Raw genomic sequence first — 56,351 nt, forward strand, 5'->3', positions numbered from 1 at the left:
TTCATCTCGGGGAGAGATCTCCCCGGGGAAGGGGGTCCGGCCTGCGCCGCCCGGGCGAGAACCGCCCGCACGGACTACGGCCACGGCCCGGCCGTCAGTTCTTGGCGTTCGCCTTGGCGGCCTTGGCGGCGGCCTTCATCTCCTGCTTGTGGGCGCGCACCTTGGCCAGCGACTCCGGGCCGGTGATGTCGGCGACCGACCGGAAGCACTGCGACTCGCCGTACGCGCCGGCGGCCTCGCGCCAGCCCTCGGGGCGTACGCCGAACTGCTTGCCCAGCAGGGCCAGGAAGATCTGTGCCTTCTGCCGGCCGAAGCCGGGGAGTTCCTGGAGGCGGCGCAGCAGTTCGCGGCCGTCGTCGACGCCCTTCCAGACGAGCTCGGCGTTGCCGTCGTAGTGGTCGACGAGGTACTGGCAGAGCTGCTGGATGCGCTTGGCCATCGAGCCGGGGTAGCGGTGCACGGCCGGCTTCTCGGAGAGCACGGCGGCGAAGGCGTCCGGGTCGGTGGCGGCGATGTCGTGGGCGTCGAGGTCGTCGGCGCCGAGACGGTCCGCGATGGTGCGGGGGCCCTTGAACGCCCACTCCATCGGGATCTGCTGGTCCAGCAGCATCCCCACCAGCGCGGCGAGCGGCGACCGGCCGAGCAGTGCGTCGGCCTCGGCGTCCTGGGCGAGATGCAGGGTGACGACGTCCATGCCTCCGATCATCCCGCGCCCACGTGCGCCGTGCGCGCCGAGGGGTGCCGGCCGGCGGGGACGGGGGCGCGTGGCCGCGGGACGGGGGTGCGGGGGCGCCGGGCGCGGGGCGCGAAGCCGCCGGGCGCGGGTTGCGGGGGCGCCGGGCGCGGGGCGCGAAGCCGCCGGGCGGGGGTCCGGGGTGGCGAGGTGGCGCGAGGCCGGGCGCGTGGCCGGAGACCGGTCGCCTTGTCGCCGGGCGCGTGGCCGGAGACCGGTCGCCTTGTCGCCGGGCACGGGCGCGGGCACGCTCAGCGCCAGTACCCCAGCGCGTGCACCCGCTGCCTGGGCACCGCCAGCTCCTTGCGGACGTACGCGGACAGCGCCCGCGTCGTCGCCGCTTCGCAGGCGATCCACACGAAGACGTCCTCGTCGAGCAGCGCGGGGAGTTCGGCCCGCACGCGCTCCGCCAGCAGCGCCCCGCCGTCCACCCGGGGTATCTCCCGCACGTCCCTGTGAGGGGAACCGCCGTCCCCCCGCCGGGCGCCGAACGGAAGCCCGGTCAGTGCCCCCTCGAAGAACACCGTCGCCGGTGTCTGCGGGAACGCGGCCAGGAGGGAGTTGATCGCCGGCAGCGACGCGGGGTCGCCGATCGCGACGAGGCGGGACGGCGGCGGGGCGGGCGCGTCGAAGCCGGTGCCGTGGACGGTGGCCTCCACCGTGTCGCCCGGCGCGGCCGCCCGCGCCCAGTCGCTCGCGCACCCCTCGTGCAGCGCGAACTCCAGGCCGAAGGTGCCGGCCTGCGGGTCCGGGTCGACCAGCGTGTACGCCCGCTGGTGCGGCTTGCCCCCGTTGTCGAACCACAGGCGCACCCACATGGTCGGGTGGACTCCGGTCGCCGCGAGCATGCCCCCGTCGGTGAGGCGGAGCCGCCGGTACGTGTCCGTGACGTCCTCGGCCGCCGTCACCGTGCAGGTGAAGTCCCTCGCCCGCAGCAGTTTCAGCACCGTGCCCTGCCAGCCGTGACCCTGCCCCATGCCGCTCCTTCACGGTTCGCGTACGATCCCCGCACGCAAAGTGTTAGGTGAGCCTAACCTAATGTTGATCGAGCCGAGAGGGGTCACAGGGTGACGAGCGAGATCCACCGGGACGCCTGGGGCATCCCGCACCTGCGCGCCCCCGGCGTCCGGGCGCTCGCCCACGCCCAGGGCCTGGTCACCGCCCGCGACCGCGCCTGGCAGCTGGAAGTCGAACGCCACCGCGCCCAGGGCACCTCGGCCGCCTTCCTCGGCGCCGGCGCGCTCGACTGGGACCGCTTCGCCCGCCGCGCACGCCTCGCCGACACCGCCCGCCGCTGCTTCGACGCGCTGCGCGAACGGGACGCCGAGACCGCCGACTGGGTGCGCGCGTACGTCGACGGCGTCAACGAGGGACTGCGCCCCACCGCCGAGTTCCGGCGCGCCGGCCTGGCGCCCGGCCGCTGGGAGCCGTGGACCCCGCTCGCCGTGTGGCTGTCCGCACACATCCTCTTCGCCGGCTTCCCCGCCAAGCTGTGGCGGGAGGAGGCGGCCCGGCGGCTCGGCCCCGAGGCCGTCGGGCTGTTCGCCGCCGACGGGCCCGCCACCGCCGGCAGCAACGGCTGGCTGGTCGCCGGCGAGCGCACCACCACCGGGCGGGCGCTCCTCGCCGGCGACCCCCACCGGTTCATCGAGGACCCCGGCGTCTACCAGCAGATCCGGCTCGCCTGCGACGAGTTCGACGTCGTCGGCCTCGCCGTGCCGGGCGTCCCCGGCATCGCCCACTTCGGCCACGCCGGCACCGTCGCCTGGGCCATCACCAACGCCATGGCCGACTACCAGGACCTGTACCGGGAACGCCTGCGCCGCACCGGCGCCGGCGTCGAGGCCCTCGGACCCGACGGACGCTGGCACCGCGCCGGCCGGCACACCGAGCACGTCGAGGTGGCCGGCGAGGACCCGGTCGAGGTCGAGATCATCGAGACCGCGCGCGGACCCGTCGTCGCCGGCGGACCGGAGGGGCTCGACGACGGGACACCCCTCGCGCTCAGCCTGCGCCACCCGCCACGGGTCACCCACGACCTCGGGTTCAGTGCCCTCCTGCCCCTGCTGCGCGCCCGCCGCGTCGCCGACGTCGACCGGGCCCTGGACGCCTGGGCCGAACCCGTCAACGTCGTCCAGGCCGCCGACACCGAGGGCGGCCTGCTGCACCGGGTCGCCGGACGCGTGCCCGTGCGGGCGGCCGCCAACCGCACCGGGCTGGTGCCCGCCTGGGAGCCCGGGTACGAGTGGACCGGGTGGCACGAGCCGCCCCGCGCCGGTCTCGTCGACGGCGTCGCCGTCATGGCCAACCAGCGCGGGCTTGCCGCCGCCCTCGGCACCGAGTTCGCCCCGCCGCACCGCGCCGACCGCATCCGCGACCTGCTGGCCGCACGCCGCCGGTGGTCCGCCGCCGACATGCCCGCCGTCCACCGAGACACCCACCTCGCCTCCGCGGCCGCCCTGCTCGACCACCTCGCCGCACTCGACGGGCTCGGCCCGAACGCCGAGGCGCTGCGCGCGCGGCTGCTGCGCTGGGACCGCCGCATGGACGCCGGCAGCCGGGACGCGGCGCTGTACGCGGCCGTGCGCACCGCGCTCGTACGGCGCCTCGCCGCGCACGAGGCGTTCGCCGCCCTCGCCTCCCCGCCCGCCTACCCGGACGTCTTCCAGCCCTGGCTGGCCCTCACCCCGCGCATCGGCTTCGCCCTGGAACACCTGCTGCGCACCGAGGAGCTGTACGGCGTCGACCGCCCCGCCCTGGTCCGCGCCGCCCTGGAGGAGGTCGCCGCCGCACCCCCGGCCGGCACCTGGGGCGACACCCACCGCCTCGCACCCTGGCGCGCGCTGCCGTACGCCACGGACGGCGAACCCGGCCTGTCCGGAGACCACGACTGCGTGCTGTGCACCTCCGCCGTCCCCGGGGTCACCGACCGCGCCGCGCGCGGCCCCGCCGCCCGCTACGTCTGGGACCTCGCCCGGCGCGACCACAGCCTGTGGGTGGTGCCCTTCGGCGCGGACGGCACCCCCGGCTCCCCCCACCACCGCGACCAACTCCCCTTGTGGCTCAAGGGGGACCTCGTCCCCGTCGTCACCGACTGGGACCGGCTCACGAAGGAGAGCGATGTCTGACGTCCCGCACCGCGAGGCCGTGCACGAGCAGCGGACCGACGGCTTCGGCACCGTCCGCATCCTGCCCCTCGACCCCCGCGCCGACGCCGAGGTGGTCCACCGCTGGGTCAGCGAGGAACGGGCCGCGTTCTGGGGCATGCGCGGACTGACCGTCGATCAGGTCGCGGAGATCTACGCGCACATGGCCGGCCTCGACACCCACCACGCCTTCCTCGTCGTCAAGGACGGCGACCCGGCCGCCCTCCTGCAGACCTACGAACCCGGCGCCGACCGGGTCGGCGAGTGCTACCCCGTCCAGCCCGGCGACATCGGCGTCCACCTGCTCCTCGCCCCCGCCGGCGACGCGGGCCGGCGGCCCGGCTGGACCGCACGGCTGGTGGCGGCGATGACGGCGTACGTACTGCACGCCCTGGACCGGCGCCGGATCGTCGTCGACCCCGACGTGCGCAACGTCAAGGCGATCGCCCGGTTCGAACGGCTCGGCTTCGAGCGCGGACCCGAGGTCGTCCTGCCCGAGGTGGACCTGCCGGACGTGTACCTGCCGGAGAAGCGGGCGCAACTGGCCTTCCTGCGGAGGGAGGTGGCGCTGCGGGGGTGAGGGGGCGGTGCGGTGCGGCCCGCGTGGCGGGGGGGGGCCTGCGGTCGGGGTCCGCGCCGCCGTCGTACTTCGTGGTTCGCGCCGTTGAGTGATCCGGTGGCCGGGGCCGTACTGATCCCGAGGAGTGGCCCGGCAGGTCCGGCGGGAGGGAGCGGGCGGCGTGGTGCGTGGAGGGCGGCGGCTCGGGCGGGCGGTCATGCTGGGCGTGGTGCTGACCCTGCTCCTCCTCGGCGGCGCGGGGTCCGCCTCCGCGCACGCCGCCCTGCGCACCACCGACCCGGCCGACGGGTCCGTCGTGAAGACCGCCCCGGACCACCTCACGCTCACCTTCACCGAGTCCGTCGGCCTGCTCGACGGCTCCTTCCGCGTCTTCGATCCCGGCAACCACCGGCTGCGCACCGGTGAGGCCGGGCACGCCCCCGGCCGGTCCGACACCGTCCGCCTTCCGCTGCCGGGCGGGCTCGGCCGGGGCACCTACACCGTGGCCTGGCGGGTGGTCTCCGCCGACAGCCACCCCGTCTCCGGCGCCTTCACCTTCTCCGTCGGCGCACCGACGCCCGCCCCGGCCGCCCTCGACACCGGTACGGACGAGGACCCGGCCACCGGGAGCCTGTACGACCTCGCGCGGTACGCCGCCTACCTGGGCGCCGCGCTGCTCATCGGCGGCGGGGTGTTCCGGGCGCTGTGGCCGGGAGCGGCGCGCACCCCGGTGAACGCCGGCTGGGGAACGCTGGCCGCCGCCACCGCCGTCCTGCTGCTCCTGCGTGCTCCCTACGAGGCCGGTACCGGGCTGTCCGGCGCGTTCGACCCGTCCGGGGCCGCACGCACGCTGACCAGCCCTCCGGGGCTCGCCCTGGTGGCCCGGCTGGTGCTGCTGGGGGCGGCCGGGGTGCTGCTGCGGCGGCGGACGTGGGGGCGGGGCGCGCGCGTGAGCGGGGGCGTTGTGGCCGTCGCCCTGGCGCTGACCTGGGCTCTCGCCGACCACGCCGTCGCCGGGATCCAGGTGCCGGTCGCGGTCGTCTCCGCCGTTCTGCATCTGCTGGCGACGGGGGTGTGGCTGGGCGGGCTCGTGGCGCTGCTGTGCACGCGTGAGGTGCCCGTCGCCGTGCTCCACCGCTTCTCACGGATCGCCCTCGGCTGCGTCGCCGTCCTCGTGGCCACCGGCGTCTACCAGGCGTGGCGCGGCCTCGGCTCCCTCGACGCGCTCACCGGTACGGCGTACGGCCGGCTGCTGCTGGTCAAGCTGACGGTGGTGGCGCTGCTGCTGGCGGGGGCGGGGGGCGCGCGGCGGGCGGTGCGGGGGCTGCGGGTGCCGGTGGCGACCGGGGTGGTGCGGGATCGGGAGCGGGTGGGGGCGAGGGCGGGTGGGGGGTCGTCCGGGGCCGGGTCGGATGCGGGGTGCGATGCGGGGGCGGACGCGGACGCGGGGGAGCGGGTGGTCGCGGAGGCGGCTGGTGTTGCGGCAGGGCAGGCGTCCGTGGCCGGGCGGCGGTTGCGGCGGGCCGTGTACGCGGAGGCGGCCCTCGGGGCGCTGGTCCTGCTGATCTCGACGGTGCTCGCGGGAACCGTCCCCGGGCGGGCCGCCGCGGAGGCGGCCGAGCGGCAGCCGCTTGCCGTGCCGGGGCTGCCGGGGGCGTCGGTCACCGACGTGCCGTTCGACCTCGGCGGGCCCGGGCGCCAGGGGAAGGTGCAGGTCACGCTGGAGCCCGGTCGGGTCGGGGACAGTTCGGTGCAGGCGGTGGTCTACGGGGCCGACGGGGGCCTGGCGGCCGTGCCCGAACTGCGGATCTCGTTCACGCTGCCCGCGCAGGGGGTGGGCCCGATCGACGCCCGGGTCGCGGACCGGGGCGGCTACTGGGCGTCCGACCGCGTGACGCTGCCGCTGCCGGGGCGGTGGACGATGAAGGTGACGGTACGGGTGTCGGAAACGGACCAGGTCAGCGAGACCCGCGGGGTCGAGATAGCGCGGTGAGCGACGGCGGGGGGTGGGTGCGGTGTGTTGCCGGGTGCGGGTTTCGTCGTGGCTTGTCGCGCAGTTCCCCGCGCCCCTGAATGCCTGCGGCGGCCCGCGCGGGTCCGGTGGGGGCTGATGTAGCGCGTCCGGTGGGTGGGTGAGTCGGGGCCGCGGCGGGGGGTGTCCGTCCTCGGTACGGCCCTACGTCTCTCAAGCAGCTGACGAAAGGCAATGCCGTCCGCTGCGGGCGGACACCCCCCACCACGCCCCCTCCCCGCCGCCGGCGACTACAGGCCGTCGCCGCTACCTGTCCCAGCTACGGGCAGTCGTGCCGCAGGGGCAGCGCCAACGCCGCATAGCTGCGGGCATCCGATCCGCCGTAGCTGCGGGCAGTCGTGCCGCAGGGCGGGCACCCACCCCACGTAGCTGCGGGCAGTCGTGCCGCTGGGGCGGCACGGGTGGGCGCAGCGGCACCCCGCAACGCCGGGCTGCGCACCCCACGGCGGTCACCCCGGCGCCGGGCGCCTCGCAACGCCGGGCTGCGCAAACACCGGCGTTCACCACACCCCCGGTGCCGCACACCCCTGGGCACGAGCACCCCACGGCGTTCAACGCACCCCCGGGCACAAGCGCACCGCAAGGCACCGCAACGTCAACCGTTTGGATGACCCCCCGCCCCACACCCCCGCGCGAGAATGAAGTTCGCCCAGTTCAGCGCCGTAGGGGAGGAGCAGGCCATGGAGGCGACCCCCGCGTCCACCCCACCCGCGCCCACCCCACCCGCGGACGACGACACCCGCACCCTCACCGTGATCATGCACACGGCCTTCTTCGTCCTGCTCGGCGCCTCCCTCACCCGCTTCCTCCTGCGCCACCCCGGCGAGCCCCACACCCCCTGGGTCCTGGCCCTGTCCCTCTCCCTCGCCGTCCTCTACGTCCTCGGCCCGACCCTCGGCGCCCACCTCACCGCACGCCGGCTCGCCTGGCTGACCGCCGTCGTCGCGGCCTGGGCCGTGCTGGTGACGCTCGCCCCGAGCTTCGCCTGGTGCGCGGTGCCGCTCTTCTACACCGGCCTGCGCACCCTCCCGCCCCGCGCGGCGATCATCCTGGTCACCGCCCTCACCGCGCTCGCCGTAGCCGCCCAGCTCCAGCTCGCGGGCTGGGCCGACCCCAACGTGCTGCTCGCCCCGCCGGCCGTGGCCGCGATCGCCACCGCCGTGTTCGTCGTCATGCAGCGCCAGGCCCGCCGCCAGCGCGCCCTCATCGACGACCTGATCCGCACCCGGCGCGAACTGGCCGCCACCGAGCGCCGCGAGGGCACCCTCGCCGAACGCGAGCGCCTGGCCAGGGAGATCCACGACACCCTCGCCCAGGGGCTGTCCAGCCAGCGGATGCTGCTCCAGGCCGCCGACCGGCTGTGGGACACCGACCGGGACACCGCCCGCTCCCACGTCCGTACAGCCGCCGCCATCGCCGAACGCGACCTGGCCGAGGCCCGCCGGTTCGTTCACGACCTCGCCCCGGCCGACCTCGCCGGAGGCGGCGGGCTGCTGACGGCGCTGCGGGTGGTCGCCGAGCGGGCGAGCACGGACGGCCTGGACGTCCGCATCCACGCGGAGGGCACCCCGGCCCAGCCGCTGCCGGCCCTGGTCGAGTCGGCCCTGCTGCGCATCGCGCAGGGCGCGCTCGCCAACGTCCGCGAGCACGCCGGCGCGGCCACCGCCACGCTCACCCTGACCTGCCTGGACGACCAGATCGTCCTGGACGTCGCCGACGACGGCCGCGGCTTCGACGCGGCGGCGTCCGCGCGGCGGCCGGCCGGTTCCGTCCGCGGGCACGGCCTGCCCGCGATCCGCGCCCGGCTGCGCCAGCTGGGCGGCACCCTCACCATCGAGTCGGCACCGGGCGAGGGCACGGTGCTGTCGGCCGCGATCCCCCTGGAGCCGCCCGCATGAGCACGCCCGTCCGAGTCCTGGTCTGCGACGACCACGCCGTGGTCCGCGCCGGGCTGCTCGCCCTGCTCGGCAGCGCGCCGGACATCGAGGTGACCGGCGAGGCCGGCAGCGGCGAGGAGGCCATCGCGCTGGCCCGCAAGCTGCGCCCCGACGTCGTCCTGATGGACCTCCAGCTGGGCGAGGGCATCGACGGCGTGGAGACCACCCGCCGTCTGACGGCGCAGCAGCCCGCCCCGTACGTCCTGGTCCTCACCACCTACGACACGGACGCCGACATCACCCGCGCGATCGAGGCCGGTGCCACCGGCTACCTGCTCAAGGCCGAACGCCCCGACGAACTCTTCGCCGCGATCCATTCCGCCGCCCAGGGCCGCACCACGCTCTCCGCCCCGGTCGCCGGCCGCGTCATGGCCCACCTGCGCAATCCGGCCCCCACGCTCACCCCCCGCGAGCGGGACATCCTCACCCACCTCTCGCGAGGCCTCGGCAACCGCGACATCGCCCGCGCCCTCCACATCAGCGAGGCCACGGTCAAGACACACCTGCGCCGCATCTACGAAAAACTCGGCGTCGACACGCGAGCAGGAGCGGTGTCGATCGCGAAGGAACGCCGCCTGCTGCCCTGACGTCCGGCACGCCCGAGGCCGTGCCGATCGCTTGTGCCTTCAGGCGCCGTCGCCTATGAGCGTGAACTCCATCCACTCGACGCCCGGCACGAAGAAACGCGCGCCGACCGTACCGGCCGCGACACCGTTGAACTCACGGCGTCCGGGCGGGCCGAGCGCGCTGACACTCCACGGCGTCGCGAGCCGCCACGCGCACTCCAGGGCGGCGAACAGCGCGGCCTGCGCGTCGTCGTGGCCCAGTGGCGTGGTCAGCCGCATCACGGCGAGCTCGGGGAAGCGCGCGTACCGCTCGTACTCCTCCACGTCGAGGGGCAGTCCCAGCCGCTCCCTCATCCGGCCGGCCACGCGCTCCGCCTTGCGGCGGTCGGCGGCATGAACGTGGCAACGCCAGCTGATCGTCGCGTACATGCCGCCCATCCTCGGTCACAGACCGCAGGAGCCCCGGTCGAGGTGGAAGTAGCGGGCGTTGGCCCAGCGGCACAGGCGGATGCCGACGGTGACGCCGACGATGGTGACCAGGGCGGGCAGGTATCCGCCGGCCACCTGGACGATCGGGATGGCCGGGCAGCCGCCGGAGATCGCCCAGCCCGTGCCGAACAGCACCGCTCCGGGGATCACACCGGCGTGGATGCGCCCCGGCGTGCGGCGGACCCGCAGCAGGGCGAACGCGCACACGATGATCACCACGGCACCCGCGAAGGACAGCAGCATGCGCAGGTCCTGGAAGGTGAACATGCGGTTCAGTTCGGCGTAGTCGCCGAAGCCGATGTTGGAGACGGTGAAGCCGAGGGCCAGTCCGGTGAGGATGTTGGCCATCAGGATCGCGCCGCGCGTACGCATCAGATCACCTTCCACAGCAGGAACGACACCGCGACGGCGGTACCGAAGAACACGGCGGTCGCGACCAGGCTGACCGGGCGCAGCCGGCCGCACCCGTTGAGTCCGTGTCCCGAACTGCAGCCCCCCGCCAGCCGCGTGCCGAAGCCGACCAGCACGCCGCCGACGAACAGCAGGATCAGCATGGTGACCGGATCGCCGGTGACCACGTCCCGGAACCCCGGACCCATGTCGAGGCGGAGGTGGAACCGTCCGGAGGTGACCGCGGCGATCAGCCCGCCGATGAAGATCGACACCAGCAGCGCCGCCTGGGTGACCAGCGGGGCCGGGCCCGGGGCGGCCTCGCCCGTGGCCGGCTCGCTGTCCGGCTCGGCCGTCTGCGCCATCCCGTACGACGCCGACGGCGCCGGCGGTGCGGCGGGACCGCCGGGGGCGGTGCCGAAGTGCTCCGCCGTGGCCGCCGCCAGGGCCTCGGCCAGCGCCCGCTCGTCGGTGAACTCCTCGTCCATCTGCTCGAGGCGGCGCTCCCGGCGCCAATGCAGCACGCGGTCCCACGCGGACGACACCCCGAAGGAGCGGTCCGTGGTGAGGGCGTAGTTGATGGTGATCAGAGCGAGTCCGGCAGCGCCGGCCCACCAGGGCCAGTAGCCACTCATGCGGGGCCTCCCATCCAGTCGGTGAAACGGGCCCACCAGCCGCGCTTGGCCCCGGACTCCCGCCGCGCGCGCCGGGACGGGCGGTCCTCGGGCCCGGGAAGGTGCGGGGACGGCGAGGGCCGGTGCGGCGACACCGGGATCGGCGCGGACGCCGGCCCGAACGGCGGCACACTCCCCGACGCAGCGGTCACCGGACCGGACGGCCCCGGTGGCCGGGCGGGCGCGTGCTGGGACCAACTGGGGTCCTGTGGTGCCGCGGGTGCGGTGTGGGACCAGGTGGGGTCCTGCGGCGTGGCGGGCGACGGCCGGGACCACGAGGGATCCTGCGGCGCGGCCGGTGCCGGCTGCGACCACGAGGGATCCTGTGCGGCCCACGGGTGGTGGTGTGGTGACGAGCTGTCAGGGCCGTGAGGACCGCGGGGAACCCCGGCGGTGCCAGGCCCCTGTACGGGACCGGGGGCGGCACCGGACCGGCCCGTGTCTCCGGCCGCGTCCTCGAGGTGCCGTGCGCGGGCCCCGTTGGGCAGCAGACTGATCGGCACCCGCTCACCGGTGAGGGACACCTGGTAGCGGGCACAGTCGCGCCAGTGATCGTCGCTGTCGCAGTAGTAGTCGCGCCAGCCTTGCAAGCTCGCCCTGAGCAGGGGAAAAAGGGGGCATCCCACGGCGTGCGAGCAACCCACGTCGCTCCCTTCCGACCGGCGCGCACCACCCGTTCGGTGTGGGTGGTTGCCGCTCTCGGTTGTGTGCCTTCGCCGCGCGGGCCGACGGTTTCGAGAAAAGCGCGGTGACGGCGTGTCACGAAGCGGAACATCGCCTCCATTTCTCGGCCGGGCGCGATGGAACCACTGATTCGATGCCGACGGCAACCTGATCGGGGAATCTGCCCGTAACTGCTTGACAGCGCAGAGTGAGGAAGGTAGCGAGCGACTCACGCCGTTTGTCTGGTATGACGGAAAGATCGCGGCGTACGACGGGGGCGCGCGGGGCGTGACGCGCTCCTGTGGCCCGATTTCCCCTCCCCGTACGTCAGTTGTTCGTGGAGACGGTGGGCATTCGGGCTTTGTTGTGGTGGAAACGTGAATTCGTCTGTGACGAAACTGTTGATATTACTGGTCGTCAACAAAGGCGCTGATGGAGGCGAAAACACATGTGTCGACGTGCGGTCTGCCGCTCATGTCGGAAAGTGACCTACGAGGGCTGCGGCCGGCACGTGGAGGAGGTGCTCCACGGCGTACCGGCCCAGGAGCGCTGCACCTGCGACACGCCGGCACGCGCGCGTACGGACGCGGGGGAGCCGGAGACCGCGACGGTCCCGCCGCCGAGCCGGGCGAAGGCGAGCCGGGCGAAGGCGGGCCGCTGGGCCCGCGTGAAGGCCTGGATGAAGAGCCCGGCGTGACCTGACGCCGGGCCCCGCGTCGCCTCCCTCTCCCTCTCCCCCGCTCCCGCGGATTTCCCCGCTCTCGCGGATCACGCCCCGCAGGAGCATCCGGTCGCTGCCGGGGCCTCCTGGCCGGCCTGTCCGGTGCAGCAGCCGTCCCCGGCGCCGTCGGGGTCGGCGCTCTTGCCGAGCGTGCCGGCGTCGGCCTTGACCACGTAGACCTCCCAGGGCTCCTTGCCGGGCCCGTGGACCCACACCTTGTCCTGGAGGGCGTAACAGCAGGACGTGTCGTTCTCCTCGAAGGTCGCGAGGCCGGCGTCCTTGAGCCGGGTGGTGGCGGCGTGGACCTGCACGGTGGAGTCGACCTCGACGCCGAGGTGGTCCAGACGGGTCTCCTCGCCGGGCCGGCCCTCGATCAGCACGAGCTTGAGCGGGGGCTCGGCGAGAGCGAAGTTGGCGTAGCCCGCGCGCCGCTTGGCCGGTTCGGCGCCGAACAGCTTCGCGTAGAAGGCGATCGACGCTTCCAGGTCGCTGACGCGCAAGGCGAGCTGAACACGGGACATGACACGACTCCCCTCTGCTTGCATTGACGTTCATCGATACAGAGCTTGCGCCTTGTATCGATGAACGTCAACATAGAAGGATGTCAAAGCAAGAACTGGTGGTGCTCGGGCAGGACGATCGGTCCGCGGCCTGCTGTCCTGGGCTGGCGACCGCCCCCCTGGACGAGGACCAGGCGGCCGAGCTGGCGAAGATCTTCAAGGCGCTGGGCGACCCCGTGCGCCTGCGTCTGCTGTCGCTGATCGCCTCACGGGCCGGCGGCGAGGTCTGCGTATGCGACCTGACCCCGGCCTTCGAACTCTCCCAGCCGACGATCTCGCACCACCTCAAACTGCTGAGGCAGGCGGGCCTGATCGACTGCGAACGCCGGGGCACCTGGGTCTACTACTGGGCCCTCCCTGCCACCCTGACCCGGCTCGCCACGTTCCTCACCCCGGCGCGGAAGGCGGACCCGACCCCGTGAACACCCCCCTCGCGCGCCCGTCCGTCCTGTTCGTCTGCGTCCACAACGCCGGCCGTTCGCAGATGGCGGCCGCCTTCCTCGCCCACCTCGCAGCCGACCGCGTCGACGTCCGCTCCGCCGGCTCCGCCCCCGCCGGCACCGTGAACCCGGCCGTCGTCGAAGCCATGGCGGAGCGGGGCATCGACATCTCGGCGGAGGTCCCGAAGGTGCTCACGTCGGAGGCGGTCCAGGCGTCCGACGTCGTGATCACGATGGGCTGCGGCGACGCATGCCCCGTCTACCCCGGCAAGCGCTACCTCGACTGGGACCTGCCCGACCCGGCCGGCCGAGGCGTGGCAGCGGTCCGCCCGATCCGCGACGCCATCGAGACCCGCATCCGCCATCTGATCGAAGAGATCGCCCCGCAGAGCCGGGCGTGAGCGCGGCGGCTCACGACCGCAGCGCCTCCCGGGCAAACGCCAGAGGGCCGGGCCGCTTTCGCGGTCCGGCCCTCTGGGCTGGCGGAGGATACGAGATTCGAACTCGTGAGGGGTTGCCCCCAACACGCTTTCCAAGCGTGCGCCCTAGGCCTCTAGGCGAATCCTCCGCCGGAAACATTACATGACCGAGGGGAGTGCTCGCGAACTCGTTCCCCCAGGCCCGCATCGGGTACGCTGTGCGCAGCCCCTCACGCGGCGCTATCTGACTGAACTCCCCCAGGGCCGGAAGGCAGCAAGGGTAGGTCGGCTCTGGCGGGTGCGTGGGGGGCGCTTGCGTTCCCGGGCGCGGTCGCCCGGTGCGGACCAGGTCCCGGCGGTGTCGACGGCACGGCGCCACTGCCTCTGCCACGGTGACGACGCGGAAGGCGCGGGCGCGTGGTCCGCGGGCCCGGCGCCGGGTGTGCCGCGGGTCTCCCTCGTCGCCTCTTTCCGGCCGTCCGGATTGTCAGTGGACGCCTATAACCTCGTAAGCGTGTCGTCTCTCGCGCTGTACCGCCGCTATCGCCCGGAGTCCTTCGCCGAGGTCATCGGGCAGGAGCATGTCACCGACCCGCTGCAGCAGGCGCTGCGGAACAACCGGGTCAATCACGCGTACCTGTTCAGCGGGCCGCGCGGGTGCGGCAAGACGACCAGCGCCCGGATCCTCGCCCGCTGCCTGAACTGTGAGCAAGGTCCCACGCCGACCCCGTGCGGCGAGTGCCAGTCCTGCCGCGACCTCGCCCGCAACGGCCCCGGTTCCATCGACGTCATCGAGATCGACGCCGCTTCCCACGGTGGTGTGGACGACGCCCGTGACCTGCGAGAGAAGGCGTTCTTCGGGCCCGCCCGCAGCCGGTACAAGATCTACATCATCGACGAGGCCCACATGGTCACGTCGGCCGGCTTCAACGCGCTGCTCAAGGTCGTCGAGGAGCCGCCGGAGCATCTGAAGTTCATCTTCGCCACGACCGAGCCCGAGAAGGTCATCGGGACCATCCGGTCGCGTACCCACCACTACCCCTTCCGGCTGGTGCCCCCGGGCACGCTGCGCGAGTACCTCGGCGAGGTGTGCCAGAAGGAGCAGATCCCCGTCGAGGACGGCGTCCTGCCGCTGGTCGTGCGGGCCGGCGCCGGCTCGGTGCGTGACTCGATGTCCGTCATGGACCAGCTCCTCGCCGGTGCCGGCGAGGACGGTGTGACGTACGCCATGGCCACCGCCCTCCTCGGGTACACCGACGGCTCGCTGCTCGACTCCGTCGTCGAGGCCTTCGCCTCCGGTGACGGCTCCGCCGCCTTCGAGGTCGTGGACCGCGTCATCGAGGGCGGCAACGACCCGCGCCGCTTCGTCGCCGACCTGCTGGAGCGGCTGCGCGACCTCGTGATCCTCGCCGCCGTCCCCGACGCCGCCGAGAAGGGGCTGATCGACGCCCCGGCCGACGTCATCGAGCGGATGCAGGCGCAGGCGCGTTCCTTCGGCGCCGCCGAGCTCAGCCGCGCCGCCGACCTGGTCAACGAGGGCCTGACCGAGATGCGCGGCGCGACCTCGCCCCGTCTCCAGCTCGAGCTGATCTGCGCCCGCGTCCTGCTCCCGGCCGCCTACGGCGACGAGCGTTCCGTGATGGCCCGCCTCGACCGCATCGAGCGCGGCGTGAACTTCTCGGCCGGCGCCGGCATGCCCGCCATGGGATACGTCCCCGGGCCCGAGGCCCACGGCGGTCCCGTGCACGGTGGCCCGGCGGCCTCCGGTGCGCCCGTCCCGCCGGGCGCAGGCCCGGCGGCTGCCCGCGCCGCGGTGCGGGCCGCGGGGGGCGGAGCGCCGGGCGCCGGGACCGTGGGTGCCCCCGGTGGTGTGCCGGGTGCCGGTCCCGGTGCGGAGCCCGGCGCCGGTGTGCCCGCTCCCGCCCCGGCGGCCGCGTCCACGGGGGCGTCCGGGCAGCCGGCCGGCGCTCGCCCCGACGCCGTGGGCGGCCCCGCCGGCGGTCCGGCCCCGTACGGCTCCCCCGCCGCGCCCGCCGAGAGCCCCGCGTTGGCCCCGCAGGCGCCTGCGGCCGCCGCTCCGCAGACGCCCGCCGGCCCGGCCGCGCCCGCCGCCCCGGACGCCGCCGCACCTTCCGCTTCCGCGCCCGCCCCCGGCGCCTGGCCCACCGCCGCCCCGGCCGGCGGGGGCCGTCGGCCCGGCGGCTGGCCCACGGCCACCCCGGCGGGCGGCGGCGCACGCCCCGCCACGGCTCCCGGGCCCGGCGGTCAGGGCCCCGGCGGCTCCGGCCCCGCGGCCGGTGCCGGTCGTACCCCTGCCACCCCTGCTCCCTCGGCCCCCGCCGCACCCCCGGCCGCGTCACCCGCGCCCGCCGCCCCGGCTCCCGCCCCCGGTGGGCTCGACCCGCGCGGGCTGTGGCCGAACATCCTGGAGGCCGTGAAGAACCGCCGGCGCTTCACCTGGATCCTGCTCAGCCAGAACGCCCAGGTCACCGGCTTCGACGGCACCACCCTGCAGCTCGGCTTCGTCAACGCCGGCGCCCGGGACAACTTCGCCGGCAGCGGCAGCGAGGACGTGCTGCGGCAGGCGCTGGCCGAGCAGTTCAACGTCCACTGGAAGATCGAGGCCGTCGTCGACCCGTCCGGCGGCTCCGCCCCGCCGTCGCCCGGCGGCCCCGGCGGCTTCGGCGGCGGCCCCACCGGCGGGTACGGCGGCGGCCCCACCGGCGGGTACGGCGGCGGCTCCTCCGGCTTCGGCGGCGGTGGCGCCGGCGGCTACGGCACGGGTGGCGGTGCCACGGCCGTACAGCGCCCGGCGCCCGCGCAGCCCGCCGCCCCGCCGTCCGGGCCGGCCTCACCGCCGCAGGCGTCCGTGCCCGCCCCCGCCCCGGCACCCACGTCCCTGGCGCCGGAACCGCCGCCGGTCGCCCTCGAGGACGACATCCCGGAGGACGACGACCCCGACCTGAACGAGTCGGCCCTGTCCGGCTACGAACTGATCGTCAAGGAGCTGGGAGCGACGGTCGTGGAGGAGTTCACCAACGAGTGACGTGCCGGGCGCCCGCCCGGGAGGTGCCGAGCGCCCAGCTCAGGCCCCTGTGCTCGGAGAAAACTACGAAGCGCGGCGCCGTTGGCCCTCGGAAACCCGCACAAGGGCACGGCGCCGCCTCCGGTTAGGCTGACCCCGTGAAGGTCCTCGTCATCGGCAGCGGCGCCCGCGAACACGCCCTGTGCCGCTCCCTGTCCCTCGACCCCGCCGTGACCGCGCTGCACTGCGCTCCCGGCAACGCCGGCATCGCCGAGGTCGCCGAGCTGCGCCAGGTGGACGCCCTGGACGGCGCCGCCGTGGCCGCGCTGGCCGGTGAGCTGGGCGCCGACCTGGTGGTCGTCGGCCCGGAGGCGCCGCTGGTCGCGGGCGTCGCCGACGCCGTGCGCGCCGCCGGCATCCCGGTCTTCGGCCCGTCCGGCGAGGCCGCGCAGATCGAGGGCTCCAAGGCCTTCGCCAAGGACGTGATGGCCGCCGCCGGCGTCCCCACCGCGCGGTCCTACGTCTGCACGACCGCCGACGAGGTCGCCGAGGCCCTCGACGCCTTCGGCGCCCCCTACGTCGTCAAGGACGACGGGCTGGCCGCCGGCAAGGGCGTCGTCGTCACCGACGACCTGCAGACCGCCATCCAGCACGCCGCCGCCTGCGAGCGCGTGGTCATCGAGGAGTACCTCGACGGCCCCGAGGTCTCCCTCTTCGCCGTCACCGACGGCGAGACGGTCGTCCCGCTCCAGCCCGCCCAGGACTTCAAGCGCGCGCTGGACGGCGACGAGGGCCCGAACACCGGCGGCATGGGCGCGTACTCCCCGCTGCCCTGGGCCGACCCCAAGCTGGTCGACGAGGTGCTGGAGACGGTCCTGCAGCCGACCGTCGACGAGATGCGCCGCCGCGGCACTCCCTTCTCCGGGCTGCTGTACGCGGGTCTGGCCATCACCAGCCGCGGTGTGCGGGTCATCGAGTTCAACGCCCGTTTCGGCGACCCCGAGACCCAGGTGGTCCTGGCCCGGCTGCGCACGCCGCTCGCCGGGCTGCTGATGGCCGCCGCCACCGGCACGCTCGCCGACCTGGAGCCGCTGCGCTGGAGCGAGGACGCCGCGGTCACCGTGGTCGTCGCCTCCCACAACTACCCCGGCACCCCGCGCACCGGTGACCCGATCACCGGCCTCGACGAGGTCGCCGCGCAGGACGCTCCGCACGCGTACGTGCTCCACGCCGGCACCCGGCGCGAGGGCGAGCAGGTCGTGAGCGCCGGCGGCCGGGTGCTGTCGGTCACCGCCACGGGCAAGGACCTCGACGAGGCCCGCGAGCGGGCGTACACGGCCGTCGGGCGGATCCGGCTTGACGGCTCGCAGCACCGCACGGACATCGCGGCGAAGGCGGCCGCGCAGGCGTAGGGCGCGCTTCACCAGGCATGTTCAGGCCCCGGACTCCTCCACGGAATCCGGGGCCTGATCCTTGCTGTCCGTCACCCAGCTCTGACCAAAGCCATTCCATCGAGTGACCAATCCGATTTCCTGCTGACGTGGGGCGGGCCCCCAACTAGGGTGCGGCACACGTGTTCCGGCACTTGGCCCACCGGCATTGCGATGTCAGTGGCGGGTGCCACAGTGGGGGAGTGAGCAAGTCCAGGAAGCCACGGCGACAGGCAGGGGGTGAGGTCGGCTCGTGACCGGCATGGGTGTGGAAGCGGGAGCGCGGGCCGCGCGGGCCCGGGCCCTGGCCGTGCTGCGGATCCGCAGCCGGGCCACGGCGGTGGCCCTGCTTCCCGCGGCGCTCGCGGTGATCCTCCTGGCCGGCGGCTCCACCGGGCACCTCGTGGGCCCGGGCTGGGACGTCGCCCGCTGGGTGGTCGGCGTGCCGGCGCTGCTCGTGCTCCTCGCCGCCGTCGGCATCGGCCTGGTCGTGGCCCGCGCCCGCCCGGCCGTCAGCCCTACGGTCCCGCTCGCCGAGGAGGCCGCCCCGGACCTGTACCGGCTGGTGCGCGACCTCGCCGACCGCCTGGACGTCCCGGCCCCGTCGGCCGTGGCGCTCACCCCGGACTGCGACAGCTGGCTGGAGGAGCGCACCCACCCGCCGCACGGCCCGCCCGCCCCGTCCGCGACCCGCCCCGCGGGCAAGGACGACCTGGCCGGCGAGGGCAGGCTCCACGCCCACCGGCGGGCTCCCGCCACGGTGCTGGTCATAGGGTCGCCGTTCCTGTGGTGGATGCGGGTGGGCGAACTGCGCGCCCTGCTCGCCCCGGTCGTCGCCGGTACGGGACCCGCGGCGCACCCGGACATAGCCGCCGCCCGCCGCTTCGTGCGCGGACTGGACGCGGCGGTGGCCGTGGCCGCCACCCCGGGCCGCTGTCTGTTCCTGAAGTCGGTGTGCGCGGGCGTCGGCTGGGTGGCCCGGCTGCTGCTGCGCAGCTGCCGGGGGCACGCGGCGGAGATGGAGCGCGGGGTCGCCGCGGCGGCCGCCGAGCGGGCCCAGACCGTGGACTACGGCCTCAGGATCGTCGCCCAGGAGCAGGTCGGCCTCGCGTACGCGGGCTGGGACCGTCTGCTCACCCGGGTCGCGTTGCCCGCCTGGCGGATGGGCCGCTGGCCGGCCCGGCTGGACGCCGGCGTGGTCGCCGCCCTCACCGAACTGTCCCGGCGCGACCGGCTGGCGGAGGGCTTCACCTCCCGGCTCGGCGAGCGTCCCGCCTGCGATCTGCTGGAGGAGCCCGGCCTGGTCGACGAGGCCGCCTCCCTGCTGGCCGCCCGCCTCTTCCACGGCGGCCCCGCCGAACCCGGCCCGGACTGGTCGCCGGTGGACTGGCAGGCGTATCCGGAGGAGGTCGTCGACCGCAAGTGGCGCACCGACGCCGCCCGCCTGCACCGGGTCCTGGACGCCCTGGGCGTACGCCCCGCCACCGACACGGCCGGCCCCGACCCCATGAGCCCGACGCTCTCCCGCGTCCTCGACCACCTCTCCGCACCGGCGACCGCCACCCGCGCCCCCGCGCACGACCCCGGCGCCTTCAGTCCCACCGGCGGGCCCACCCCCGGCCGCACCGCCCCCGCGCACGACCCGGGCGCGACCGCCCCCGCCCCCGCCCCTGCGACCGCCCCCGCCTCGGCCCTCGACGGCGCCCTCGGTCCGGACGGCGACGGCGACGATCTGACGTCCCCTCGCAGCGCGGCGCTCGCCGCGAGCCTGAGCGCGGAACTGGCCGGCGAGGAGGCCGCCGCACCCGCCCCCACGGGCTCCGCCGAGCACGCCCCGGCCGCCCTGTGGGCCGACGCGGCGCTGCCGCTCTTCCCGCTCCAGCCCCCGCGCACCCCGCGCGAGATCCTCACCGACCACGTCACGGCGACCGTGTGCTGCGCCGCCATCGACACCGCCGGTGCCGCGCCCGGCCTGGACTGGCTCGACGGCCCCACCCTGGTGATCAACGGCGAACGCGCCACCGATCTGACCCCCAGAGTGCTGAGCCTGATAGAGGACGGCGACCCCTCCCCGCTGCGGGAGTGGCTCACCGCCACCGGCATACGGCCCGAAAAGCCCCTCCGGCTGGTCTGACGGCACCCGGCGCTCCGGCCACCGCGGGACAGACCGGCCGCGCTCACCCGCGCAGCCGCAGGGCCCCGGAACGGCTCCCGGCCAACGCCACGGCCCCGGCGTCCGCCCGCACCCGGCCCCGCCGAAGCCCCCGTCCCCGGGGACCGGCCCCTCCGCACCCCACCCCGCCTCGGAGCGGCGGATTCCACTTTCGGCCAATTCACAACGAATAGTGACAGCATGCGTGCGTTATGTGATGTGCTGGGACCGGTCACGCACATGGCAAGCGCGTGCGACATAAGACAGGTGAACGAGCAAGGACGTCGGGCGCGTACGGGGGCGTGAGGGAGGGGAGCGACCATGGGGTCGGACCAGATCCGCCGCTGGGAGTCGGGAGCACTGGCGCACGCCGTGACGGACCCCTTCGGCCAGGGCCCCGTTCCCTGGCTGCGCGGCAGCGAGACGTACTTCGACGACACCGGCCAGGTCGTCCCCTGGTACGTCGACACGGTCCCGGCGCAGAGCACCCGCAAGGGCACCGCCCGCGTCCCCTCCCCGCGCGCCGAGCGGCACGGCCTGCGCTCCGCCGACGACGTGCACCGGCAGATCAAGGGGTTCGTCTCCACCGGCGCGGTCGCCCCGGGCGAGGCCGTCGACTTCCATGTGACGGTCGACCCGCCCCAGGAGTTCTCCGTCGACGTCTACCGCATCGGCCACTACGGCGGTGACGGCGCCGCCAAGATCACCACCAGCCCCCGGCTGTCCGGCATCGTCCAGCCGCCCCCGCTCGCCGCCGACCGCACGGTCTCCTGCCACCACTGGTGGCTGTCCTGGCGGCTGCAGATCCCCTCCTACTGGAGCGTCGGCGCCTACGTCGCGGTGCTCACCACCGGCGACGGCCGCTACCGGTCCCACATCCCCTTCACCGTGCGCGACGACCGCCCCGCCGACCTGCTGCTGATCCTGCCCGACGTGACCTGGCAGGCGTACAACCTCTATCCGGAGGACGGCCGCACCGGCGCGAGCCTGTACCACGCGTGGGACGAGGAGGGCCGGCTGCTCGGCGAGGCCGACGCGGCGACCACGGTCTCCTTCGACCGCCCCTACGCCGGCGCGGGCCTGCCGCTGCACGTCGGCCACGCCTACGACGTCATCCGCTGGGCCGAGCGCTACGGCTACGACCTCGCCTACGCCGACGCCCGCGACCTGCACGCCGGCCGCATCGACCCGGCGCGCTACCGGGGCCTGGTCTTCCCCGGCCACGACGAGTACTGGTCCGTGCCCATGCGCCGGGCCGCCGAGCAGGCCCGCGACCACGGCACGTCCCTGGTGTTCCTGTCCGCCAACACCATGTACTGGCAGGTCGAGCTCGGCCCCTCGCCCTCCGGCGTCCCCGACCGGCTGCTGACCTGCCGTAAACGCAAGGGCCCCGGCAAGCCCGTCCTCTGGCGCGAAATCGACCGTCCCGAGCAGCAGCTGGTCGGCATCCAGTACGCCGGCCGGGTCCCCGAGCCGCACCCGCTGATCGTCCGCAACGCCGGCCACTGGCTGTGGGAGGCGACCGGCGCGCAGGAGGGCGACGCACTCGACGGCCTGGTCGCGGGCGAGGCCGACCGTTACTTCCCGCGCGCGCCCCTGCCCGAGCACGAGGAACGCGTCCTGCTCGCCCACTCCCCGTACCGGGACACCGAGGGCGCCCTGCGCCACCAGGAGACGTCCCTGTACCGGGCACCGTCCGGCGCGTGGGTGTTCGCCTCCGGCACCTTCGCCTGGTCTCCGGCCCTGGACCGCCCGGGCCACGTCGACCCCCGCATCCAGCGCGCCACGGCGAACCTGCTGGACCGCATCTGCAAACGGGACTGAACGCCCCCTTCCGACCCGACGTCCTAGGCACGCCCCTCATACGGGACAATCGAGCCATTGGCCCGCCCGTCTCCCACCACCGCCCTATGCGAGCCCTGCGGGCCCCCCTCTGTTTCAACCACGGGGAGGAACCGTGTCCGGATTCGTAGAAAAGCCCGAGCCGCTTCAGGTGCCGGGCCTGGTGCACTTGCACACCGGCAAGGTGCGCGAGCTGTACCAGAACGAGGCGGGCGACCTCGTGATGGTCGCCAGTGACCGCATGTCCGCCTACGACTGGGTGCTGCCCACGGAGATCCCCGACAAGGGCCGCATCCTCACGCAGCTCTCGCTGTGGTGGTTCGACCAGCTCGCCGACCTGGTGCCCAACCATGTGCTGAGCACGGAGCTGCCCGAGGGCGCCCCCGCGGACTGGCGCGGCCGCACCCTGATCTGCAAGTCGCTGAAGATGGTCCCCGTGGAGTGCGTGGCCCGTGGCTACCTCACCGGCTCGGGCCTGCTGGAGTACAACGACTCCCGCACGGTCTGCGGCCTCGCCCTGCCCGAGGGCCTGGTCGACGGTTCCGAACTGCCCGCCCCGATCTTCACCCCGGCCACCAAGGCCGAGGTCGGCGAGCACGACGAGAACGTCTCCTACGAGGAGGTCGCCCGCCAGGTCGGCGCCGACACCGCCGCCCAGCTGCGCCAGGCCACCCTCGCCGTCTACGGCCGCGCCCGGGACATCGCCCGCGACCGCGGGATCATCCTCGCGGACACCAAGTTCGAGTTCGGCTTCGAGGGCGAGCAGCTGGTCATCGCCGACGAGGTGCTGACCCCGGACTCCTCCCGCTTCTGGCCGGCCGACCAGTGGCAGCCGGGCCGGACCCAGCCGTCGTACGACAAGCAGTTCGTGCGCGACTGGCTGACCTCGGCCGAGTCCGGCTGGGACCGCACGAGCGAGCAGCCGCCGCCGGAGCTGCCGGAGCAGGTGGTCGAGGCCACCCGCGCCAAGTACGTCGAGGCGTACGAGCGCCTGACGGGCGTGCGCTGGAGCTGACGCCCGCGGTTCCTCCCGCCCCCCGCCCCCGGTGCGAGCCGGGGGCGTCGGCGTAAGGGGACACGAAAGACCGCCTGCGCGACGGGGGCGGGAAAAGCTCCCCGCACGCCACGGGGACACGAAAAGACCCCGGTCCCAGAGGGACCGGGGTCTCATTCCCGAGCGGACGACGAGGCTCGAACTCGCGACCTCAACCTTGGCAAGGTTGCGCTCTACCAACTGAGCTACGTCCGCGTTGCGCCGTGGCGCGAGAGCAACTATACCCAACCTCGCTCGCGTGCGAGACGCACTGCCGCATGCCGGTTCTCCGCACCGAGTTTCGTGACGGCCGAGGAGAGGTAGTTCCGCACGGTTCCGGGCGACAGCGCGGCCCGCTCCGCGATCTCCGCGACGGGCGCGCCGTCGGCGGCGAGTTCGAGCACCTCGGCCTCCCGGGCGGTCAGCGGCGAGTCCCCGGCGGAGATCGCGTCGGCGGCCAACTCCGGATCCACGTAACGGTTTCCGGCGTGCACGGTACGGATGATCTCGGCGAGCCGCTGCGCGCTGACGGTCTTCGGCACGAAGCCGCGCACGCCCGCGGCGAGCGCCCGCTTCAGGTGTCCGGGCCGGCCGTGACTGGTGACGATCAGCACCCGGCAGGCGGGCAGTTCGGCCCGCAGGGATGTGGCGACCTTCACACCGTCGGCGCCCGGCATCTGCAGATCCAGGACCGCCACGTCGGGTGCGTGGGCCCGTGCCATCGCCAGGGCCTCCGGTCCGCTCGCCGCCTCCGCGACCACGAGGAGGTCGTCCTCCAGCGCGAGCAGCGCGGCCAGCGCACCCCGGATGAGGTGCTCGTCGTCCGCGAGCAGCACCCGCACGCTCACGCCACGGCCTCCTCGGCCGAGGCGGCCACCGGCGACGCCGAGCCGGACTCCCGCGCAGACCCCGGGCCGGACACCGGCGACGCCGAGCCGGCCTCCCGCGGCGACGCCGAGCCGGCCTTCCGCGGCGACGCCGAGCCGACGCCCTGCCCCGCTCCCGCCCCCAGCGGCACCCGTGCCACCACCCGGAACACCCCGCCCTCGACCGGTCCCGCCGTCAGCGTCCCGTCGACGTCCGCGAGCCGCTCCCGCAGCCCGGCGAGGCCCGAACCCCCGCCGCCGACCTCGCGGACGGCGGTCGCCCCGTCGTTCTCCACCGTCAGCACCACACGCCCCTGAGACACCTCCACGTCCACCGCGCACCGCGCGGCGTCCCCGTGCCGCAGCACGTTCGTCGTCGCCTCGCGCACCACCCAGCCGAGCGCCGACTGCACCCCGGCCGGCAACGCACCGACTTCCCCGGTCACCTCGCAGGCGATCCCGGCCGCCGTCAACACACCCTGCGCCCCGGCGAGTTCCACACCCAGGTCGGCCTCCCGGTAACCGCGCACGACCTCCCGCACCTCGCGCTGCGACTCCTGCGCGATGCGCTGCACCTCGATCATCTGCTCCACGGCCTCCGGCCGTCCCCGCCGCGCCAGCTGCACCGCCAGCTCGCTCTTGAGCGCGATCACCGCGAGGTTGCGCCCCATCACGTCGTGCAGGTCCCGCCCGAACCGCAGCCGTTCCTCCGCGACGGCGAGCCGCGCCTCGATCTCCCGGGCCCGCTCGGCCTCCCACAGCACCGACAGCGTCCAGGCGCCGCAGCGGCACGCGGCCAGCGAGAAGAGCAGGCAGAAGGCGACCACGCAGCCGATCCACACCACCTCGACGGCGGTGGAGCCGGTGACGGCGAACAGCGCCATGCAGGCCGCTCCGGTCAGGGTGCCCCGCACCAGATAGGGCCGGGGCGGCACGACCAGGGCGTACACGAACCCGAACGCGGTCAGGATCGCGCCGAGCAGGAGCCGGCCGCTGAACGGCTCGATGCCGGAGGTCAGCCGCAGGGCCAGGACGAGGGCGACCCCCAGTCCGAGCAGCACCGCCGGGAACACGAGCCGCCGCGGGGCCAGCGGGGCGCGCCCCAGGAAGTGGTCGAGCGCCGGCCGGGTCAGCAGATTGGCCCAGAGGCACTGCAGGACGCCCACCAGGAGCAGCAGGACGCCCAGCAGCACGGGCAGGGTGTCGTGGCGCAGGTCGCCCGCGAGGGGGAGGACCAGCCAGGTGCCGCTGAACGCCCAGATGCTCAGGCCCCAGGTGATCACGCTCTGCAGTTCGACCCGCTCGGCCTTGCTCCGCTCCCGCCAGTGGCGCCGCTGCCACCCCCGTATCCGGCCCAACACCGCGTCCTCCCCTGTTCCTCGCGCGGCCCGGTCAGCGCCGCGGCTCCCACCGGAACCATCGCCGTACAGCAAACACCGCGGTGACGATCCAGGCCAGGGCGGTCACCAGGGCCTGCACGGCGTCACCGGTCGACAGGGTGCCGCTCCAGCCGCCGCGCACCAGCGTGACGACCGGGCTGAGCGGCAGCAGGCCGCACACCGCGGCCACCCGGTCCGGGAACAGCTCCGTCGGGACCATCAGCCCGGAGCCGACCATGGAGACCAGGATGAACGGCAGCGAGGTGACCTGCGCGCTCTCCACGGTCCGCGAGAAGCTCGCGGTGAGCGCGGCCAGCGCGGCGCACAGCACCAGCCGGGTCAGCACCCCGAGGACGGCCCACTGGGGGGCCTCGGGCGCGGCCACGTGGAGCACGGCCGTGCAGGCGGCCACGAGGACCACCGACTGCACCAGCCCGGTCGCGACGGCGGGCAGCGAGGCACCGGCGAGGATCTCGCCGTCCCGCAGCTCGCCGGTGCGCAGCCGCTTGAGCACGAGTTCCTCCCGGCGGGCGGCGAGGACGCCGACCAGCGCGCCGTAGACGGCGAACAGCAGGGAGAAGCCGATCGAGGCGGGCAGCACCACCAGCCCGATGTCGAGGCCGGCGCTTGCGAGGTCCATCTCCTTGACCGTCGAGCGCATGGTGAAGGGCATCACCAGCGGCACCAGCACGGCCGTGACGAGCACGCTCTTGCTGCGGGCGAGCAGGGTCAGCTCGGCGCGGGCGAGTGCCGCCATCCGGCCCGCGGGGGAGGTCGTCAGGGTGCTCATGCCGCGTACTCCTCGGTCCTCGCTCCACTCCCGCCCCCATGTGCCGCTGCGGCGGCCTCCCGGGCGATCCCCAGGAACGCCTCCTCCAGCGACGCCGACCGCACGTCCAGCCGGCCGAGCTCCAGCCCTTCCCGCTCGGCCCACACCAGCAGGGCGGTGGCGGTGCGCTGCAGGGTGTGGGTGCGCAGCCGTACGACGCGGCCGTCCACCTCGTGTGCGCACACCCCGAGCGCGGGCAGCGGGGGCAGGTCGCCGAGGTGGTGTCCCTCGGGCAGTTCGAAGGTGATCCGGGACGGCTGCGCGGCGGTGACCTCGGCGGGGGTGCCGGCGGCGGCGATGCGTCCTTCGTGCAGGATCGCGAGCCGGTCGGCGAGGTCCTCGGCCTCTTCCAGGTAGTGCGTGGTCAGCAGCACGGTGGTGCCTTCGTCGCGCAGGGCCCGCACCAGCTCCCAGGTGTCGCGGCGGCCCTCGGCGTCCAGTCCGGTCGTCGGCTCGTCCAGGAACAGCACCTCGGGGCGCCCGAGCAGGGCCAGCGCCAGGTCCAGCCGGCGCCGTTCGCCGCCGGAGAGCTGCTTGACCCGTACGGCGGTCTTGCCGGCCAGCCCGACCAGCGCCAGTGCCTCGTCCACGGGGCGGGCCCCGCTCACGCACCCCGCCCACATGCGCGCCGTCTCGGTGACGGTCAGCTCGGACGGGAAGCCGCCCTCCTGCAGCATCACGCCCGTGCGGGGGCGTACGGCGGCGCGCTCGGTGTACGGATCGTGGCCAAGGACGCGCACCCGGCCGCCGGAGGGGCGGGCGAGCCCCTCCAGCAGTTCCACGGTGGACGTCTTGCCGGCGCCGTTGGTGCCGAGGAGCGCGAAGATCTCGCCGCGTTTCACGTGAAACGTGATCCCGCGCACCGCCTGGAACCCGCCCCCGTAGACACGCCGGAGGTCGGTGACCTCAATCACGTGTTCGCTGGTGTTCATGAGGCCAGCGTCCCGGCGCGGCGAATCGTCCGGCAGTGCGCGCTGTCATCACTGCTCATGACAAATGTCAGAAGGCGCGCGGAGGGAAAACGCGGGGCGCGGACATACGACGAAGGCCCCGGTCCTCAGGACCGGGGCCTTCATTCCCGAGCGGACGACGAGGCTCGAACTCGCGACCTCAACCTTGGCAAGGTTGCGCTCTACCAACTGAGCTACGTCCGCATTGCGGCCGACCGGCTCCCACCGATCGGTGCGTGCACCAGCCTACCTGATCCACAGGAGTGGTTCTGACGGCGATGCAGAGCGGGTGACAGGAATCGCACACTGCGCCTTCCCCCTGGAAGGGGGATGTTCTACTACTGAACTACACCCGCATTGCCGGTGTGAGCTGGGCCTTTCGGCTTCGCCCCGCGGCGTGCTCAGACTTTAGCCGACCGGGAGGGGTGCAGCGCAAGTCGGCTTGCGGCAGGGGCGGCTGACCGGGCGTCGGAAGGGGGTCCGGCGGGGGCTCAGCGGGCGGCCGCGAACGCCTCGTACACCTTCTTCGGGATCCGGCCGCGGGCCGGGACGTCCATCTTGTTGGCCTGGGCCCAGGCCCGTACGGCCGCCGGATCGGGGGCGACCTCGGTCTGCTGGTAGGCCTTGCCGGACCGCGAGCGCTTGCGGCCGGCCTCCACGTAGGGCGCGAGCGCCTTGCGCAGTTTCTTGGCGTTGGTTTCGTTCAGGTCGATCTCGTACGACTTGCCGTCGAGCCCGAAGACGACCGTTTCCGCCGCTTCCGAGCCGTCCATGTCGTCAAAGAGCGTGACCACGACCTTCTGCGCCACGAATATCGGTCCCTTCTGCGGCACCTTGATACAGCTCATCAGCGATGACGTGCCGAGTATCGGTTATCGGCATTTCATTTGTACAGTGCGCGCCATTGGAAAGTGAAGCCCGACTAAATCGCCCCGCGTGTCCCGGTGCAATAGGTATCGCGGGCCGATCGGGGATCTTTCCCAGAACTTTTCGCGAGCGTACCGGCCTGATACCCGATCGTGATGGGCGTCACGTAGTTTCCTACAACTCTACCCGCGTAGAAATTTTGTGCGGGTAGTCTGAAGGAACCTGCTCAGCACCACACACCGGGAGTGCCAGTGGCACGCGTCGTAGTCGACGTCATGCTCAAGCCGGAGATCCTCGACCCCCAGGGCCAGGCGGTCCAGCGTGCGCTGCCGCGCCTGGGTTTCGACGGGATCTCGGACGTCCGTCAGGGAAAGCGATTCGAACTGGAAGTTGAGGGTCCGGTCGACGAGGCCGCCCTCGCCCGCATTCACGATCTTGCGGAGTCCTTCCTCGCCAACACCGTGATCGAGGACTTCACCGTCAAGGTCGAGGAAGTCGCGGAGGCCGCGAAGTGACCGCTCGTATCGGCGTCGTCACTTTCCCGGGCTCTCTCGACGACCGGGACACGCAGCGCGCGATCCGCCTCGCGGGCGCCGAACCCGTCGCCCTGTGGCACAAGGACAAGGACCTCCACCAGGTCGACGCCGTGGTGCTGCCCGGCGGTTTCTCCTACGGCGACTATCTGCGCGCCGGGGCCATCTCCCGCTTCTCGCCGGTGATGGAGACCGTCATCGAGCAGGCGAAGGCCGGTATGCCGGTCCTCGGCATCTGCAACGGCTTCCAGATCCTCACCGAGGCCCACCTGCTGCCCGGCGGCATGCTCGGCAACGACCACCTGCACTTCATCTGCCGTGACCAGAAGCTGCGGGTGGAGAACGCGGACACGGCCTGGACCGTGGACTACGAGCAGGGCCAGGAGATCCACATCCCGCTGAAGAACATGGACGGCCGCTACGTGGCCGACCAGTACACGCTGGACGAGCTGGAGGCCGAGGGCCGGGTCGCGTTCCGCTACCTGGACGTGAACCCGAACGGCTCGCTCAACGACATCGCCGGCATCACCAACGAGGCCGGCAACGTCGTGGGCCTCATGCCGCACCCGGAGCACGCCACGGAGCCCCTCATCGGCACCGGCCGCACCGACGGTCTCCCGTTCTTCACCTCGATCCTCAAGAAGCTGGTCAACGCATGAGCCGGACGCCTCTGGACACGGTCGAGCACGCGGCCGCGACCCCCGACGTCGAGCTGCCCTGGGCCGAACTGGGCCTGAAGAAGGACGAGTACGAGCGCGTGGTCGAGATCCTCGGCCGCCGGCCCACCGGTGCCGAGCTCGCCATGTACTCGGTCATGTGGTCCGAGCACTGCTCCTACAAGTCCTCCAAGGTCCACCTCCGCCAGTTCGGCGAGAAGGCCCCCGAGAACGACGCGATGCTGGTCGGCATCGGCGAGAACGCCGGTGTCGTCGACGTCGGCCAGGGCTACGCGGTCACCTTCAAGGTCGAGTCGCACAACCACCCGTCGTACGTGGAGCCCTACCAGGGCGCCGCGACCGGCGTCGGCGGCATCGTCCGCGACATCATCGCCATGGGCGCCCGCCCGGTGGCCGTGGTCGACCCGCTGCGCTTCGGCGCCGCCGACCACCCCGACACCAAGCGCGTCCTGCCCGGCGTGGTCGCCGGCATCGGCGGCTACGGCAACTGCCTGGGCCTGCCCAACATCGGCGGCGAGGTCGTCTTCGACGCCTGCTACCAGGGCAACCCGCTGGTCAACGCCGGTGCCATCGGTGTGATGCGGCACGAGGACATCCACCTCGCCAAGGCGTCCGGCGCCGGCAACCAGGTCATCCTGTACGGCGCCCGCACCGGCGGCGACGGCATCGGCGGCGCCTCCATCCTGGCCTCCGAGACCTTCGACGACGCCAAGCCCTCCAAGCGTCCCGCCGTCCAGGTCGGCGACCCCTTCCAGGAGAAGCTCCTCATCGAGTGCACCCTGGAGGCCTTCAAGGAGAAGCTGGTCGTCGGCATCCAGGACCTCGGCGCGGCGGGCCTGTCCTGTGCCACGTCCGAGCTGGCGTCCAACGGCTCCGGCGGCATGCGCGTCACCCTGGACGACGTCCCCCTGCGCGACTCCACGCTCTCGCCCGAGGAGATCCTCATGAGCGAGTCGCAGGAGCGCATGTGCGCGGTCGTCGAGCCCGACAAGGTCGAGCGCTTCCTGGAGATCTGCGAGAAGTGGGACGTCATCGCCACCGTCATCGGTGAGGTGACGGACGGCGACCGTCTGGAGATCTTCTGGCACGGCGAGAAGATCGTCGACGTCGACCCGCGCACGGTCGCGCACGACGGCCCGGTCTACGAGCGCCCCTACGCCCGCCCGTCCTGGCAGGACGAGTTGCAGGCCGACGACGCGAACAAGCTGCCCCGCCCGGCGACTTCGGACGAGCTGAAGGACCAGGTCCTGAAGCTGGTGGCCTCCCCGAACCAGGCCTCCAAGAAGTGGATCACCTCGCAGTACGACCACTTCGTGCAGGGCAACACCGTCCTCGCCCAGCCCGAGGACTCCGGCATGATCCGCATCGACGAGGAGACCGGCCTCGGCGTGGCCATCGCCACCGACGGCAACGGCCGCTACGCCAAGCTCGACCCGTACACGGGCGCGCAGCTGGCCCTCGCCGAGGCCTACCGCAACGTCGCGACGACGGGTGCCAAGCCGCTCGCCGTCTCCGACTGCCTGAACTTCGGCTCGCCCGAGGACCCGGCGGTCATGTGGCAGTTCGCGGAGGCCGTGCGCGGTCTGGCGGACGGCTGCCAGCAGCTCGGCACCCCGGTGACCGGCGGCAACGTCTCGCTGTACAACCAGACCGGCGAGGCCGCCATCCACCCGACCCCGGTCGTGGCGGTCCTCGGCGTGATCGACGACGTGGCCCGCCGCACGCCGGTCGCCTTCCAGGAGGAGGGCCAGCTCCTCTACCTGCTCGGCGACACCCGTGAGGAGTTCGGCGGTTCGGCCTGGTCGCAGGTCGTCCACGACCACCTCGGCGGTCTGCCCCCGCAGGTCGACCTGGAGCGCGAGCGCCTGCTCGCCGAGATCCTGATCGCCGCCTCCCGCGACGGCATGATCGACTCCGCGCACGACCTGTCCGACGGCGGCCTGATCCAGGCCGTGGTCGAGTCGGCGCTGCTCGGCAACAAGGGCGCCCGTCTGATCGTCCCGGACGGTCTGGACGCGTTCACCTTCCTCTTCTCCGAGTCGGCGGGCCGCGCGATCGTCGCGGTGCCGCGCTCGGAGGAGGTCCGCTTCAACGACATGTGCGGTGCCCGAGGTCTGCCGGCCACCCGCATCGGTGTCGTGGACGGCGACACGATCGAGCTCCAGGGCGAGTTCGAGCTGTCCCTGGAGGAGCTGCGCACGGCCCACGAGGAGACGATCCCGGCGCTGCTGAAGTAACGCCGGCCGTACGACGCCGAAGGCCCCGCCCGCTGCCCGCCGGGCGGGGCCTTCGGCGCGCCGCGCGGACCCGCGTGGCATGTCCCGGTGGTGCGCGGACCGGCGTCGCATGTCCCGGTGCCGGGCGACCCCCGTCGCATGTCCCGGTGCCGCGCGGACCCGGTCGGAAACCCGCCTGAGCGCACCCGCCGTCAGGGCATAGGCTCGCCGCCATGCCCACGGCGAAGAAGCGCACCAGGACCTACGACCCCGCCAAGATCCGCACCGCCGTCCACGCCCAGTTCGGGCACGTACGGCAGGCGGTCGCCGCCCTCACCCCCGAACAGCTCGCGCTGCCCACGCGGCTCGGGGAGTGGACGGTGCGGGACCTGGCCGCGCACCTGACGATGACGGTCGCCGCCGTCAGCCGTGCCCTGGAGCGGGAGGAACCGGCGACGGCGGACCTCGCGCTGCTCGACTACGCGTCGGCGACCGCCCCCTTCGCGGAGGCCATCGCCACCGGAACCCGGCAGCTGGCGGCCGCCCAGCCCGACCTGGACGCCCTCTTCGCGCGCACCGAGCAGGAGCTGGCCGAGCGCCTCGACGCGGCCGGCGCCTCCCGTGTCCTGGACATCCGGGCCGGCGGCATCACGCTCACCGACTTCCTGGTCACGCGCGCCCTCGAACTCGTCGTCCACACCGACGATCTGAACGCGGCCGTGCCCGGCCTGGACGTCCCCCTGGACCGGCAGGCCCTGGCCGCCTGCACCCGGCTGCTCGCCGACACCCTCGCCGCGAAGGCGCCCGGCGGTGCCACGGAGGTGCGGATCCCGCCGTACGCGGTCGTGCAGTGCGTGGAGGGCCCCCGGCACACCCGCGGCACCCCGCCGAACGTCGTCGAGACCGACCCGCTGACCTGGATCCGGCTGGCGACCGGGCGGCTGGAGTGGAAGGACGCCGTCGCCGACGCCAAGGTCAGCGCGAGCGGGGAGCGGGCGGACCTGAGCGGCCTGCTGCCGCTGCTGACCTGACCCCTGCGGGAATGACCCTCGCGGGAGTGACCCTCGCGGGAGTGACCCTCGCGGGAGTGACCCCGGATGACCCCAGCGGGAATGCCCCCGGGAGGGAACCGCCCGCTCGCCCGTCCCGTCCCAGCGGTATGGACCGGCACACGCAGCGCACGACCCTCCTGGCCGCCGCCGTGCTCGTCCCGCTGGCGGCGGCCTGCGGAAGCGAACAGGCGGGGCAGGACCCGGGCAGCGGCTCGGTGCGCCCCGAACCCTCCGTCACCGGCACCGACTGGCGCATCGCGAGCATCAGCGACAACGGCCGCACCGAGCACCCCGGCAGTACCGCACACCTGAGCTTCGACGCCGCGCGGGGCAAGGCCGGCGGCCGTCTCGGCTGCAACCACTTCAGCGCCACCGCCACCGTGCGCGACGGGCGTATCACCCTGGGGTCGCCGACCACGACCCGAATGATGTGCGACGCCTCACTCATGCGCACCGAGCGAACCCTGCTCGGCGTCTTCAACAGCACGCTCAAGTACCGCATCGAGCACGGAACCCTCACGTTGACCTGCGCAAACGGAACGATCATCCGGGCCGTCCCGCAGAAGTGATTCTTCCGGGCCCGGTGTCCCCAATTCGGACCAGTGGTCGATCTCGCCTACACTCGGGGACGTGCCACGTGGTGACGGTCGACTCAATCACGATCTGCTTCCCGGCGAAAAAGGCCCCCAGGACGCTTGCGGCGTCTTCGGCGTCTGGGCTCCCGGTGAAGAGGTCGCAAAGCTCACGTACTTCGGGCTCTACGCCCTCCAGCACCGGGGTCAGGAATCCGCGGGAATCGCGGTCAGCAACGGCTCCCAGATCCTCGTCTTCAAGGACATGGGCCTTGTGTCCCAGGTCTTCGACGAGACCTCGCTCGGTTCGCTCCAGGGTCACATCGCGGTCGGACACGCCCGCTACTCGACCACCGGCGCCTCCGTGTGGGAGAACGCCCAGCCGACGTTCCGCGCCACCGGGCACGGCTCCATCGCGCTCGGCCACAACGGCAACCTGGTGAACACCGCGCAGCTCGCGGAGATGGTCGCCGAGCTGCCCACCGAGAACAACAGCCGCTCCACCCGGGTCGCGGCGACCAACGACACCGACCTGCTGACGGCCCTGCTGGCCGCCCAGGTCGACGAGGACGGCAAGCCGCTGACCATCGAGGAGGCCGCGCACGTCGTCCTCCCGAAGGTGCAGGGCGCCTTCAGCCTCGTCTTCATGGACGAGCACACCCTCTACGCCGGCCGTGACCCGCAGGGCATCCGCCCGCTGGTCCTCGGCCGTCTGGAGCGCGGCTGGGTGGTGGCCTCCGAGAGCGCCGCCCTGGACATCTGCGGCGCGAGCTTCGTACGGGAGATAGAGCCGGGCGAGTTCGTCGCGATCGACGAGAACGGCCTGCGCACCTCCAGGTTCGCGGAAGCAAAGCCCAAGGGCTGTGTCTTCGAATACGTGTACCTGGCCCGCCCGGACACCGACATCGCCGGCCGCAACGTCTACCTCTCCCGGGTCGAGATGGGCCGCCGCCTCGCCAAGGAGGCCCCCGTCGAGGCCGACCTGGTGATAGCGACGCCGGAATCCGGCACCCCGGCCGCCATCGGCTACGCGGAGGCCTCCGGCATCCCGTTCGGCGCCGGCCTGGTGAAGAACGCCTACGTGGGCCGGACCTTCATCCAGCCCTCGCAGACCATCCGCCAGCTCGGTATCCGCCTGAAGCTGAATCCGCTCAAGGAAGTCATCAAGGGCAAGCGCCTGGTGGTCGTCGACGACTCGATCGTCCGCGGCAACACCCAGCGCGCCCTGGTGCGCATGCTGCGCGAGGCGGGCGCCGCCGAGGTCCACATCCGGATCTCCTCGCCGCCCGTGAAGTGGCCGTGCTTCTTCGGCATCGACTTCGCCACGCGCGCGGAGCTCATCGCCAACGGCATGACCATCGACGAGATCGGCACCTCGCTCGGCGCCGACTCGCTGGCCTACATCTCCATCGACGGCATGATCGAGGCGACCACCATCGCCAAGCCGAACCTGTGCCGCGCCTGCTTCGACGGCGAGTACCCGATGGAGCTGCCCGACCCGGAGCTGCTCGGCAAGCAGCTGCTGGAGACCGAGCTGGCCGCCGGCCCCGCCGCCACGGCCGCCGCCGACGCCATCCGCCGCCCGTAGGGCGCCGCATCACCTGCCGTACGACACGAAAGTTCTCCTCACCATGTCTGAAGCAACTGGTGCCTCCTACGCGGCTGCCGGCGTCGACATCGAAGCGGGCGACCGCGCCGTCGAACTGATGAAGGAGTGGGTGAAGAAGACGCAGCGCCCCGAGGTCCTCGGCGGCCTCGGCGGGTTCGCCGGCCTCTTCGACGCCTCCGCCCTCAAGCGCTACGAGCGGCCCCTGCTGGCCTCCGCCACCGACGGCGTGGGCACGAAGGTCGACATCGCCCGTCAGCTGGGTGTCTACGACACGATCGGCCACGACCTGGTCGCCATGGTCATGGACGACATCGTGGTGTGCGGTGCCGAGCCGCTGTTCATGACCGACTACATCTGCGTCGGCAAGGTCCACCCCGAGCGGGTCGCCGCGATCGTCAAGGGCATCGCGGAGGGCTGCGTGCTGGCCGGCTGCGCCCTGGTGGGCGGCGAGACGGCCGAACACCCGGGTCTGCTGGGTGCGGACGACTTCGACGTCGCGGGCGCCGGCACGGGCGTCGTGGAGGCCGACCGGCTGCTCGGCGCGGACCGCATCCGCACGGGGGACGCGGTCATCGCCATGGCGTCCTCCGGCCTTCACTCCAACGGGTACTCGCTGGTGCGGCACGTGCTGCTGAACCAGGCCGGGCTGGCCCTGGACGCGCACGTCGAGGAGCTCGGCCGCACGCTCGGCGAGGAGCTGCTGGAGCCGACCAAGATCTACTCGCTGGACTGCCTGGCGCTGATGCGGACCGCGGAGGTGCACGCCTTCAGCCACATCACCGGCGGCGGCCTCGCCGCGAACCTCGCCCGGGTGATCCCGGACGCGCTGCACGCCGTGGTCGACCGCTCCACCTGGACGCCGGACCCGATCTTCGACCTCGTCGGCCGCACCGGGAACGTGGAGCGGCTGGAGCTGGAGAAGACGCTGAACATGGGCGTCGGCATGATGGCGATCGTGCCGCAGGAGTCGGTGGACGTGGCCCTGGCCACACTGGCCGACCGCGACGTGGAGGCGTGGGTCGCCGGCGAGATCACCGAGCGGGGCGCCCACACGAGCGGCGCGGAACTGGTCGGCGACTACGCGTCGTGAGATCCGGCCCCCCGGGCTCCTGCGCGCTCGACGTGCGCGGGGGCCCGTGCGGGGCGGGAATCAGTGACGGCAGCACGAAACCCGGTCCGGTGCCGAAGGGCCCCGGACCGGGTGAGGCGCGAGAGCCGCGCGGCGTTACGCGCCGCGACGGTGTTGTGAGGACCTGCCGTCCTCGTCCTCCTCGTCGTCGTCCTCGTAGAGGTCGGCGTACCGGGAGTACAGGTCGTCGTCGTGCTCATCGTCCTCGAAGCGGTCGCCGTTCGGCGACTGGTTCGACGTCGATGCGCCCAGCTCCTCGGCCAGGCGTGCGAGGTCCGTCCCACCGCTGTTGTACTTCAGCTGGCGGGCGACCTTCGTCTGCTTGGCCTTGGCCCGGCCGCGCCCCATGGCTCGACCCCCTCAACGACGGGGCTCGACGGCCCCAGAGTCTGACACGCGTTCATGATCCGGAACGGACTCTCCGCAGAGAGGCCGGTCCGTAGGGCTTCCACGGTACCTGAGCCCGCGCCCATACGGTACGTCGCCCGCAGCACGCGCGTGTGCACAGGACCACCGAGGCGCCCTGTCCTCGCTGGTCAATGGCGATTTTAACCACTTATCCGAGGACGACCCGCCGGTGGAAGTGAGAGTTCTCTCGAAGTCTCCACCGGCAGGTACCGCACGAACACGTGTGCAGCAGGTGCGCACGGCTATGCGGAACGTCAGCGTCCGCGCTTGGCCGCGGCCGCCTCGGCCATCCGCTGCTCGGCGATCCGGTCGGCCGCCGCGGCCGGCGGAATGCCGTCTTCCTTCGCACGTGCGAATATGGCCAGCGTGGTGTCGAAGATCTTCGACGCCTTCGCCTTGCACCGGTCGAAGTCGAAGCCGTGCAGCTCGTCGGCGACCTGGATGACGCCGCCCGCGTTCACCACGTAGTCCGGGGCGTAGAGGATCCCGCGGTCGGCGAGATCCTTCTCCACGCCCGGGTGGGCGAGCTGGTTGTTCGCGGCACCGCAGACCACCTTCGCGGTCAGCACCGGCACGCTGGCGTCGTTCAGCGCGCCACCGAGCGCGCACGGGGCGTAGATGTCCAGGCCCTCGGTGCGGATCAGCGCCTCCGTGTCGGCGACCGCGCTCACGCCCTCGGGGTGCCGGTCGAGGATCCGGCGCACGGCGTCCTCGCGCACGTCCGTGATCACGACCTCGGCGCCCTCGGCCCGCAGGTGCTCCACCAGGTGGTGGCCGACCTTGCCGACGCCGGCGATGCCGACCTTGCGGCCGCGCAGCGACGGGTCGCCCCACAGGTGCTGGGCGGAGGCGCGCATGCCCTGGTAGACACCGAAGGCGGTGAGCACGGAGGAGTCGCCCGCGCCGCCGTTCTCCGGGGAGCGGCCGGTGGTCCAGCGGCACTCGCGGGCCACGACGTCCATGTCGGCCACATAGGTGCCGACGTCGCAGGCGGTGACGTACCGGCCGCCGAGCGAGGCGACCATGCGACCGTAGGCGAGCAGCAGCTCCTCGGTCTTGTCCCGCTCCGGGTCGCCGATGATCACGGCCTTGCCGCCACCGTGGTCGAGACCGGCCATGGCGTTCTTGTACGACATCCCGCGCGCGAGGTTGAGGGCGTCGGCGACGGCCTCCTCCTCCGTGGCGTACGGGTAGAAGCGGGTGCCGCCGAGGGCGGGGCCCAGCGCGGTGGAGTGGATGGCGATGACGGCCTTCAGGCCGCTGGCGCGGTCCTGGCAGAGCACGACCTGCTCATGACCCCCCTGGTCCGAGTGGAACAGGGTGTGCAGGACACCAACAGGTGCGCCGGTTACGTCGGTCACGGTGGTGACTCCTGAGTAAGTTGCGGCGAGTGGAGAAGGGGCGCCCGTGCGGGTGGCGGGGCCCCATTGGCATGAGAGTAGAGCCTGTGCCCGCCCGCCGACCGCGCAGTGCCGCAGATCACCTTCTCAGGGAGTACGCCCGCGTACGCGCGTGCGCGGCCGTGCGACGATTTGCATGGATTTCCCGCAGGGTGTGGACGCGGGCCCGCAAGGTTTCCCGCCCGGCCCGCGGGGGAGGGAGCAGGCGTGCCCAAGGTGTCCTCGGTGACCGTCCCGTACGCGGCGTATCTGCGCGTGTACGAGCCGCTGGCCGCCTTCCCCGAGCCGGAGCGCGGCCACTGGACGCGCTACGCCCGCCGCCCCGGGCGCCCCTCCTACCAGGACGAGCTGCGCCGCTCCCTGGCCGACCTGCTGCCCACGCCGCCCATCGCCGTGCCGGTGCACGAGAGCGACGACGCCTTCGTGCTGGAGGTCGACGGCGTGGTGTGCGTGTGCCCCTGGCGGACCCGGCTGCGCGGCTGGCAGGCGCTGGCCGGCCTGGACGAGGAACTGCCCCGGCCGGTCCTGGACGCCGTCCTGCCCGAGGTGGTGCGCCGGCAGGCCGTCCAGGACTACGAGCGTTGGCGCGAGCGCAACCCCGACGCCCGGCCGTGGATCCGCACCGCGACCTGGCAGGTGCCGCTGAACTGGTTCGTGCTGGTCTCCGACGAGGAGCGGGAGTACGACAAGGGCTCCGCCGACCTGGCCCCCGTACTGCGCTACCGCACCCCCATGGTGCAGGCCCGGCGCCGGGTGGCGCGGGCGCTGCGCACCCTGAAGGACACCGTGGACGAGGGGCCGCTGGTCGAGGGCGTGGTGGACGTGGGGCGCTGGCTGGAGGAGTTCCACCCGCGCTCCCTGGTGGAGCTGGACTACGGCGGCCTGGTGCACGCCCTGCCCGCGGGGGCCCTGGAGGACGACCACTCGGCGGCGGACGTGGCCGAGGGCATCGCCGCGCTGCGCCGCGGGGACGGAGCGGCGGCCGGTGCGGCCTACGGGCGGCTGGTGGAGCGCTGGCGGTCGGTGCGGGACCTGCGGTCGGCGAACTGACGGTCCGGCAGGTCCGCGGATAACGGTTCCGACAGACGTTCGGGTGACGTGATCTCCGTCACGGCCGTGACGGCCGTCGTCGGCGTACGGTCGAGCGCGCCCGGCGTACTGCCTGCTACGCGAGTTGACGGGACGTAGGTCCCGGATCCGGGCGTTTGTGTCAAGCGTGACAGACCGCACGTACACGCCCCTTGCGCCCCTTACCCGCCCTCGTGCCAAAATAGGACAAGGAGTCCGGGGAGGGCTCCTTCTGCCCAACTGTGCTCCACTGTGGGCGGAATCTCAGCATTGCACGCTTTGGGGGGTCTGGTGACTCCTGATCGCCCTGTGACTGATCGTCACAGTGGCGTGACTGTCCGCTATGGCATGGTCCATCGGCTTCCGTCGCTGATGAACACCTGGGAGGGCAATTCCATCGGTTTGGCCGACGCGGCTGGACAGATGGTGTAGTTGTAGTGCCGAGGACAAGCCGTTCGTCCTATAACCGACTCGACTCGCGTCCGCCATTTCGGGCAACGCGGGTCAAGGTGCAGAATTTAGAGGAAAGAACCGAGAAGGTTCGGTTCTCCCGAGGAGGCCGCTCATGACCGCTCGCACCCCTGATGCCGAGCCGCTGCTGACCCCGGCTGAGGTCGCCACCATGTTCCGCGTCGACCCGAAGACGGTCACGCGCTGGGCGAAGGCCGGCAAGCTCACGTCGATCCGTACGCTCGGCGGGCACCGCCGCTACCGCGAGGCCGAGGTCCGCGCTCTGCTCGCGGGCATCCCGCAGCAGCGCAGCGAGGCCTGAACAACTGAATAACGGGCGAAACGCCAGGTCCCCCAACCTGTCGGGAAGCCCGGAACCACAGCTCCAAGCGACGCGGGGACTGCCCCAACAGGCCCCACGCCCACACGGAACGCAAGGGTGCGTCGTCGATCGCGCTGGACTCCGCCGGGTCCAGCGCGATCTTTTTTGTGCGCGCTGTGCGGGTTGTGGGCGTCCTGGCGGGGCTCTGTGCGCGGCCTTGTCGGAGTCTGGTGGGAGCCTGCGGAACGGGTCTGACGCAGGTGCAATTGCACATATTAAATTGAGGCGTTGTAGGAGTGGGGTAAGAACCCGGGCTCCGAAAACTCATGCGGTGACTCCCGTCACACGCCTGGATCCTTGTAGCCCGGTGCCGGCGTGCGCTAATGGAACCTCGCGCTCCAGTTTCCGCCGGGCGTACGGGTGTTGGGCATGCGGCCGCGGCTCACGTCTCCTCGGGCCGCTCCTCCTCGGCGGCCTGGCGGGCCGGCGGTGGGCTCGCCGGCTGCGGGCTCGCCGGAGCGGAGGCCAGCGCCAGCCGCAGCAGCTGGTGGCAGACCGCGCAGTGGCGGGTCGCGTGCCGGTACGACGAAGCGGCCGACAGATGCGCCCGGAGCAGCGCCCGCGTCTCATGCCTGGCCGATGCCGCCATACGCCACCTCCGTCAGCCCCGAGGGGAACGGGCCCGTCTTTCTGGGGTACTGGCGGAATGTGACGCCGTCAAGGCCACGGGGCCCCTGCGGGGGGCTTGCGGGGCGCCAAGGGCGCCGCATGTCGAGCCCCTGACGACGCCACAGGCGCCTGAACGCCATGGGGCGGCGAGAAAGCGCCTGCCCGCGCCCGGACGAGCCCTGACGGCCGCCACGGCGCCACGGGTGTCGAGGGGCCCGCCCGACTGGACGTAGCGGAAAACGCTGAAGGCCCGTCCGGAACTGGACGGGCCTTCAGCACTGCGGTGGAACGGCGAAGGGCCCGTCCGGTACTGGACGGGCCCTTCTTGCTGCGGTCCTGACGGGATTTGAACCCGCGGCCTCCACCTTGACAGGGTGGCGAGCACTCCAAACTGCTCCACAGGACCAGGTTTCGCGGCGCTTGCCGTGCTTGCGCTGCGAGAAGGACTGTACAGGAGGGTGAGCCCGCTGGTCGAACTCACCCTCCGCGTCCGGCCGACTACGGTACGGCCGCGTCGATCGCCTTCACGATCCGCTTGTCCGAGACCGGGTACGCCGTGCCCAGCGCGTGGGCGAAGTAGCTCACCCGCAGCTCCTCGATCATCCAGCGGATGTCGCGCACCTGCTGCGGGACCGGCCGGCCCTTCGGCAACTGCTCCAGCAGCCACGCGTACTCGTCCTGCATCTCCCGGACCTTCTCCATGCGCGTGGTGTCCCGCTGCACGTTCGTGGCCATCTGCTGCAGCCGCCGGTCGGCCGCGATCAGATACCGCATCAGATCCGGCAGCCGCCGCAGCCCCGTCTCCGTGACGAAGCCGGGCTTCACCAGGGCGTCCAGCTGCGCCCGCACGTCCCGCAGGTTCGCCAGCAGCGCCGGGCTGCTCACGGCCTTCAGGCGGCGCTCGCACGCCTGCCAGGCGGCCAGCACCTGCTGGACCTGCCCGACCGTGCGCACGGTCGTGTCCACGATCTCCGCGCGCACCTTGTCGTACAGCTTCCGGTAGGACTCCTCGTCCCACGCCGGCCCGCCGAAGTCCGCGATGAGCCGGTCCGCCGCGGCCGTCGCGCAGTCGTCGAACAGCGCCTGGATCGACCCGTGCGGATTCGCGGACAGCGCGAGCTTCTGGGCGTTCGTCAGCTTTTCGGATGCGAACTTCGCCGGGTTGACCGGGATGTTGCGCAGGATCAGCCGGCGGGTGCCCTTCCACATCGCCTCCGCCTGCTCCACCTCCGTGTCGAAGAGGCGCACGGAGACCGTGTCGCCGTCGTCGACCAGCGCCGGATAGGCCTTCACCGGCTGCCCGGCGCGGCGGGTCTCGAAGACCCGGGTGAGCGTGCCGATCGTCCAGTCGGTCAGCCCCTTGCGCTCCAGGGACTCGCCGCCCTGCCGGGACGCGGTCGCGGCCGCCGCCTGCGACAGCGCCTTGCGGGCCTTCGGCTTGAGCCTGAGCTTCAGCGCCTCGAGGTCCTTGTCCTCGGCGAGCTTGCGTCGCCGCTCGTCGACGATCCGGAACGTGATCTTCAGGTGGTCGGGGACCTTCGCCCAGTCGAAGTCCTCCTCCTCGAAGGGGACACCGACCATGCGCTTCAGCTCACGCGCCATGGTCGCGGTCAGCGGCTCCTGAAGAGGCGTGGCCTTCTCCAGGAACGCCTTCGCGTAGTTCGGCGCGGGCACGTAGTTGCGGCGGATCGGCTTGGGCAGGGAGCGGATCAGCTCGGTGACCAGCTCCTCCCGCAGACCCGGGATCTGCCAGTCGAAGCCCTCGTCGGTGACCTGGTTGAGGACCTGCAGCGGGATGTGGACGGTCACGCCGTCCGCGTCCGCGCCCGGCTCGAACTGGTACGTCACCCGGAACTTCAGCGGGCCCTGGCGCCAGGAGTCCGGATAGTCGGCCTTGGTGACCGCCTCCGCCGACTCCCGGATCAGCATCTCCCGCTCGAAGTCCAGGAAGTCCGGCTGCTCCTGCCGCTTGCGCTTCCACCAGGAGTCGAAGTGCGCGCCGGACACCACGTGTTCGGGCACCCGCTGGTCGTAGAAGTCGAACAGCGTCTCGTCGTCCACGACGATGTCGCGGCGCCGCGCCCGGTGCTCCAGCTCCTCGACCTCGCTCAGCAGCCGCCGGTTGTCGGAGAAGAACTTGTGGTGGGTGCGCCAGTCGCCCTCCACCAGCGCGTTGCGGATGAACAGCTCGCGGCTGACCTCGGGGTCGATCCGCCCGTAGTTCACCTTGCGCTGGGCGACGATCGGCACGCCGTACAGCGTGACCTTCTCGTACGCCATCACCGCGGCCTGGTCCTTCTCCCAGTGCGGTTCGCTGTACGTCCGCTTGATCAGGTGCCCGGCGAGCGGCTCGACCCACTCCGGCTCGATCTTGGCGTTGACCCGGGCCCACAGGCGGGAGGTCTCGACGAGCTCCGCGGACATCAGGAAGCGCGGCTGCTTCTTGAACAGCGCCGAGCCCGGGAAGATCGCGAACTTGGCGTTGCGGACGCCCAGGTACTCGTTCTTGTTGCCGTCCTTGACGTCCTTCATCCCGACGTGGGACAGCAGGCCGGCGAGCAGGGAGACGTGGATGCGGTCGGCGGGGGCATCGTCCTCGTTGACGTGGATGCCCATCTGCTTGGCGACCGTGCGCAGCTGGGTGTAGATGTCCTGCCATTCGCGGATGCGCAGGAAGTTCAGGTACTCCTGCTTGCACATCCGGCGGAACGAGCTGGAGCCCCGCTCCTTCTGCTGCTCGCGCAGGTACCGCCACAGGTTGAGGTAGGCGAGGAAGTCGCTGGTCTCGTCCTTGAAACGGGCGTGCTGCTGGTCGGCCTGGGCCTGCTTGTCGGCGGGGCGCTCACGGGGGTCCTGGATGGACAGCGCCGCCGCTATGACCATGACCTCGCGGACGCAGCCGTTCTTGTCGGCCTCCAGCACCATCCGGGCCAGGCGCGGGTCGACGGGCAGCTGGGCGAGCTTGCGGCCGGTGTCCGTCAGGCGCTTGCGCGGGTCCTTCTGGGCCGGGTCCAGGGCGTGCAGCTCCTGCAGCAGCTGGACGCCGTCGCGGATGTTGCGGTGGTCCGGCGGGTCGATGAAGGGGAACTTCTCGATGTCGCCGAGGCCGGCGGCGGTCATCTGCAGGATGACGGAGGCCAGGTTGGTGCGCAGGATCTCCGCGTCCGTGAACTCCGGACGGGCGAGGAAGTCCTCCTCGCTGTACAGCCGGATGCAGATGCCGTCCGAGGTACGGCCGCAGCGGCCCTTGCGCTGGTTGGCGCTGGCCTGCGAGATCGGCTCGATCGGCAGCCGCTGCACCTTGGTGCGGTGGCTGTAGCGGCTGATCCGGGCGAAACCGGGGTCGATGACGTACTTGATGCCGGGGACGGTGAGCGAGGTCTCGGCGACGTTGGTCGCCAGAACGATCCTGCGCCCGGTGTGCTGCTGGAAGACGCGGTGCTGCTCGGCGTGCGAGAGCCGGGCGTACAGCGGCAGGATCTCCGTGAACCGGAACTTCTTCTTCTCCAGCGCGTCCGCGGTGTCCCGGATCTCGCGCTCACCGGAGAGGAAGACCAGGATGTCGCCGGGCCCCTCCGCCATCAGTTCCTCGACGGCGTCGGTGATCGCGGTGATCTGGTCGCGGTCGGCGTCGTCGCCGTCCTCCTCCAGCAGGGGCCGGTAGCGCACCTCCACCGGATACGTGCGGCCGCTGACCTCGATGATCGGGGCGTCGCCGAAGTGCCGGGAGAACCGCTCGGGGTCGATGGTGGCCGACGTGATGACGACCTTGAGGTCCGGCCGCCGGGGCAGCAGCTGCGCCAGGTACCCGAGCAGGAAGTCGATGTTCAGGGACCGCTCGTGCGCCTCGTCGATGATGATCGTGTCGTAGGCGCGCAGCTCGCGGTCGGTCTGGATCTCGGCGAGCAGGATGCCGTCCGTCATCAGCTTGATGAAGGTGGCGTCCGGGTTCACCTGGTCGGTGAAGCGGACCTTCCAGCCGACGGCCTCCCCCAGCGGCGTCTTCAGCTCGTCCGCCACGCGCTCGGCGACGGTGCGGGCGGCGATCCGCCGGGGCTGGGTGTGCCCGATCATGCCGCGCACGCCCCGGCCCAGCTCCAGACAGATCTTCGGGATCTGCGTGGTCTTTCCGGAGCCGGTCTCACCGGCCACGATGACGACCTGGTGATCGCGGATGGCGGCCGCGATGTCGTCCTTCTTCTGGCTGACCGGCAGCTGCTCGGGGTAGGTCACGGCGGGCACACGGGTGCGCCGCGCGGCCATCCGCTCCTCGGCCCGGGCGACCTCGGCCTCGATCTCGGCGAGGACGGCGGCGCGGGCCTCCGGCTTGCGGATCTTGCGCGCGCCTTCGAGCCTGCGCCCGAGGCGGTGCGCGTCGCGCAGGGACAGCTCGGTCAGGCGGGGCGCGAGGGCGCCGAGAGCGGGGGCAGGGTGCGTAGACATACGCGATCCAGGATCTCACCTCGCCCAAAAGACTGGCGAACGATTTGCTCCCGCTGCCGCTCCCGGCCGTACGACCAGCACCGGCCGGTGTGTGGACAGGGTCACGTGGCCAAAAGTTGATCATGTGGTGACCGGAGCTTTATGTTGATCGCGACCGCTCCACGGGGGACGCGGGGACCGTGATGACGCAGGCCACCGGACCGCGCACGGCTCCTTCCCGCACGTTCCCCCCTGGGGCTTCGACCATCCATCACCCAACGGGGACCGCTCTCGCCTGCCCGCACCGACCGTGCGGGACGCCCGAGCGGCTGAATCGGGGAGTACACATGAGCACGTTCACCCAGTGGAAGCGCGCTGCCGCCCTGGCGGTGCTGCCGGCCGTCGCCGCACTCGCGTTCACGGGCCTCGGCGCCGGCCAGGCCCAGGCCGCGGCCGCCCACTTCTACCAGTGCGACAAGACGGCGACGTCCATCCCGCGCAAGAAGGTGACGTCGCACTGCTACGTCATCACCAGCGTGGGCACGAAGAAGGCCAGCCAGCACCGCGCCAAGGCGGTCTGCGACCAGGACCACGGCACCGGTCCCTTCATCCACTCCCGCCTGGTCACCGTGCACGGCCCGTGGGTCGCCCTCGGCAAGAAGTCCTCGGTGACCTGCCCGCTGCGCTCCACCCTGGTCGCGGGCTACACCGAGACCCGCTGAGCACAACGAGAACACCCCCTCCGGAGATCCGGAGGGGGTGTGGTGCCCTTGGCAGGGCTGCGGTGGCTGGGGCCGGGGTCGAACCGGCGACCTATCGCTTTTCAGGCGATCGCTCGTACCAACTGAGCTACCCAGCCATGAGGTTTCACGTGAAACCTCAGCGGTCCTGACGGGATTTGAACCCGCGGCCTCCACCTTGACAGGGTGGCGAGCACTCCAAACTGCTCCACAGGACCAAGTGGTGTCTGCGCTTGTCTTCGGCTGACGCCTAGGACAGTGTCGCACACGATACTGCGTGCCCCCAACGGGATTCGAACCCGTGCTACCGCCTTGAAAGGGCGGCGTCCTAGGCCGCTAGACGATGAGGGCTATCGGCCCGCCTGGGCGCTTCTCAGCGCGTCGGGGACGTGAGAAGCATATGGGATGGCGGGGAGTAACGCCAAAACGGTTTCAGCGGGGGGAGGGGGAGCCGGGCGACGGCGTGCCGGTCGCGCCGGGCTGGTTGTCCTTGGGCAGGTGGCGGCTCACCTCCGCCGTGGTCAGGCCCAGGCCGCCCAGTTCGATCTCGTCCCAGGCCTGCAGGCGGTGCGTGTCGCGGTCCAGGTAGAGGATCGACGCCTCGATCGGGTCGGGATGCCTGCCCTCCACGGCGCGCAGACCGCTGCCGCCCGTGGAGCCCTCGACGCGCAGCCGGGTGCCGTACGGCAGCAGCTCCGTGGCCTCGTGGTGAATGTGGCCGGCCAGCACCAGCGGCACCTCCCCGTCGGTCTGGCGCGCCGCGACCGGTTCGTGGGCGATCGCGATGTCGACCGGGGTGCCCTGGGCCTTCTGGTCGCGCAGGGCGGAGGCGAGCCGGGCGCCGGCGAGTTCCTCGGCCGCGTCGCCGCCGGGCTCGACCGAGCGGTCGGGGGTGTACTGCGGGTCGCCGATGCCGGCGAAGCGCAGTCCGGCGACGGTCACGGCCCGGCCGCCGTCCAGGACGTGCACGTTCTTCATGCGCTCCAGATAGCGCTGGGTCACCGCCGAGTCGTGGTTGCCGCGCACCCACACGTACGGCGCGCCCAGGTCCGGGATCGGGTCGAGGAAGCCGTTCTCGGCCGCCGTGCCGTGGTCCATGGTGTCGCCGGAGTCGACGATCACGTTCACCTTGTACTGCTCGACCAGGGAGCCGATGATCTTCCAGCTCGCCGGGTTGAGGTGGATGTCGGAGACGTGCAGCACGCGGATCGTCGTCGGGTCCGGCTGGTAGGCGGGGAGCGTGGACGTGACGTCGTAGAGCTTGGTCACGTTCGTCACGAGGCGGGCCAACTCCTTCTGGTAGACGTCGAATTCCGTGACGATGTTGCGCGCGTTGCCGACCAGCGACGGCGCGGAGGAGAGCAGGCCCGAGAACTTCGGCTCCAGGACGGACTTCGGGTTCCACGTCGCGAACGCCGTCACCCCGGAGGCGGCCAGGAGGGCGAGGGCCAGCCCGCCCGCGGTCAGGGCCCGGCGGGGGCGGCGGTAGACCGCGAGGCCCAGGGCCGTGGCGCCGGCGACGACGGCCACGCAGGAGCGCACCGCGAGGTCGAGCGTGCCGTGTTCGACGTCCCGGGCCACCTCGTCCTGGAGGCCGGAGATGCGCTCGGGGTGGTCGACCAGGGCCTGGGCGCGCTCCGGGTCGAGCTGGTCGACGTTGACGTCCAGGCGGACCGGGGCGACATGGCTGTCCAGGTGGAGCGCGCCGAGCGGCGAGACGTTGATCTTCGTGCCGCCGCTCAGGGACGGGCGCAGCGTCATGGTGGTGTCCATGGGGCCGACCGGCACCCGGACGTCACCGACGGCCAGCAGCCCCAGCCAGGCGCCGAGCAGCACGACCGTGACCAGTCCCGCGGCGCGGAGCCAGGGGCGGGGCCGGTCGGTGAGGAGGCGGGCGTTGTTCTTCTTCCGGTTCCAGGCGGCGGGGACGCGGGGCATTGGTGCCGTATGCCCAGGTGCGCCCGCGGATATGCGGCCGCTCGTGACGGTCGTACGGCGGTGTCGTACCGGACAATGGCGGTGTGCTGGAGATGACGCGCGAGGAGTTCGAGGAACTGGTCGCCGAGGCGCTCGACCGGATCCCGCCGGAGTTGACGCGGCTGATGGACAACGTCGCGGTGTTCGTCGAGGACGAGCCGCCGGCGGACGATCCCGAGCTGCTCGGGCTGTACGAGGGCACCCCGTTGACCGACCGCGGGGAGTGGTACGCGGGCGTGCTGCCGGACCGCATCACCGTCTACCGGGGGCCGACCCTGCGGATGTGCGAGACGCGGGAGGACGTGGTCGCCGAGACGGAGGTCACCGTCGTCCACGAGATCGCGCACCACTTCGGCATCGACGACGCCCGCCTGCACGCCCTCGGCTACGGGTGATCCCTCGCCCGGCTCGCCGCGGGCCGGGCGTGTCCTCTTGCGGGCGGCGGGAGTTGGGCACGGTGACTCGCCCACACCCCGGAGGTGGCTGCCCGTGCGCGCCTTGTACGTACCCGTCCGCCTGGCCGCCGCGGTCATCGCCGTGGCCGCGGCCGCCGGCTGCATGAGCGTGGGCGACGAGGACGGAGGCCAGGCGAGGCCCTCGCACTCGGCGGGCCCGAGCGGCGGCGCGGGACCCGACGGGGGCGCCGCCGTGTCCGGCGGCGGCGTGGGCGGCAGCGGGCGGGACGCCCACGGGCACGGGCACGGTGACGCCAAGGGCGGCAAGGACGCCACGAGCGGGCCGAGTGCGGGCGCCTCGGGCGCGTCCAGTGCCGCCCCGGCGGGCGGGGCGAGCGCCGGACCCTCGGCGGCGCCGCGCCCGCCCCGCCCGCCGGACTCCACGCCCACCCCGGCGCAGCCGGACCCCACGCAGACCACCGCGGACCCCACGCCCACGCAGGAGCCGCCGCCCCCGCCCGCCACCTCCGAGCCGCCCACCCCGCAGCCCTCCTCCTCCGCGCACGAGGAGACCGGGCCGCAGCTGATGCAGCGGGAGCCGGCGCCCGCGGCGGGAGCGCCGGTGTGACCCGCGGCTCGTTTCCACCACTCGGTTTGCCTTGAGGGGGCCGGGGTGCGTATGGTGGTAGATCGTTTGATCCCATTTGCCCGGCGCCACAGCAGAAGCGCGCCGTGTGGCGCGTACTCTCCCTTGCCGTGGCGGACCGCATTGAGGCGGTCGTGTGCGATTCACGGAGTTGACGGGCGCGTGCCGACGAGACTCCGGAAGGTTTCGCATTCGCATGTCCATCGCCAGTACTGATCACGCCGTCGTGTCCGAGGAGAACGTCTCCCAGGACGCCCCGCAGGACACCACCCCCGAGATCACTTTCGCCGACCTCGGTCTGCCCGAGGGCGTCGTGCGCAAGCTCGCGCAGAACGGCGTGACCACCCCCTTCCCGATCCAGGCCGCGACCATCCCGGACGCCCTGGCCGGCAAGGACATCCTCGGCCGGGGCCGCACCGGCTCCGGCAAGACCCTCTCCTTCGGTCTGCCGACCCTGGCCCGCCTCGCCGGCGGCCGCACCGAGAAGAAGCGCCCCCGCGCGGTCATCCTCACCCCGACCCGTGAGCTGGCCATGCAGGTCGCGGACGCCCTGCAGCCCTACGGCGACGTCGTCGGCCTGCGCATGAAGGTCGTCTGCGGCGGCACCTCCATGGGCAACCAGATCTACGCCCTGGAGAAGGGCGTCGACATCCTGGTCGCCACCCCGGGCCGGCTGCGCGACATCATCAACCGCGGCGCCTGCTCGCTGGAGGACGTGGAGATCGCCGTCCTCGACGAGGCCGACCAGATGTCGGACCTGGGCTTCCTGCCCGAGGTGACCGAGCTGCTCGACCAGGTCCCGGCCGGCGGCCAGCGGATGCTGTTCTCCGCCACGATGGAGAACGAGATCAAGACCCTCGTCGACCGCTACCTGAGCGAGCCGGTCCTGCACGAGGTGGACGCCGCCCAGGGCGCGGTGACGACCATGTCGCACCACATCCTGATCGTGAAGCCCAAGGACAAGGCGCCGGTCACCGCCGCGATCGCCTCCCGCAAGGGCCGCACCATCATCTTCGTGCGCACCCAGCTCGGCGCCGACCGCGTCGCCGAGCAGCTGCGCGACGCCGGCGTGAAGGCCGACGCGCTGCACGGCGGCATGACCCAGGGCGCCCGTACCCGCACCCTGGCCGACTTCAAGGACGGCTACGTCAACGTCCTGGTCGCCACCGACGTCGCCGCCCGCGGCATCCACGTCGACGGCATCGACCTGGTGCTGAACGTCGACCCGGCCGGCGACCACAAGGACTACCTGCACCGTGCGGGCCGTACCGCGCGTGCGGGCCGTACCGGCACGGTCGTCTCCCTGTCCCTGCCGCACCAGCGCCGCCAGATCTTCCGTCTGATGGAGGACGCCGGCGTGGACGCCGCGCGCCACATCATCCAGGGCGGCGACGCCTTCGACCCGGAGGTCGCCGAGATCACCGGCGCCCGGTCGATGACCGAGGTCCAGGCCGAGTCCGCGGGTAACGCCGCCACGCAGGCCGAGCGCGAGGTCGCCCAGCTCACCAAGGAGCTGGAGCGCGCCCAGCGCCGCGCCGCCGAGCTGCGCGAGGAGGCCGACCGCCTGGTCGCCCGGGTGGCGCGCGAGCGGGGCGAGGACCCGGCCGCCGCCATCGAGGCCGCTGCGGCGCAGGCCGTGGCCGAGGTGTCGGTGCCGGAGCAGCCGGGTGCGCAGGACGTGGACCGGGCCGAGCGCGAGGAGCGCACGCCGGCCGCGTCGTCGTACGAGCGCCGGGAGCGCCGCGACGACCGCGGTGACCGTGGCGACCGTGGTGGCTTCCGCCGGGACGACCGCCGTGACGAGCGCCGGGGTTACGACCGCCGTTCGCAGGACCGCGACGACCGCCGTTCGTTCGACCGCGGTGACCGCCGGGACCGTGAGCGTGGCTTCGACCGCCGTGACGGCGAGCGCCGTGACGACCGGGGCGGTTTCCGCCGTGACGGTGAGCGCCGTCCGTTCGACCGTGACCGGGGCGGCCGTTCCTTCGACCGCCGTGACGGCGAGCGTCGTGACGGTGAGCGCCGTGACGGTGAGCGCCGTGACGACCGCGGTGGCTTCCGCCGTGACGGTGAGCGCCGTCCGTTCGACCGCGAGCGCGGCAACCGTTCCTTCGACCGGCGTGACGACCGCGGCGGTTTCCGCCGGGACGAGCGCGGCGGGCACCGCGGCAGCGACCGTCCGTTCAACCGCGACCGTCGTGACGACCGTCCGGGCTTCCGCACCGGCGGCCACGAGCGCCCCTACGGCCGTCGTGACGACCACCGCGGTGGCGGCTCCTTCGGGCGCCGCGAGGACAAGCCGCGCTGGAAGCGCAACGGCTGACATCCGGCTCTGAAGGGAAGGCCCGTACGACTCCGGTCGTGCGGGCCTTTCCGCTGTCCTGCCGCCGTTTCCTCCTGAAGCGGGCTCGCCGGTCCCGCGTGAAGGCTCGCCGGTCCCGCGTGGAGCAGGCTTCCCGGAGGGTTCCCCGGCGTGTGACGCATGCCACAGGCCCCGCTTGGGAATCGCTGGGGGCATGACAAACAACGGCCCCGAGGGCCCGGTGTCCGACGAGGAACGGCTGGCCCAGCTCGGCTACAGCCAGACGCTCGCCCGCCGGATGTCGGCGTTCGCCAACTACGCGGTGTCCTTCACGATCATCTCGGTCCTGTCCGGCTGTCTGACGCTGTACCTCTTCGGCATGAACACCGGCGGCCCCGCCGTGATCACCTGGGGCTGGGTGGCCGTCGGCCTGATGACGCTGTTCGTCGGCCTGTCCATGGCCGAGATCTGCTCGGCGTACCCGACCTCGGCGGGCCTGTACTTCTGGGCGCACCGGCTCGCCCCCGAGCGCTCGGCCGCCGCCTGGGCCTGGTTCACAGGCTGGTTCAACGTCCTCGGGCAGGTCGCAGTCACCGCCGGCATCGACTTCGGCGCCGCGTCCTTCCTCGGCGCCTACCTGAACCTGCAGTTCGGCTTCGAGGTCACCCCCGGCCGCACCATCCTGCTCTTCGCCGCGATCCTCGTCCTGCACGGCCTGCTCAACACCTTCGGCGTGCGCATCGTCGCCGCCCTCAACAGCGTCAGCGTGTGGTGGCACGTGCTCGGTGTGGCGGTGATCGTCGGCGCGCTGGCCCTCGTCCCCGACCACCACCAGCCGGCGTCCTTCGTGTTCGGCGAGTTCGTCAACAACACCGGCTGGGGCAGCGGCGCCTACGTCGTCCTGCTCGGGCTGCTCATGGCCCAGTACACCTTCACCGGCTACGACGCCTCCGCGCACATGACCGAGGAGACGCACGACGCGTCGACCGCCGGCCCCCGCGGCATCGTCCGCTCGATCTGGACGTCGTGGATCGCGGGCTTCGTCCTCCTGCTGGGCTTCACCTTCGCCATCCAGTCCTACGACGGTGCGCTCGCCTCCCCGACCGGCGCGCCGCCCGCGCAGATCCTGCTGGACGCCCTGGGTGCGACCGCCGGCAAGCTGCTGCTGCTCGTCGTGGTCGGCGCCCAGCTGTTCTGCGGGATGGCCTCGGTGACCGCCAACAGCCGCATGATCTACGCCTTCTCCCGCGACGGCGCCCTGCCGTACTCCCGGCTCTGGCACACCGTCAGCCCCCGCACCCGCACCCCGGTGGCCGCCGTGTGGCTGGCGACGGGCGGCGCGCTGCTGCTGGGCCTGCCGTACCTGATCAACGTCACGGCCTACGCGGCGGTGACCTCGATCGCGGTGATCGGCCTGTACATCGCCTACGTGGTGCCGACCCTGCTGCGGCTGCGCCGCGGCGACTCCTTCGAGCGGGGCCCGTGGCACCTGGGCCGCTGGTCCCGGGCCGTCGGGGTGATCTCCGTGGTCTGGGTCGGCGTGATCACCGTCCTCTTCATGCTGCCGCAGGTCTCCCCGGTCACCTGGGAGACCTTCAACTACGCCCCGGTCGCGGTCCTCGTCGTGCTCGGTTTCGCGGCGGCCTGGTGGCTCGCCTCGGCCCGGCACTGGTTCCTCAACCCCGCCCACGCCCGCACCCGCGCCCGCGAGGCGGCCCGCGCGGGCGCCCCCGAACCGGTCGATCCCTGACACTCCCGGCCGTCCCCGGCAGCGCGACGCGGCCGGGTGACCGATACCCGATCGGCGACGCGGCCTCGTCCGGCTATGCTCGGGGAGGCAACATCGCCTGGGCCCTTAGCTCAATTGGCAGAGCAGTGGACTTTTAATCCATTGGTTGTGGGTTCGAGTCCCACAGGGCCTACGACCGAGCCCCGGCCGGGATCCGCTCCCGGCCGGGGCTCGTCGCATCCGTGGACCGGGATCCGCCGCGTTGGGCGGCTGCCGGTTCGCCCGCGTCCCTTGGCGAGGGCGCGCGGTCAGGGCAGCAGATGGCGGTTGGGTTCGCGCGCGGCCGTCTCGTACTCCGGCAGCACGACGACGTCGGCGCCGCCCGCCGCCAGGACTCCGCTGCCGTCGGCCTCCGTCACGAAGGTGTCCGGCTCGCGCCAGGCCGTCACCACCCGGCGTACGCCGGCGCGCAGGATCAACTCGGCGCAGGGGTGGGGGCGCGAGGCGCGGCGGGCGCAGGGCTCCAGGCTGCTGTAGACCGTGGCCGTGGGCAGGCGGGGGTCGTCCGGCGGGAGTTTCGTGAGGGCCGCCTCCTCCGCGTGGACCGCCGGGTCGCCGGCCTCGCGGGAGTGGCCGCGGGCCAGTTCCGTGCCGTCGGCGGCCACGACCACCGCGCCGACGCTGAACGCGGTGCGCGAGGGCGGGCACTGAGCCGCCAGCTCGCAGGCCAGGCGCAGCCAGTGGCGGTCGGCGGGCGTGGCGCGCGGGCCCGCGCCGGGTGCGGTGGGCTCGTAGCGCATCAGCACGACGTCCTCGATCTGCCGTGTCTCCCGCAGGCGCAGGCGCCCCGCCTGGTACGGCCCGGGGCCGAAGAGGCGGGGGGCCCCGGGGTCGCCGACCAGCAGCGGGGACATGACCAGCTGGAGTTCGTCGGCCAACTGCTCCCGCAGCAACTGGGTGTGGATCGTGCCGCCGCCCTCGACCATCAGGCGCCGCACCCCGCGGACGTCGTGCACGTGGTCCAGGAGGCGGGGCCAGTCCAGGCGGGGGCCGAGGGGGACGATGTCGGCGCCGACGCCGCTGCGGGCGGCCCGTTCGGCGCCCTCGGAGGTGGTGTAGAGCACCTTCTCGCCGCCCGTGTGCCAGAAGTTGGCCGCCGGGTCCAGGTCGCCGGAGGCGGAGACGGCGACCTTCAGCGGGTACTCCGGCCGGCCCGCCGCCACCCGGGCCGCGCGCCGCTCGGGGGAGTTGACCAGCAGCCGCGGGTTGTCGGCGCGCAGGGTGCCGGCGCCGATGAGGATCGCGTCGACCGAGGCGCGGACCTCGTCGACCCGGTCGAAGTCGGCCGGACCGGACAGCAGCAGGCGTTCGGGGCCGGTGTCGTCCAGGAAGCCGTCGAGGGAGACGGCCGCGGACAGCAGGACGTACGGGTGGGGCATCGCGCTCCCCGGCGGTGAGTGGACGGACATCGGCTTGGTTCAAGTTTGAAGCAAACTTACACTGGCGGCATGACGACCCGCTGGCTCACCCCGGAGGAACAGCGCGCCTGGCGCGCCTACCTCGCCGCCACGCACCTCCTGGAGGACGCGCTGGACCGGCAGCTCCAGCAGGACACCGGCATGCCGCATCTGTACTACTCCATCCTGGCCACCCTGTCCGAGGAACCGGGACGGCGGCTGCGGATGACCGACCTCGCCGAGGCGCTGAAGATCACCCGCAGCCGGCTGACGTACGCCGTGACGCGGCTGGAGCGCGACGGGCTCGTGGCGCGCGAGAGCTGCGCCTCGGACAAGCGCGGGAGCATCGCCGTCCTGACGGAGGCCGGGCTGGCGCAGGTGGAGCGGGCGGCGCCCGGGCACGTCGAGACCGTGCGCGCCTCGCTCTTCGACCATCTGCGCCCCGAGCAGGTGGGACAGCTGGAGGAGATCTGCGACCGGATCGCCCGGGCGATGCAGGAGTCGACCGCCGAGGACGTCCCGTGGCGACGCCGGTCGGGACCGCCGTCGTGCGGGTGAGACGCGTCACAGGGTGACCGCGCGCCTGTTGCTTCAAGTTTCAAGCAGCAGTAGGGTTCCGGACGAACCTTCTGCTTCAAATCTGAAGCAGTCGTACGGAACGGAACCCGGAGTTCCCGCATGGCCGACACCACCGTTGTCCCCGCCGCCACCCCGCGCGCCCGCGTCCGGGTCCCGCTGACCTTCCCCGACGGCTACCGCGCCGACGCCGAGCTCGTCACCTTCCACGGCCTCGCCGACGGGCGGGAGCACCTCGCCGTCGTCCTCGGGGACCCCGGTGGCGTGCCGCTCGTCCGCCTGCACTCCGAGTGCCTGACCGGGGACGTCTTCGGCTCCGCCCGCTGCGACTGCGGCCCCCAGCTGCGCGAGGCCGTCGAGCGCATCGCCGACCGCGGCGGCATCCTGCTCTACCTGCGCCAGGAAGGGCGCGGCATCGGGCTCTACAACAAGCTCGACGCCTACGCCCTCCAGGACCAGGGCCTGGACACCTACGCCGCCAACGCCGCCCTCGGCCTGCCCGAGGACGCCCGCGACTACACCGCCGCCGCGCAGATGCTCACCGCCCTCGGGATCGGCACGCTGGACCTGCTGTCCAACAATCCCGACAAGGCCGGCCAGCTGCGCGCCCTCGGGCTCGACGTCCGCGACCGGGTCCCGACCGGTGTCTTCCCCACCCCGCACAACGTCCGCTACCTGCGCGCGAAGGTGCTGCAGACCCAGCACACGCTGCCGCTCGCGGACCTCACGGAGCGCTGCGTGGTCTGACCGCGAGAGGGGTCGGGCGGGCCCGCCGGGGAACCTCGTCGCGAGCCGCCTCGCGGATGCCGTACACTGGAATCACAACGACGCGGGGTGGAGCAGCTCGGTAGCTCGCTGGGCTCATAACCCAGAGGTCGCAGGTTCAAATCCTGTCCCCGCTACTGAAGGCCGAGGGCCGGAAGCCGAAAGGTTTCCGGCCCTCGGTTTTTTCTCGTCCACCCCCGGCCGCCGCCTTTTTTGGTCTTCCACGGCTCCGGGCGCCGTCTTTCCCTTCCTCCGGCTCCGTGCGCCGTCCTTACCTTCCTCCCCGGCTGCGGCCACCGTCGCCGGTGTCATCCGGTCGGCCCTCACCGCTCGCCGTGCGCGCCCGCACCGGGAAACCTGACAGGCGGAACGACGGCGGACAAGGACGGTGGGAGACGAGCGGTGCGGCCTGCAGACGCGACGGAGGACGGGCCGTACTCCCGGACCGGAGGTGGGCCCTGCACACCCGCCGGTGACACTCCCGTCGTCCTGGACCCCCTGCCGGAGCCCGGGCCGGCAAACGGTCCGGAACCGCGGCCCGACGCGGGACGGCGGGTGTCGTTCGTGCGGGCCTTCGCGCAGGTGCTGCCGGTGCTCCTGATCGTCGTCGGCGGCGTGTACGACTACTGCACCCCGTCGGAGTTCACCGCGGCCCCCTTCTTCACCGCCGCGCCCCTGGTCGCCGCCCCGCTCTACAGCCGGCGCGGCACCGTGGTCACCGGGCTCGCGGCCGTGCTCGTCGTGTTCGCGCTGCACCTCACGCTCGGCATCGTGTGGCACACCGACGCCGTCACCGAACTGGCCACCGTCGCCACCGTCGCCGCCCTGGCCGTGCTCATCAACGCGCTCGCGCGCCGCAGCAGCGAGCAGCTCGCCTCCGCCCGCGAGGTCGCCGAGGCCGCCCAGCGGGCCGTCCTACCCGAACCCGCCGAGCGGATCGGCGGTTTCCAGATCGCCGCCTGCTACGAGGCCGCCCGCGCCGACGCCTTCATCGGCGGCGACCTGTACGCCGTGCAGGACAGCCCGCACGGCGTCCGGCTGATCGTCGGGGACGTGCGCGGCAAGGGCATGGGCGCGGTGGCCGCCGTCGCCGTGGTCATCGGGGCGTTCCGGGAGGCCGCCGAGCAGGAGGCCACTCTGGAGGACGTCGCCCTGCGGCTGGAGCGGGCGCTGTCCCGCGAGGGCGCCCGGCGCGCGGGACTGGACGCCTTCGAGGGGTTCACCACCGCCGTCCTCGCCGAACTCCCGCACGGCGACGGCGTCGTCCGCATCCTCAACCGCGGCCACCCTCCGCCGGTCCTGCTGCACGCGGACGGCACCCTGCGCACGCTGCCGCCCGCCGAACCCGCGCTGCCGCTCGGCATGGGCGAGCTCGGCCCCGGCTCCGACCGGGCCGACGAGACCGGCTTCCCGGGCGGCGCCACCCTGCTGCTGTACACCGACGGCCTCTCCGAGAGCCGTGACCGCCACGGCCGGTTCTACGACGTCGAGGCGCGCCTGGCGGGCCGGGTCGTCGACGAGCCCGGTGCCCTGCT

General features: G+C 72.8%; 48 protein-coding genes, 10 tRNA genes and 1 other RNA gene (2 of these 59 only partly in view). 33 read left to right on the forward strand and 26 right to left on the reverse strand.

Annotation, left to right across the window (positions count from 1 at the left end; all coding sequences use genetic code 11):
* The 3 genes from ACF1AL_RS33300 to ACF1AL_RS33310 form a co-directional block, all read right to left on the reverse strand.
* Positions 1-5, reverse strand: partial view of a hypothetical protein gene (locus tag ACF1AL_RS33300; protein WP_391828470.1) — the beginning only. 349 nt of this gene lie to the left of the window's left edge; 5 of the gene's 354 nt are visible here — the first part of the coding sequence; it begins with the start codon at positions 3-5; the stop codon falls past the left edge of the window.
* Between the two features lie 89 nt (positions 6-94).
* Entirely contained in the window at positions 95-706 is a 612-nt protein-coding gene (locus ACF1AL_RS33305; protein WP_391828472.1) for an HhH-GPD-type base excision DNA repair protein, read from the reverse strand.
* 278 nt (positions 707-984) lie between these two features.
* Complete coding sequence (locus tag ACF1AL_RS33310; RefSeq protein ID WP_391828474.1) at positions 985-1,710, reverse strand: siderophore-interacting protein; 726 nt, start codon at positions 1,708-1,710, stop codon at positions 985-987.
* A 90-nt stretch (positions 1,711-1,800) separates the two neighbouring features.
* Here ACF1AL_RS33310 and ACF1AL_RS33315 point away from each other — a divergent pair, with 90 nt between their 5' ends.
* The 5 genes from ACF1AL_RS33315 (at position 1,801) to ACF1AL_RS33335 (ending at position 8,994) form a co-directional block, all read left to right on the forward strand.
* Entirely contained in the window at positions 1,801-3,861 is a 2,061-nt protein-coding gene (locus tag ACF1AL_RS33315) for a penicillin acylase family protein (protein WP_391828476.1), read from the forward strand.
* Positions 3,854-4,459 (forward strand): GNAT family N-acetyltransferase, encoded by a 606-nt coding sequence (locus ACF1AL_RS33320; protein WP_391778200.1) that lies wholly within the window; start codon positions 3,854-3,856, stop codon positions 4,457-4,459. Before ACF1AL_RS33315 ends, ACF1AL_RS33320 begins: the two co-directional genes overlap by 8 nt.
* A gap of 196 nt (positions 4,460-4,655) precedes the next feature.
* The gene (locus ACF1AL_RS33325) at positions 4,656-6,431 is read left to right on the forward strand and encodes a copper resistance CopC/CopD family protein (RefSeq protein ID WP_391828531.1); all 1,776 of its coding nucleotides are present in this window, start codon (positions 4,656-4,658) and stop codon (positions 6,429-6,431) included.
* A 719-nt stretch (positions 6,432-7,150) separates the two neighbouring features.
* On the forward strand, positions 7,151-8,368 hold the full coding sequence (locus tag ACF1AL_RS33330) for a sensor histidine kinase (RefSeq protein ID WP_391828478.1): 1,218 nt from the start codon (positions 7,151-7,153) through the stop codon (positions 8,366-8,368).
* Complete coding sequence (locus ACF1AL_RS33335; RefSeq protein ID WP_391821263.1) at positions 8,365-8,994, forward strand: response regulator; 630 nt, start codon at positions 8,365-8,367, stop codon at positions 8,992-8,994. Before ACF1AL_RS33330 ends, ACF1AL_RS33335 begins: the two co-directional genes overlap by 4 nt.
* Before the next feature lie 39 nt (positions 8,995-9,033).
* Here the strand turns inward: ACF1AL_RS33335 and ACF1AL_RS33340 are convergent, their stop codons facing one another.
* From ACF1AL_RS33340 to ACF1AL_RS33350, 3 genes are read right to left on the reverse strand one after another with little or no spacing between them, the layout of a single operon-like run.
* Positions 9,034-9,402, reverse strand: coding sequence for a hypothetical protein (locus ACF1AL_RS33340; RefSeq protein ID WP_391821264.1), 369 nt, complete (start codon positions 9,400-9,402; stop codon positions 9,034-9,036).
* Positions 9,403-9,417: 15 nt separating this feature from the next.
* Positions 9,418-9,834: a YeeE/YedE thiosulfate transporter family protein gene (locus ACF1AL_RS33345; protein ID WP_366840780.1), complete on the reverse strand. Its 417-nt coding sequence runs from the start codon at positions 9,832-9,834 to the stop codon at positions 9,418-9,420.
* Positions 9,834-10,487 (reverse strand): YeeE/YedE thiosulfate transporter family protein, encoded by a 654-nt coding sequence (locus ACF1AL_RS33350; RefSeq protein ID WP_391702394.1) that lies wholly within the window; start codon positions 10,485-10,487, stop codon positions 9,834-9,836. Before ACF1AL_RS33350 ends, ACF1AL_RS33345 begins: the two co-directional genes overlap by 1 nt.
* A gap of 1,186 nt (positions 10,488-11,673) precedes the next feature.
* Between ACF1AL_RS33350 and ACF1AL_RS33355 the strand changes: the two genes are divergently transcribed.
* Positions 11,674-11,886: a hypothetical protein gene (locus tag ACF1AL_RS33355; protein WP_391702397.1), complete on the forward strand. Its 213-nt coding sequence runs from the start codon at positions 11,674-11,676 to the stop codon at positions 11,884-11,886.
* Between the two features lie 71 nt (positions 11,887-11,957).
* Here ACF1AL_RS33355 and ACF1AL_RS33360 read toward each other — a convergent pair whose 3' ends face one another.
* Positions 11,958-12,431, reverse strand: coding sequence for an ArsI/CadI family heavy metal resistance metalloenzyme (locus ACF1AL_RS33360; protein ID WP_391821266.1), 474 nt, complete (start codon positions 12,429-12,431; stop codon positions 11,958-11,960).
* Positions 12,432-12,511: 80 nt separating this feature from the next.
* On the opposite strand from ACF1AL_RS33360, the gene ACF1AL_RS33365 reads away from it, so the two are divergent.
* Both ACF1AL_RS33365 and ACF1AL_RS33370 read left to right on the forward strand, forming a co-directional pair.
* Positions 12,512-12,892, forward strand: a complete 381-nt coding sequence (locus tag ACF1AL_RS33365) for an ArsR/SmtB family transcription factor (protein ID WP_386585055.1) — start codon at positions 12,512-12,514, stop codon at positions 12,890-12,892.
* Positions 12,889-13,311 carry an arsenate reductase ArsC gene (locus ACF1AL_RS33370; protein ID WP_391661785.1) on the forward strand — a complete coding sequence of 141 codons (423 nt, stop codon included), beginning with the start codon at positions 12,889-12,891 and terminating at the stop codon, positions 13,309-13,311. The genes ACF1AL_RS33365 and ACF1AL_RS33370 overlap by 4 nt, the downstream gene beginning before the upstream one ends.
* A gap of 79 nt (positions 13,312-13,390) precedes the next feature.
* Here the strand turns inward: ACF1AL_RS33370 and ACF1AL_RS33375 are convergent.
* Positions 13,391-13,478 (reverse strand) — tRNA-Ser (locus tag ACF1AL_RS33375).
* 72 nt (positions 13,479-13,550) lie between these two features.
* On the opposite strand from ACF1AL_RS33375, the gene ffs reads away from it, so the two are divergent.
* The 6 genes from ffs (at position 13,551) to ACF1AL_RS33405 (ending at position 22,793) form a co-directional block, all read left to right on the forward strand.
* Positions 13,551-13,649: signal recognition particle sRNA small type (ffs, locus tag ACF1AL_RS33380), an RNA gene on the forward strand.
* Between the two features lie 194 nt (positions 13,650-13,843).
* Positions 13,844-16,375, forward strand: coding sequence for a DNA polymerase III subunit gamma and tau (locus tag ACF1AL_RS33385; protein ID WP_391828480.1), 2,532 nt, complete (start codon positions 13,844-13,846; stop codon positions 16,373-16,375).
* A gap of 137 nt (positions 16,376-16,512) precedes the next feature.
* The gene (purD, locus tag ACF1AL_RS33390) at positions 16,513-17,766 is read left to right on the forward strand and encodes a phosphoribosylamine--glycine ligase (RefSeq protein WP_391828482.1); all 1,254 of its coding nucleotides are present in this window, start codon (positions 16,513-16,515) and stop codon (positions 17,764-17,766) included.
* Between the two features lie 280 nt (positions 17,767-18,046).
* A complete protein-coding gene (locus ACF1AL_RS33395) occupies positions 18,047-19,918 on the forward strand; it encodes a hypothetical protein (protein WP_391828533.1) in 1,872 nt (623 codons plus the stop codon).
* A 339-nt stretch (positions 19,919-20,257) separates the two neighbouring features.
* A complete protein-coding gene (locus tag ACF1AL_RS33400) occupies positions 20,258-21,760 on the forward strand; it encodes a N,N-dimethylformamidase beta subunit family domain-containing protein (protein ID WP_391661782.1) in 1,503 nt (500 codons plus the stop codon).
* Between the two features lie 133 nt (positions 21,761-21,893).
* Complete coding sequence (locus ACF1AL_RS33405) at positions 21,894-22,793, forward strand: phosphoribosylaminoimidazolesuccinocarboxamide synthase (RefSeq protein ID WP_391702411.1); 900 nt, start codon at positions 21,894-21,896, stop codon at positions 22,791-22,793.
* A 161-nt stretch (positions 22,794-22,954) separates the two neighbouring features.
* Here ACF1AL_RS33405 and ACF1AL_RS33410 read toward each other — a convergent pair.
* The 8 genes from ACF1AL_RS33410 to ACF1AL_RS33445 all read right to left on the reverse strand — a co-directional run bounded on the left by ACF1AL_RS33410 (position 22,955) and on the right by ACF1AL_RS33445 (position 27,644).
* A tRNA-Gly gene (locus ACF1AL_RS33410) sits at positions 22,955-23,027 on the reverse strand.
* Positions 23,028-23,050: 23 nt separating this feature from the next.
* Positions 23,051-23,659 (reverse strand): response regulator, encoded by a 609-nt coding sequence (locus ACF1AL_RS33415; RefSeq protein ID WP_391828484.1) that lies wholly within the window; start codon positions 23,657-23,659, stop codon positions 23,051-23,053.
* Positions 23,656-25,038 carry a sensor histidine kinase gene (locus tag ACF1AL_RS33420; RefSeq protein WP_391828486.1) on the reverse strand — a complete coding sequence of 461 codons (1,383 nt, stop codon included), beginning with the start codon at positions 25,036-25,038 and terminating at the stop codon, positions 23,656-23,658. The genes ACF1AL_RS33415 and ACF1AL_RS33420 overlap by 4 nt, the downstream gene beginning before the upstream one ends.
* Positions 25,039-25,069: 31 nt before the next feature.
* Positions 25,070-25,846 (reverse strand): ABC transporter permease, encoded by a 777-nt coding sequence (locus ACF1AL_RS33425; RefSeq protein ID WP_391828488.1) that lies wholly within the window; start codon positions 25,844-25,846, stop codon positions 25,070-25,072.
* Positions 25,843-26,817: an ABC transporter ATP-binding protein gene (locus ACF1AL_RS33430; protein ID WP_391828490.1), complete on the reverse strand. Its 975-nt coding sequence runs from the start codon at positions 26,815-26,817 to the stop codon at positions 25,843-25,845. Before ACF1AL_RS33430 ends, ACF1AL_RS33425 begins: the two co-directional genes overlap by 4 nt.
* Before the next feature lie 149 nt (positions 26,818-26,966).
* Positions 26,967-27,039, reverse strand: a tRNA-Gly gene (locus ACF1AL_RS33435).
* 80 nt (positions 27,040-27,119) lie between these two features.
* Positions 27,120-27,191 (reverse strand) — tRNA-Gly (locus tag ACF1AL_RS33440).
* A 135-nt stretch (positions 27,192-27,326) separates the two neighbouring features.
* The gene (locus ACF1AL_RS33445; RefSeq protein WP_103784031.1) at positions 27,327-27,644 is read right to left on the reverse strand and encodes an Lsr2 family protein; all 318 of its coding nucleotides are present in this window, start codon (positions 27,642-27,644) and stop codon (positions 27,327-27,329) included.
* Positions 27,645-27,953: 309 nt separating this feature from the next.
* On the opposite strand from ACF1AL_RS33445, the gene purS reads away from it, so the two are divergent.
* The 7 genes from purS to purM all read left to right on the forward strand — a co-directional run bounded on the left by purS (position 27,954) and on the right by purM (position 35,451).
* Complete coding sequence (gene purS / locus ACF1AL_RS33450; RefSeq protein WP_276111848.1) at positions 27,954-28,217, forward strand: phosphoribosylformylglycinamidine synthase subunit PurS; 264 nt, start codon at positions 27,954-27,956, stop codon at positions 28,215-28,217.
* Positions 28,214-28,894, forward strand: coding sequence for a phosphoribosylformylglycinamidine synthase subunit PurQ (purQ, locus tag ACF1AL_RS33455; RefSeq protein ID WP_391661777.1), 681 nt, complete (start codon positions 28,214-28,216; stop codon positions 28,892-28,894). Before purS ends, purQ begins: the two co-directional genes overlap by 4 nt.
* Positions 28,891-31,149 (forward strand): phosphoribosylformylglycinamidine synthase subunit PurL, encoded by a 2,259-nt coding sequence (gene purL, locus ACF1AL_RS33460; RefSeq protein ID WP_391778236.1) that lies wholly within the window; start codon positions 28,891-28,893, stop codon positions 31,147-31,149. The genes purQ and purL overlap by 4 nt, the downstream gene beginning before the upstream one ends.
* Before the next feature lie 212 nt (positions 31,150-31,361).
* A complete protein-coding gene (locus ACF1AL_RS33465; protein ID WP_391778237.1) occupies positions 31,362-32,159 on the forward strand; it encodes a sterol carrier family protein in 798 nt (265 codons plus the stop codon).
* A gap of 128 nt (positions 32,160-32,287) precedes the next feature.
* On the forward strand, positions 32,288-32,749 hold the full coding sequence (locus tag ACF1AL_RS33470) for an META domain-containing protein (protein WP_391828492.1): 462 nt from the start codon (positions 32,288-32,290) through the stop codon (positions 32,747-32,749).
* 61 nt (positions 32,750-32,810) lie between these two features.
* Positions 32,811-34,340 carry an amidophosphoribosyltransferase gene (gene purF, locus ACF1AL_RS33475; RefSeq protein ID WP_366840814.1) on the forward strand — a complete coding sequence of 510 codons (1,530 nt, stop codon included), beginning with the start codon at positions 32,811-32,813 and terminating at the stop codon, positions 34,338-34,340.
* Positions 34,341-34,383: 43 nt separating this feature from the next.
* A complete protein-coding gene (gene purM / locus ACF1AL_RS33480) occupies positions 34,384-35,451 on the forward strand; it encodes a phosphoribosylformylglycinamidine cyclo-ligase (protein ID WP_366840815.1) in 1,068 nt (355 codons plus the stop codon).
* A gap of 135 nt (positions 35,452-35,586) precedes the next feature.
* Here purM and ACF1AL_RS33485 read toward each other — a convergent pair whose 3' ends face one another.
* Both ACF1AL_RS33485 and ACF1AL_RS33490 read right to left on the reverse strand, forming a co-directional pair.
* Positions 35,587-35,838: a DUF3073 domain-containing protein gene (locus tag ACF1AL_RS33485; RefSeq protein ID WP_384213467.1), complete on the reverse strand. Its 252-nt coding sequence runs from the start codon at positions 35,836-35,838 to the stop codon at positions 35,587-35,589.
* A 314-nt stretch (positions 35,839-36,152) separates the two neighbouring features.
* Complete coding sequence (locus ACF1AL_RS33490; protein WP_384213464.1) at positions 36,153-37,259, reverse strand: Leu/Phe/Val dehydrogenase; 1,107 nt, start codon at positions 37,257-37,259, stop codon at positions 36,153-36,155.
* Positions 37,260-37,505: 246 nt separating this feature from the next.
* Between ACF1AL_RS33490 and ACF1AL_RS33495 the strand changes: the two genes are divergently transcribed.
* Complete coding sequence (locus tag ACF1AL_RS33495; protein WP_391702439.1) at positions 37,506-38,348, forward strand: hypothetical protein; 843 nt, start codon at positions 37,506-37,508, stop codon at positions 38,346-38,348.
* Between the two features lie 583 nt (positions 38,349-38,931).
* On the forward strand, positions 38,932-39,138 hold the full coding sequence (gene bldC / locus ACF1AL_RS33500; RefSeq protein ID WP_003949541.1) for a developmental transcriptional regulator BldC: 207 nt from the start codon (positions 38,932-38,934) through the stop codon (positions 39,136-39,138).
* 442 nt (positions 39,139-39,580) lie between these two features.
* Here the strand turns inward: bldC and ACF1AL_RS33505 are convergent, their stop codons facing one another.
* The 3 genes from ACF1AL_RS33505 to hrpA form a co-directional block, all read right to left on the reverse strand.
* Positions 39,581-39,787 (reverse strand): DUF6274 family protein, encoded by a 207-nt coding sequence (locus ACF1AL_RS33505; RefSeq protein ID WP_384213460.1) that lies wholly within the window; start codon positions 39,785-39,787, stop codon positions 39,581-39,583.
* A 351-nt stretch (positions 39,788-40,138) separates the two neighbouring features.
* Positions 40,139-40,213, reverse strand: a tRNA-Asp gene (locus ACF1AL_RS33510).
* 92 nt (positions 40,214-40,305) lie between these two features.
* Complete coding sequence (gene hrpA / locus ACF1AL_RS33515; RefSeq protein ID WP_391828495.1) at positions 40,306-44,250, reverse strand: ATP-dependent RNA helicase HrpA; 3,945 nt, start codon at positions 44,248-44,250, stop codon at positions 40,306-40,308.
* A gap of 326 nt (positions 44,251-44,576) precedes the next feature.
* On the opposite strand from hrpA, the gene ACF1AL_RS33520 reads away from it, so the two are divergent.
* Positions 44,577-44,951, forward strand: coding sequence for a hypothetical protein (locus ACF1AL_RS33520; protein ID WP_391828497.1), 375 nt, complete (start codon positions 44,577-44,579; stop codon positions 44,949-44,951).
* 63 nt (positions 44,952-45,014) lie between these two features.
* On the opposite strand, the gene ACF1AL_RS33525 is transcribed toward ACF1AL_RS33520, so the two are convergent.
* From ACF1AL_RS33525 to ACF1AL_RS33540, 4 genes are all read right to left on the reverse strand, one after another.
* Positions 45,015-45,088 (reverse strand) — tRNA-Phe (locus ACF1AL_RS33525).
* 24 nt (positions 45,089-45,112) lie between these two features.
* Positions 45,113-45,187: transfer RNA gene (locus tag ACF1AL_RS33530), tRNA-Asp, on the reverse strand.
* A 60-nt stretch (positions 45,188-45,247) separates the two neighbouring features.
* Positions 45,248-45,320 (reverse strand) — tRNA-Glu (locus ACF1AL_RS33535).
* An 81-nt stretch (positions 45,321-45,401) separates the two neighbouring features.
* On the reverse strand, positions 45,402-46,907 hold the full coding sequence (locus ACF1AL_RS33540) for a metallophosphoesterase (RefSeq protein WP_391828499.1): 1,506 nt from the start codon (positions 46,905-46,907) through the stop codon (positions 45,402-45,404).
* Positions 46,908-46,990: 83 nt separating this feature from the next.
* Here ACF1AL_RS33540 and ACF1AL_RS33545 point away from each other — a divergent pair, with 83 nt between their 5' ends.
* The 5 genes from ACF1AL_RS33545 (at position 46,991) to ACF1AL_RS33565 (ending at position 52,211) form a co-directional block, all read left to right on the forward strand.
* Positions 46,991-47,341: a metallopeptidase family protein gene (locus ACF1AL_RS33545; protein WP_189219145.1), complete on the forward strand. Its 351-nt coding sequence runs from the start codon at positions 46,991-46,993 to the stop codon at positions 47,339-47,341.
* Positions 47,342-47,435: 94 nt separating this feature from the next.
* Positions 47,436-47,969, forward strand: coding sequence for a hypothetical protein (locus ACF1AL_RS33550; RefSeq protein WP_391661768.1), 534 nt, complete (start codon positions 47,436-47,438; stop codon positions 47,967-47,969).
* A 214-nt stretch (positions 47,970-48,183) separates the two neighbouring features.
* Entirely contained in the window at positions 48,184-50,310 is a 2,127-nt protein-coding gene (locus ACF1AL_RS33555; protein WP_391828501.1) for a DEAD/DEAH box helicase, read from the forward strand.
* A gap of 193 nt (positions 50,311-50,503) precedes the next feature.
* Positions 50,504-52,039 carry an amino acid permease gene (locus ACF1AL_RS33560; protein WP_386420391.1) on the forward strand — a complete coding sequence of 512 codons (1,536 nt, stop codon included), beginning with the start codon at positions 50,504-50,506 and terminating at the stop codon, positions 52,037-52,039.
* 99 nt (positions 52,040-52,138) lie between these two features.
* Positions 52,139-52,211 (forward strand) — tRNA-Lys (locus tag ACF1AL_RS33565).
* Positions 52,212-52,326: 115 nt separating this feature from the next.
* Here ACF1AL_RS33565 and ACF1AL_RS33570 read toward each other — a convergent pair.
* Positions 52,327-53,457, reverse strand: coding sequence for a dihydrofolate reductase family protein (locus tag ACF1AL_RS33570; protein ID WP_391828503.1), 1,131 nt, complete (start codon positions 53,455-53,457; stop codon positions 52,327-52,329).
* A gap of 69 nt (positions 53,458-53,526) precedes the next feature.
* Between ACF1AL_RS33570 and ACF1AL_RS33575 the strand changes: the two genes are divergently transcribed.
* The 4 genes from ACF1AL_RS33575 to ACF1AL_RS33590 all read left to right on the forward strand — a co-directional run.
* Positions 53,527-54,033 (forward strand): MarR family winged helix-turn-helix transcriptional regulator, encoded by a 507-nt coding sequence (locus ACF1AL_RS33575; protein WP_391828505.1) that lies wholly within the window; start codon positions 53,527-53,529, stop codon positions 54,031-54,033.
* A 120-nt stretch (positions 54,034-54,153) separates the two neighbouring features.
* Positions 54,154-54,798 (forward strand): GTP cyclohydrolase II, encoded by a 645-nt coding sequence (gene ribA, locus ACF1AL_RS33580; RefSeq protein WP_391828507.1) that lies wholly within the window; start codon positions 54,154-54,156, stop codon positions 54,796-54,798.
* A gap of 81 nt (positions 54,799-54,879) precedes the next feature.
* Positions 54,880-54,953, forward strand: a tRNA-Met gene (locus tag ACF1AL_RS33585).
* Between the two features lie 265 nt (positions 54,954-55,218).
* Positions 55,219-56,351, forward strand: the 5' portion of a protein-coding gene (locus tag ACF1AL_RS33590) for a PP2C family protein-serine/threonine phosphatase (protein WP_391828509.1). The gene runs 85 nt beyond the window's last position; 1,133 of the gene's 1,218 nt are visible here — the first part of the coding sequence; it begins with the start codon at positions 55,219-55,221; its stop codon lies off the right edge, out of view.

The organism is Streptomyces sp. NPDC014801, from assembly GCF_043082085.1.
In the GTDB taxonomy this organism is placed as follows: domain Bacteria; phylum Actinomycetota; class Actinomycetes; order Streptomycetales; family Streptomycetaceae; genus Streptomyces.

Bases quoted from the DNA above. Each gene is read 5' to 3' on its own strand.
- bldC (WP_003949541.1), top strand. From the start codon at position 38,932: ATGACCGCTCGCACCCCTGATGCCGAGCCGCTGCTGACCCCGGCTGAG.
- ACF1AL_RS33470 (WP_391828492.1), top strand. From the start codon at position 32,288: ATGGACCGGCACACGCAGCGCACGACCCTCCTGGCCGCCGCCGTGCTC.
- ACF1AL_RS33555 (WP_391828501.1), top strand. From the start codon at position 48,184: ATGTCCATCGCCAGTACTGATCACGCCGTCGTGTCCGAGGAGAACGTC.
- purL (WP_391778236.1), top strand. From the start codon at position 28,891: ATGAGCCGGACGCCTCTGGACACGGTCGAGCACGCGGCCGCGACCCCC.
- ACF1AL_RS33575 (WP_391828505.1), top strand. From the start codon at position 53,527: ATGACGACCCGCTGGCTCACCCCGGAGGAACAGCGCGCCTGGCGCGCC.
- ACF1AL_RS33310 (WP_391828474.1), bottom strand. From the start codon at position 1,710: ATGGGGCAGGGTCACGGCTGGCAGGGCACGGTGCTGAAACTGCTGCGG.
- ACF1AL_RS33350 (WP_391702394.1), bottom strand. From the start codon at position 10,487: ATGAGTGGCTACTGGCCCTGGTGGGCCGGCGCTGCCGGACTCGCTCTG.
- ACF1AL_RS33560 (WP_386420391.1), top strand. From the start codon at position 50,504: ATGACAAACAACGGCCCCGAGGGCCCGGTGTCCGACGAGGAACGGCTG.
- ACF1AL_RS33505 (WP_384213460.1), bottom strand. From the start codon at position 39,787: ATGGCGGCATCGGCCAGGCATGAGACGCGGGCGCTGCTCCGGGCGCAT.
- ribA (WP_391828507.1), top strand. From the start codon at position 54,154: ATGGCCGACACCACCGTTGTCCCCGCCGCCACCCCGCGCGCCCGCGTC.
- ACF1AL_RS33340 (WP_391821264.1), bottom strand. From the start codon at position 9,402: ATGTACGCGACGATCAGCTGGCGTTGCCACGTTCATGCCGCCGACCGC.
- ACF1AL_RS33400 (WP_391661782.1), top strand. From the start codon at position 20,258: ATGGGGTCGGACCAGATCCGCCGCTGGGAGTCGGGAGCACTGGCGCAC.
- ACF1AL_RS33430 (WP_391828490.1), bottom strand. From the start codon at position 26,817: ATGAACACCAGCGAACACGTGATTGAGGTCACCGACCTCCGGCGTGTC.
- ACF1AL_RS33465 (WP_391778237.1), top strand. From the start codon at position 31,362: ATGCCCACGGCGAAGAAGCGCACCAGGACCTACGACCCCGCCAAGATC.
- ACF1AL_RS33425 (WP_391828488.1), bottom strand. From the start codon at position 25,846: ATGAGCACCCTGACGACCTCCCCCGCGGGCCGGATGGCGGCACTCGCC.
- ACF1AL_RS33520 (WP_391828497.1), top strand. From the start codon at position 44,577: ATGAGCACGTTCACCCAGTGGAAGCGCGCTGCCGCCCTGGCGGTGCTG.
- ACF1AL_RS33305 (WP_391828472.1), bottom strand. From the start codon at position 706: ATGATCGGAGGCATGGACGTCGTCACCCTGCATCTCGCCCAGGACGCC.
- ACF1AL_RS33395 (WP_391828533.1), top strand. From the start codon at position 18,047: ATGGGTGTGGAAGCGGGAGCGCGGGCCGCGCGGGCCCGGGCCCTGGCC.
- ACF1AL_RS33540 (WP_391828499.1), bottom strand. From the start codon at position 46,907: ATGCCCCGCGTCCCCGCCGCCTGGAACCGGAAGAAGAACAACGCCCGC.
- ACF1AL_RS33345 (WP_366840780.1), bottom strand. From the start codon at position 9,834: ATGCGTACGCGCGGCGCGATCCTGATGGCCAACATCCTCACCGGACTG.
- purM (WP_366840815.1), top strand. From the start codon at position 34,384: ATGTCTGAAGCAACTGGTGCCTCCTACGCGGCTGCCGGCGTCGACATC.
- ACF1AL_RS33330 (WP_391828478.1), top strand. From the start codon at position 7,151: ATGGAGGCGACCCCCGCGTCCACCCCACCCGCGCCCACCCCACCCGCG.
- hrpA (WP_391828495.1), bottom strand. From the start codon at position 44,250: ATGTCTACGCACCCTGCCCCCGCTCTCGGCGCCCTCGCGCCCCGCCTG.
- ACF1AL_RS33320 (WP_391778200.1), top strand. From the start codon at position 3,854: ATGTCTGACGTCCCGCACCGCGAGGCCGTGCACGAGCAGCGGACCGAC.
- ACF1AL_RS33325 (WP_391828531.1), top strand. From the start codon at position 4,656: ATGCTGGGCGTGGTGCTGACCCTGCTCCTCCTCGGCGGCGCGGGGTCC.
- ACF1AL_RS33360 (WP_391821266.1), bottom strand. From the start codon at position 12,431: ATGTCCCGTGTTCAGCTCGCCTTGCGCGTCAGCGACCTGGAAGCGTCG.
- ACF1AL_RS33335 (WP_391821263.1), top strand. From the start codon at position 8,365: ATGAGCACGCCCGTCCGAGTCCTGGTCTGCGACGACCACGCCGTGGTC.
- ACF1AL_RS33365 (WP_386585055.1), top strand. From the start codon at position 12,512: ATGTCAAAGCAAGAACTGGTGGTGCTCGGGCAGGACGATCGGTCCGCG.
- ACF1AL_RS33485 (WP_384213467.1), bottom strand. From the start codon at position 35,838: ATGGGGCGCGGCCGGGCCAAGGCCAAGCAGACGAAGGTCGCCCGCCAG.
- ACF1AL_RS33570 (WP_391828503.1), bottom strand. From the start codon at position 53,457: ATGCCCCACCCGTACGTCCTGCTGTCCGCGGCCGTCTCCCTCGACGGC.